At 60.5% G+C, this 53027-nt stretch carries 51 protein-coding genes and 1 other RNA gene; 39 read left to right on the top strand and 13 right to left on the bottom strand.

Annotated elements, in window-relative coordinates; translation table 11 throughout:
- Positions 1-879: 879 nt before the first annotated feature.
- Positions 880-1659 (bottom strand): peroxide stress protein YaaA, encoded by a 780-nt coding sequence (gene yaaA, locus J5M56_RS12860; RefSeq protein ID WP_207937077.1) that lies wholly within the window; start codon positions 1657-1659, stop codon positions 880-882.
- A 137-nt stretch (positions 1660-1796) separates the two neighbouring features.
- On the opposite strand from yaaA, the gene J5M56_RS12865 reads away from it, so the two are divergent.
- From J5M56_RS12865 to moaE, 5 genes are all read left to right on the top strand, one after another.
- Positions 1797-2924, top strand: coding sequence for a polysaccharide deacetylase family protein (locus tag J5M56_RS12865; protein ID WP_207937078.1), 1128 nt, complete (start codon positions 1797-1799; stop codon positions 2922-2924).
- 283 nt (positions 2925-3207) lie between these two features.
- The gene (locus J5M56_RS12870; protein WP_060478987.1) at positions 3208-4602 is read left to right on the top strand and encodes a PhoH family protein; all 1395 of its coding nucleotides are present in this window, start codon (positions 3208-3210) and stop codon (positions 4600-4602) included.
- 96 nt (positions 4603-4698) lie between these two features.
- Positions 4699-5169, top strand: a complete 471-nt coding sequence (gene moaC / locus J5M56_RS12875; protein ID WP_207937079.1) for a cyclic pyranopterin monophosphate synthase MoaC — start codon at positions 4699-4701, stop codon at positions 5167-5169.
- The gene (locus J5M56_RS12880) at positions 5169-5414 is read left to right on the top strand and encodes a MoaD/ThiS family protein (RefSeq protein WP_060478989.1); all 246 of its coding nucleotides are present in this window, start codon (positions 5169-5171) and stop codon (positions 5412-5414) included. Before moaC ends, J5M56_RS12880 begins: the two co-directional genes overlap by 1 nt.
- A gap of 2 nt (positions 5415-5416) precedes the next feature.
- Complete coding sequence (gene moaE / locus J5M56_RS12885; protein ID WP_186477466.1) at positions 5417-5863, top strand: molybdopterin synthase catalytic subunit MoaE; 447 nt, start codon at positions 5417-5419, stop codon at positions 5861-5863.
- 104 nt (positions 5864-5967) lie between these two features.
- Here moaE and rhlB read toward each other — a convergent pair whose 3' ends face one another.
- Both rhlB and J5M56_RS12895 read right to left on the bottom strand, forming a co-directional pair.
- A complete protein-coding gene (rhlB, locus tag J5M56_RS12890) occupies positions 5968-7431 on the bottom strand; it encodes an ATP-dependent RNA helicase RhlB (protein WP_186477467.1) in 1464 nt (487 codons plus the stop codon).
- A 101-nt stretch (positions 7432-7532) separates the two neighbouring features.
- Positions 7533-8189 carry an alpha/beta fold hydrolase gene (locus tag J5M56_RS12895; RefSeq protein ID WP_060478992.1) on the bottom strand — a complete coding sequence of 219 codons (657 nt, stop codon included), beginning with the start codon at positions 8187-8189 and terminating at the stop codon, positions 7533-7535.
- 331 nt (positions 8190-8520) lie between these two features.
- Between J5M56_RS12895 and J5M56_RS12900 the strand changes: the two genes are divergently transcribed.
- From J5M56_RS12900 to J5M56_RS12915, 4 genes are all read left to right on the top strand, one after another.
- Entirely contained in the window at positions 8521-9549 is a 1029-nt protein-coding gene (locus J5M56_RS12900; RefSeq protein WP_060478993.1) for an amino acid ABC transporter substrate-binding protein, read from the top strand.
- A gap of 67 nt (positions 9550-9616) precedes the next feature.
- On the top strand, positions 9617-10795 hold the full coding sequence (locus J5M56_RS12905; protein WP_207937080.1) for an amino acid ABC transporter permease: 1179 nt from the start codon (positions 9617-9619) through the stop codon (positions 10793-10795).
- 10 nt (positions 10796-10805) lie between these two features.
- Positions 10806-11903, top strand: coding sequence for an amino acid ABC transporter permease (locus J5M56_RS12910; RefSeq protein WP_060478995.1), 1098 nt, complete (start codon positions 10806-10808; stop codon positions 11901-11903).
- A gap of 10 nt (positions 11904-11913) precedes the next feature.
- Positions 11914-12678, top strand: a complete 765-nt coding sequence (locus J5M56_RS12915) for an amino acid ABC transporter ATP-binding protein (RefSeq protein ID WP_207937081.1) — start codon at positions 11914-11916, stop codon at positions 12676-12678.
- Between the two features lie 34 nt (positions 12679-12712).
- Here the strand turns inward: J5M56_RS12915 and algW are convergent, their stop codons facing one another.
- The gene (gene algW, locus J5M56_RS12920; protein WP_186477471.1) at positions 12713-13873 is read right to left on the bottom strand and encodes a Do family serine endopeptidase AlgW; all 1161 of its coding nucleotides are present in this window, start codon (positions 13871-13873) and stop codon (positions 12713-12715) included.
- Positions 13874-14042: 169 nt separating this feature from the next.
- On the opposite strand from algW, the gene J5M56_RS12925 reads away from it, so the two are divergent.
- The 3 genes from J5M56_RS12925 (at position 14043) to cysN (ending at position 17881) form a co-directional block, all read left to right on the top strand.
- Positions 14043-14801 carry a Nif3-like dinuclear metal center hexameric protein gene (locus J5M56_RS12925; RefSeq protein ID WP_186477472.1) on the top strand — a complete coding sequence of 253 codons (759 nt, stop codon included), beginning with the start codon at positions 14043-14045 and terminating at the stop codon, positions 14799-14801.
- A 244-nt stretch (positions 14802-15045) separates the two neighbouring features.
- Positions 15046-15963: a sulfate adenylyltransferase subunit CysD gene (gene cysD / locus J5M56_RS12930; RefSeq protein ID WP_054884652.1), complete on the top strand. Its 918-nt coding sequence runs from the start codon at positions 15046-15048 to the stop codon at positions 15961-15963.
- 16 nt (positions 15964-15979) lie between these two features.
- The gene (gene cysN, locus J5M56_RS12935) at positions 15980-17881 is read left to right on the top strand and encodes a sulfate adenylyltransferase subunit CysN (RefSeq protein WP_060478998.1); all 1902 of its coding nucleotides are present in this window, start codon (positions 15980-15982) and stop codon (positions 17879-17881) included.
- Positions 17882-19085: 1204 nt separating this feature from the next.
- Here the strand turns inward: cysN and J5M56_RS12940 are convergent.
- Positions 19086-19565 (bottom strand): Lrp/AsnC family transcriptional regulator, encoded by a 480-nt coding sequence (locus tag J5M56_RS12940; protein WP_060479572.1) that lies wholly within the window; start codon positions 19563-19565, stop codon positions 19086-19088.
- A 127-nt stretch (positions 19566-19692) separates the two neighbouring features.
- Here J5M56_RS12940 and J5M56_RS12945 point away from each other — a divergent pair, with 127 nt between their 5' ends.
- Positions 19693-20889, top strand: coding sequence for a methionine gamma-lyase (locus J5M56_RS12945; RefSeq protein ID WP_207937082.1), 1197 nt, complete (start codon positions 19693-19695; stop codon positions 20887-20889).
- Between the two features lie 275 nt (positions 20890-21164).
- On the opposite strand, the gene J5M56_RS12950 is transcribed toward J5M56_RS12945, so the two are convergent.
- A complete protein-coding gene (locus tag J5M56_RS12950; RefSeq protein ID WP_207937083.1) occupies positions 21165-21602 on the bottom strand; it encodes a DUF1043 family protein in 438 nt (145 codons plus the stop codon).
- 135 nt (positions 21603-21737) lie between these two features.
- On the opposite strand from J5M56_RS12950, the gene J5M56_RS12955 reads away from it, so the two are divergent.
- The 3 genes from J5M56_RS12955 to zapE all read left to right on the top strand — a co-directional run bounded on the left by J5M56_RS12955 (position 21738) and on the right by zapE (position 25071).
- A complete protein-coding gene (locus tag J5M56_RS12955; protein ID WP_207937084.1) occupies positions 21738-22373 on the top strand; it encodes an alpha/beta fold hydrolase in 636 nt (211 codons plus the stop codon).
- 24 nt (positions 22374-22397) lie between these two features.
- The gene (locus tag J5M56_RS12960) at positions 22398-23750 is read left to right on the top strand and encodes a tryptophan--tRNA ligase (RefSeq protein WP_207937085.1); all 1353 of its coding nucleotides are present in this window, start codon (positions 22398-22400) and stop codon (positions 23748-23750) included.
- A gap of 226 nt (positions 23751-23976) precedes the next feature.
- Positions 23977-25071: a cell division protein ZapE gene (zapE, locus tag J5M56_RS12965; RefSeq protein ID WP_060479577.1), complete on the top strand. Its 1095-nt coding sequence runs from the start codon at positions 23977-23979 to the stop codon at positions 25069-25071.
- Between the two features lie 33 nt (positions 25072-25104).
- On the opposite strand, the gene J5M56_RS12970 is transcribed toward zapE, so the two are convergent.
- Positions 25105-26025 carry a GlxA family transcriptional regulator gene (locus tag J5M56_RS12970; protein ID WP_186477629.1) on the bottom strand — a complete coding sequence of 307 codons (921 nt, stop codon included), beginning with the start codon at positions 26023-26025 and terminating at the stop codon, positions 25105-25107.
- 235 nt (positions 26026-26260) lie between these two features.
- On the bottom strand, positions 26261-27301 hold the full coding sequence (locus tag J5M56_RS12975; RefSeq protein WP_186477476.1) for an NADP(H)-dependent aldo-keto reductase: 1041 nt from the start codon (positions 27299-27301) through the stop codon (positions 26261-26263).
- A 257-nt stretch (positions 27302-27558) separates the two neighbouring features.
- On the opposite strand from J5M56_RS12975, the gene rplM reads away from it, so the two are divergent.
- The 7 genes from rplM to J5M56_RS13010 all read left to right on the top strand — a co-directional run bounded on the left by rplM (position 27559) and on the right by J5M56_RS13010 (position 32424).
- Entirely contained in the window at positions 27559-27987 is a 429-nt protein-coding gene (gene rplM / locus J5M56_RS12980) for a 50S ribosomal protein L13 (protein ID WP_003251819.1), read from the top strand.
- A 14-nt stretch (positions 27988-28001) separates the two neighbouring features.
- Positions 28002-28394, top strand: coding sequence for a 30S ribosomal protein S9 (gene rpsI, locus J5M56_RS12985; protein WP_003251821.1), 393 nt, complete (start codon positions 28002-28004; stop codon positions 28392-28394).
- Positions 28395-28657: 263 nt separating this feature from the next.
- Positions 28658-29251, top strand: coding sequence for a ubiquinol-cytochrome c reductase iron-sulfur subunit (gene petA, locus J5M56_RS12990; protein WP_060479579.1), 594 nt, complete (start codon positions 28658-28660; stop codon positions 29249-29251).
- Positions 29251-30462: a cytochrome bc complex cytochrome b subunit gene (locus J5M56_RS12995; protein WP_207937095.1), complete on the top strand. Its 1212-nt coding sequence runs from the start codon at positions 29251-29253 to the stop codon at positions 30460-30462. The genes petA and J5M56_RS12995 overlap by 1 nt, the downstream gene beginning before the upstream one ends.
- On the top strand, positions 30462-31241 hold the full coding sequence (locus J5M56_RS13000; protein ID WP_186477478.1) for a cytochrome c1: 780 nt from the start codon (positions 30462-30464) through the stop codon (positions 31239-31241). Before J5M56_RS12995 ends, J5M56_RS13000 begins: the two co-directional genes overlap by 1 nt.
- A 117-nt stretch (positions 31242-31358) precedes the next feature.
- A complete protein-coding gene (locus J5M56_RS13005) occupies positions 31359-31982 on the top strand; it encodes a glutathione S-transferase N-terminal domain-containing protein (protein ID WP_207937086.1) in 624 nt (207 codons plus the stop codon).
- A 10-nt stretch (positions 31983-31992) separates the two neighbouring features.
- Positions 31993-32424, top strand: a complete 432-nt coding sequence (locus J5M56_RS13010; protein ID WP_060479583.1) for a ClpXP protease specificity-enhancing factor — start codon at positions 31993-31995, stop codon at positions 32422-32424.
- A 48-nt stretch (positions 32425-32472) separates the two neighbouring features.
- Here the strand turns inward: J5M56_RS13010 and J5M56_RS13015 are convergent, their stop codons facing one another.
- From J5M56_RS13015 to J5M56_RS13035, 5 genes are all read right to left on the bottom strand, one after another.
- Positions 32473-32691, bottom strand: a complete 219-nt coding sequence (locus tag J5M56_RS13015; RefSeq protein ID WP_060479584.1) for a YgdI/YgdR family lipoprotein — start codon at positions 32689-32691, stop codon at positions 32473-32475.
- A 139-nt stretch (positions 32692-32830) separates the two neighbouring features.
- Positions 32831-33409 (bottom strand): BON domain-containing protein, encoded by a 579-nt coding sequence (locus tag J5M56_RS13020; RefSeq protein WP_060479585.1) that lies wholly within the window; start codon positions 33407-33409, stop codon positions 32831-32833.
- Positions 33406-33999: a phosphoheptose isomerase gene (locus J5M56_RS13025; protein WP_060479586.1), complete on the bottom strand. Its 594-nt coding sequence runs from the start codon at positions 33997-33999 to the stop codon at positions 33406-33408. Before J5M56_RS13025 ends, J5M56_RS13020 begins: the two co-directional genes overlap by 4 nt.
- A gap of 85 nt (positions 34000-34084) precedes the next feature.
- Positions 34085-34456 (bottom strand): YraN family protein, encoded by a 372-nt coding sequence (locus J5M56_RS13030; RefSeq protein WP_060479587.1) that lies wholly within the window; start codon positions 34454-34456, stop codon positions 34085-34087.
- On the bottom strand, positions 34456-36273 hold the full coding sequence (locus J5M56_RS13035; RefSeq protein ID WP_207937087.1) for a penicillin-binding protein activator: 1818 nt from the start codon (positions 36271-36273) through the stop codon (positions 34456-34458). Before J5M56_RS13035 ends, J5M56_RS13030 begins: the two co-directional genes overlap by 1 nt.
- Before the next feature lie 188 nt (positions 36274-36461).
- Between J5M56_RS13035 and rsmI the strand changes: the two genes are divergently transcribed.
- The 16 genes from rsmI to ftsA all read left to right on the top strand — a co-directional run.
- Positions 36462-37337 carry a 16S rRNA (cytidine(1402)-2'-O)-methyltransferase gene (gene rsmI, locus J5M56_RS13040; RefSeq protein ID WP_060479589.1) on the top strand — a complete coding sequence of 292 codons (876 nt, stop codon included), beginning with the start codon at positions 36462-36464 and terminating at the stop codon, positions 37335-37337.
- 67 nt (positions 37338-37404) lie between these two features.
- Positions 37405-37765, top strand: an RNA gene (rnpB, locus tag J5M56_RS13045) — RNase P RNA component class A.
- Between the two features lie 309 nt (positions 37766-38074).
- Positions 38075-38530, top strand: a complete 456-nt coding sequence (gene mraZ / locus J5M56_RS13050) for a division/cell wall cluster transcriptional repressor MraZ (RefSeq protein WP_011535546.1) — start codon at positions 38075-38077, stop codon at positions 38528-38530.
- A gap of 2 nt (positions 38531-38532) precedes the next feature.
- A complete protein-coding gene (rsmH, locus tag J5M56_RS13055) occupies positions 38533-39474 on the top strand; it encodes a 16S rRNA (cytosine(1402)-N(4))-methyltransferase RsmH (RefSeq protein WP_207937096.1) in 942 nt (313 codons plus the stop codon).
- Positions 39471-39764 (top strand): cell division protein FtsL, encoded by a 294-nt coding sequence (gene ftsL / locus J5M56_RS13060; RefSeq protein WP_060479591.1) that lies wholly within the window; start codon positions 39471-39473, stop codon positions 39762-39764. The genes rsmH and ftsL overlap by 4 nt, the downstream gene beginning before the upstream one ends.
- Complete coding sequence (locus J5M56_RS13065; protein WP_186477632.1) at positions 39764-41497, top strand: penicillin-binding protein 2; 1734 nt, start codon at positions 39764-39766, stop codon at positions 41495-41497. The genes ftsL and J5M56_RS13065 overlap by 1 nt, the downstream gene beginning before the upstream one ends.
- Positions 41494-42984, top strand: a complete 1491-nt coding sequence (locus J5M56_RS13070) for a UDP-N-acetylmuramoyl-L-alanyl-D-glutamate--2,6-diaminopimelate ligase (protein ID WP_186477483.1) — start codon at positions 41494-41496, stop codon at positions 42982-42984. Before J5M56_RS13065 ends, J5M56_RS13070 begins: the two co-directional genes overlap by 4 nt.
- Positions 42977-44344: a UDP-N-acetylmuramoyl-tripeptide--D-alanyl-D-alanine ligase gene (gene murF / locus J5M56_RS13075; RefSeq protein WP_207937088.1), complete on the top strand. Its 1368-nt coding sequence runs from the start codon at positions 42977-42979 to the stop codon at positions 44342-44344. Before J5M56_RS13070 ends, murF begins: the two co-directional genes overlap by 8 nt.
- Entirely contained in the window at positions 44344-45426 is a 1083-nt protein-coding gene (gene mraY / locus J5M56_RS13080) for a phospho-N-acetylmuramoyl-pentapeptide-transferase (protein WP_186477485.1), read from the top strand. The genes murF and mraY overlap by 1 nt, the downstream gene beginning before the upstream one ends.
- A 6-nt stretch (positions 45427-45432) precedes the next feature.
- A complete protein-coding gene (murD, locus tag J5M56_RS13085) occupies positions 45433-46779 on the top strand; it encodes a UDP-N-acetylmuramoyl-L-alanine--D-glutamate ligase (RefSeq protein WP_060479595.1) in 1347 nt (448 codons plus the stop codon).
- A complete protein-coding gene (gene ftsW, locus J5M56_RS13090; protein WP_186477633.1) occupies positions 46779-47990 on the top strand; it encodes a putative lipid II flippase FtsW in 1212 nt (403 codons plus the stop codon). Before murD ends, ftsW begins: the two co-directional genes overlap by 1 nt.
- Positions 47980-49059, top strand: coding sequence for an undecaprenyldiphospho-muramoylpentapeptide beta-N-acetylglucosaminyltransferase (murG, locus tag J5M56_RS13095; protein WP_207937089.1), 1080 nt, complete (start codon positions 47980-47982; stop codon positions 49057-49059). Before ftsW ends, murG begins: the two co-directional genes overlap by 11 nt.
- Positions 49052-50500, top strand: coding sequence for a UDP-N-acetylmuramate--L-alanine ligase (gene murC / locus J5M56_RS13100; protein ID WP_207937090.1), 1449 nt, complete (start codon positions 49052-49054; stop codon positions 50498-50500). Before murG ends, murC begins: the two co-directional genes overlap by 8 nt.
- The gene (locus tag J5M56_RS13105) at positions 50497-51453 is read left to right on the top strand and encodes a D-alanine--D-alanine ligase (RefSeq protein ID WP_060479599.1); all 957 of its coding nucleotides are present in this window, start codon (positions 50497-50499) and stop codon (positions 51451-51453) included. Before murC ends, J5M56_RS13105 begins: the two co-directional genes overlap by 4 nt.
- A 5-nt stretch (positions 51454-51458) precedes the next feature.
- On the top strand, positions 51459-52328 hold the full coding sequence (locus J5M56_RS13110; RefSeq protein WP_060479600.1) for a cell division protein FtsQ/DivIB: 870 nt from the start codon (positions 51459-51461) through the stop codon (positions 52326-52328).
- Positions 52329-52342: 14 nt separating this feature from the next.
- Positions 52343-53027: cell division protein FtsA (ftsA, locus tag J5M56_RS13115; protein ID WP_207937091.1), on the top strand; the 685-nt coding region annotated here is incomplete at its 3' end.

A 53027-nucleotide genomic window follows, 5' to 3' on the forward strand; every position in this document is an offset into this window, starting at 1 on the left:
CCTTTTGAAGTTAACTAGGCAGAAATAAGAGTCCTGCCGGTTGTCATCTGTAAGTCATTTCTCACAACCTGAGGCCATGAAATTCGTTACGGCACTATGAGCGGTCACTTGCGACAGAAGTTCCTGGGTGGCTTCGGAACGCATGAAAGATTTCTAAATAATTTTTCAATGATAAATACTTTCAATTTGATAGCACACAGCAGTTTTACCCCCAGCCATAAAGGGGCAAACTGAGCGAGGATATTGTTCTGCTATCACCAGAAATTTTTTTTCAAAATTCGTCAAAAAAGGTACGAACGGTCTCAAGACAGGTAGCGGCCAGAGGTGCGGAGTCGAATTTTTGGCGTCTTTATTTTGGCATGATGGCACTGTGAACAGTTGTGCCAATGGGGTGGCGAGCATTTCGCAACACTCGTAGCCTCAAAAATACTAAGGCTTTTTTTGGCTTGCCGTTAAGCCTTCCGGACGCTCCGAAGAGCTGTCCATGAACGATGGAACGTCTTGGGCAGCCCACACCAATGGCCACTGGGGGCGTCTCAACCATTGAGCACATGGATAAGGCGTGAAGGCTTGTTTTCCATACCCGCAAGCCAATCCTGCGCCATCGTCGGTGCGTCCGGCTCTGGCAAACGCACACTGCTCCACTTCTTAGGCCTACTCGATCAGCCTTGTGGCGGTGCGCACCTGCTGTACGGGAGCGCGATGGCCTGTGCCGACGCCGATCAGCGGGCTATCGAACGCAACCGCCTGATGCGTCCGATGCACCGCGCAAAGTGCCTGTGGTGCCTGGTTCGATGGGATTGCAGGGCATCGAGGTGAACGGGCTGCAGGGTGGGTATGTAATGCGCGCGCCGAGCCGCCAAGCGGCTCCTGCGTCAATCACTCAGCCGAATGATCGCGCAAGAACACCAGATGATCCGCTTTGGATTGCTCGGCGCTGTAATAGTAACCCTGCACATCGAAGCGCTTGAGTTGCTCAGGGTCGTTGACCTGCTCCTGAATCACGAAGCGGCTCATCATGCCGCGGGCTTTCTTGGCGTAGAAGCTGATGATCTTGTATTGGCCGTTCTTAAGGTCCTTGAAATCGACGTTGATCACCCGAGCCTTCAGCGCGCTGCGCTTGACCGCATTGAAATACTCGTTGCTCGCAAGGTTCAACAGCAGGTCGTCGCCTTGTTCGGCCAGGGCCTGGTTCAGCCACTCGCTGATGCGCGTACCCCAGAAGGCATACAGGTCCTTGCCGCGGGCGTTGGCCAGCTTGGTGCCCATTTCCAGGCGGTAGGGTTGCATGAGGTCGAGCGGGCGCAGAAGGCCGTAAAGGCCCGATAGCATGCGCAGGTGCTGTTGGGCATAGCTGAAGTCGTCCTCACCGAGGGTTTCGGCATCGAGGCCCGTGTAGACGTCACCCTTGAACGCCAGCAACGCCTGCTTGGCATTGGCCGGGGTGAAGTCTGGGGTCCAGCTGCCGAAGCGGGCAGCATTCAGGCCTGCAAGCTTGTCGGACAGGTGCATCAGCTCGCTGATCTGCGCTGGCGATAACTCCCGCAGTTGCTCGATCAGTACCTGGGAATCGTCCAGGTGTTGCGGCAAGGTGAACCGCTGAGTCACTGGGGGGGTGTCATAGTCGAGGGTCTTGGCGGGGGAAATCACCGTCAGCATCGGTTCGGCTCCTGAAGTCGATTCGGTGAATTCTACGGGCCGCGGCCAGTAACGCCAAACTATGGCGACAATAGTCACAGACCATCGCCGAAGCAGGCGCTATAGTGCGCGTTTTGGCCATCACGGAGAGACCGATCGTGCGCATTGCCGGGGCCTTGCTGGCCACCCTGTTGAGCCTGGCGGCCCAGGCCGCACCCATACCCCCGGCCAGCCTGGACCGCAGTCTGTGGCCCGAACAACTGGACAGCCCGGCGTTGTTCGACGTTGCCTCTCGGGCAGAGATCCTGTCGTTTGCCCGTGTGTTGCATGAAAGCGAGCTGCTCGATGACGCTGCGCTGGCGGCGCGCCTTGGCTTACGCCAGATCAATCTGCAGAAAATTCGCGCCGTGCGCGCGCAAATGTGGCAGCGCTTGTGGTTGGGTTATCAACAGGCGCAGCTGAGCTGCGAACAGGATGCTTCTTTCTGCTATCTGCTCGAATCCATGGCCGATTTACGCACCACGGCTGCTACATTTGCCACAGACGTCGGCAAGTTCTACACCGGCTGGATCGAACCCAGTTATCAGTTCCACGCCCGCTATCTGGATGAGCAACTGCGCAAGGCCGCCTTGCTGGGGCAGACCAGCAGCGAGGTCGAACGGCTGTCCAGCCGTGAGCGCAATGGTGATGAGCTCAACGACCGCATGTTCCTATTGACCTTCGTCGGTGGCCCGGCGCCTGCCGGCGGTAGTACCGATGCGCTCACCCGCTACCTGCGCAAGCAGAAACTGCAAGCTACGTTCTTTGTGCTGGGCACTCGCTTGCAGCAGCGCCGCGATGCGGGCCCGGCCAATGCGCTTGGCCAGCTATACGCCGGCCAGTGCGTCGGGATACAGGGTTGGGAATACCGCTCTCATGCCCAGTGGCAGGGCTGGCAGGACTCGATCAGGCGGGCTCAAGCCCAGGTTCAGGTTGACCTACCCGCCCAGTACGTGCCGCTGTTCCGCCCGCCCTACGGCCAGCGCCGTGCTGACGGCGAAGCGTTCATGGCTAGCCAGCAATTGCAGGTATCGTTGTGGGATATCGATGCCCAGGATGATGGGCCGCTGTCTGCCGAGGCGTCGGCCCAGCGTGTGGTGACCTTGATGCTGCTATGGCGTAAAGGTGTGATCCAGCTGCATGACACCCTACCTAAGGCACAGCCAGCGCTGGAGTGGTTGCTGCGCAGCACGGCCCAGAGCGGTATCGGCTGGGAGGGTTGTCACGATTACGCGCAGCGCCAATAGCCGGTATGACTTCTGACTGTAGTCGCGTATCGCCTCGCCGCCAAGCCCTGATCGTCAATCGGAAAAATAAACTTCAAAAACACGTAAAAATGCTTTTTAGAGTCATCGCTTTTGCGGTATGAAGAAACCAGACAGCCGATCCCTGCAGCACAGGTGGCGTCATCCAGGCCCACTTTGCCAGGTACGCTTCCCGCCCGTAGCAACGCGGATACGGGAAGAACGGCGGTCACTCTGCGGCGTGTCACAGCACGCGCCGTGTGGCTTCGACATAAGGTGACCGAGTATGGATGACCAAGGACGCACCACTTCCTCCAGCAAGCCAATCCTGTATGTGCTCGATACCAACGTCCTGATTCACGACCCCAACGCATTACTCAACTTCGAGGAGCACCACGTCGCCATTCCCATGACGGTGCTGGAGGAACTCGACAAGCTCAAGACCGGCAAACAGAGCATCGCGGCAGAGTGTCGCCAAGCCATCCGCCTGATCGACCAGACACTGGGGGATGCCTCGCCCAGCGTCGTCGAGCAGGGCGTACCGATTCAGCGCGGCAAGAGCGGGCCAAAGGGTTACCTGTCGATCTTGATGAGCCCGCGCAACGAGCCCAGCAAGTTACTGTCCGAACACCTCAACGACAACATCATCATCAACACCCTGCTGGAAGTCCGTAGCCGGCGCACCGACCTGGACGTGGTGCTGGTCACTAAAGACATCAACATGCGTCTGAAGGCGCGAGCCTGCGGGATCGCGGCCGAGGACTACAGCACCGACCAGCTGGTCGATGACGTGTCCTTGCTCTCCAAGGGCTACCATTCGGTCACGGGCTCGTTCTGGGACCGGGTAAGCAAGGTCGATACCCGCCAGGAGCGCGGCCGTACCTGGCATCGGGTGCAGATGATCGAACACCTGCCGGCGGTGCACGTCAACGAATTCATCATCGATGAGCAAGGGTTCGTCGGCTGGGTCAAAGGCATACGCAACGACGAACTGCTGTTGCTCGACCTTCATCAGGAGCCATTGCTGCACCAAGAAGCCTGGGGCCTCAAACCGCGAGATATCCACCAGAGCCTGGCGCTGTTCGCCTTGCTCGACCCGGATATCCACTTGGTCAACCTGACCGGTGCGGCGGGCTCGGGCAAGACCATCCTGGCGCTGGCTGCGGCCATCGAGCAGACCATGGTCAGCAAACGTTACCGGCGCATCATCGCCACCCGTAGCGTGCAGGGGCTTGACCAGGAGATCGGCTTCTTGCCGGGCACCGAGGCGGAGAAAATGGAGCCCTGGCTGGGCGCCATCACCGACAACCTCGAAGCGTTGCACATGGACGATGAGAGTACTCACGGCAGCGTCGAATACATCCTCGAACGCGTGCCGCTGCAGTTCAAGTCGCTGAACTACATCCGCGGGCGCAGTTTCCAGCAGAGCCTGATCCTGATCGACGAATGCCAGAACCTCACGCCGCACCAGATGAAAACCATCATCACCCGCGCCGGCTCCGGTTCCAAGGTGGTGTGCCTGGGTAACCTGGCGCAGATCGACACGCCGTACCTGTCTGCGACCAGCTCCGGCCTGACTTACCTGACCGAGCGCTTCAAGGACTTCCCCCATGGCGTGCACATCACCCTGCAAGGTGTGCCACGTTCGGTGCTGGCCGAGTACGCCGAGTCGCATCTGTAACCCACATGGCCGGGCGGCCCCCCGCCCGGCATATTTGCGCTGCGCAATCCTGACCCACGGGTTTACACTCTCTGTTCCCTTCACAGGAGCTGAGCAGTGCTGACTCATCTTGATTCCCAGGGGCGCGCCAATATGGTCGACGTCACTGAAAAGGCGGTAACCGAACGCGAGGCGGTGGCCGAGGCGCGGGTGCGCATGTTGCCGCAGACTTTGCAGATGATCGTCGACGGCGAGCATCCCAAAGGTGATGTGTTCGCCGTGGCGCGCATCGCCGGTATTCAGGCGGCGAAGAAGACCAGTGATTTGATCCCGTTGTGCCACCCGTTGATGCTGACCAGCGTCAAAGTCGAGCTGAACACCGAAGGCCCAGATGCAGTGCGCATTGTGGCCCGCTGCAAGCTGGCGGGCCAAACCGGTGTCGAGATGGAGGCACTGACCGCCGCCAGCGTCGCTGCACTGACCCTTTACGACATGTGCAAGGCCGTGGACAAAGGTATGGTCATCGAGCAGGTGCGCCTGCTGGAGAAGGTCGGTGGCAAGAGCGGGCACTACAAGGTGGAGGCATGATGAGGGTCAAGGTGATGTACTTCGCCCGCTACCGCGAATTGCTGGGCATCGATGCAGAGCGCCTGGAAGGTGAGTTCAGCGTGCTCGATGACGTGCGCCAGGCGCTGGTGGCCAAGGGCGGACAATACGCTGTGCTGGCCGAGCAGAACCTCATGTGTGCGCGCAACGAAGAGCTGTGCCGGCTCGACGAGCCACTGGCCGAGGGTGATGACGTGGCGTTCTTCCCGCCGGTGACCGGAGGCTGAACATGGCAGTGCGAGTACAGCAGGGGGCGTTCGACCCCGGTGCCGAAGTCAATGCCATGCAGGCGGCCAATGTCGGGGTTGGCGCGGTAGTGGGTTTCGTCGGTTATGTGCGTGACTTCAACGATGGCTGCGAAGTGGCGGGAATGTTCCTGGAGCATTACCCAGGCATGACCGAAAAAGCCCTGGCCAAGATCGTGGTCGAGGCCGAACAGCGCTGGCCGTTGCTGAAGGTCGAGGTATTGCACCGTATCGGTGCGCTTGAGCCAGGTGAGCCGATCGTGTTCGTCGGCGTGGCCAGCGCCCACCGGCAGGCGGCGTTCGATGCCTGCAACTTCATCATGGATTACCTCAAGACCCGGGCGCCGTTCTGGAAGAAGGAAAATACCCAGGAAGGGCCGCGCTGGGTGGAAGGCAAACAGAGCGACCAGGATGCGGCGGGGCGTTGGTGAATCAATGATTGATGACCAGGGCTTAGCCCCGGTTCGCAGGTGAACCCACAGGGATTGGGCGGCCCCTGTGGGAGCGGGTTTACCCGCGAAGCATCCAGCACGAATCAGTGGTGTTTGCGCGGCACCGGCTTGAGCAGCTCATCCGGCGGCATCTCGCACTTGATCTTGCGCCCCAGCAGCGTTTCGATCGCTGGCAACTGGTAGGAGTCATCCTCACCGGCAAAGCTGATCGACACGCCGCTGGTACCCGCACGGCCGGTGCGGCCGATGCGGTGCACGTAATCGTCCGGGTCTTCCGGCAGGGTGAAGTTGATCACGTGGCTGATGCCATCGATGTGAATCCCGCGCCCGGCCACATCGGTGGCCACCAGCACGGTGATGCGCCCTTCGCGGAAGTTCTCGAGCGTGCGAATGCGTTTGTGCTGCGGCACGTCGCCCGACAACTGCGCGGCATTGATGCCATCGCGCACGAGTTTTTCCTCGATGCGGCGCACCTCGTCCTTGCGGTTGGCGAACACCATCACCCGCTCCCACTTGTTCTGGGTGACCAGGTTGTACAGCAGCTTGTACTTGTCGCTGCCGGCGACTGCATAGACGTGCTGCTCGACCGTTTCGCTGGCGACGTTCTCAGGCTCGATCTCGACGATCGCCGGGTTGGTCGTCCATTGCTTGGCCAGGTTCATCACATCGTCGGTGAAAGTGGCCGAGAACAGCAGGGTCTGGCGTTCGCTCTTGGGTGGGGTCTGGCGGATGATCTGCCTTACCTGGGGGATGAAGCCCATGTCGAGCATGCGGTCGGCTTCGTCCAGTACCATCACCTCGACCATGTCCAGGTGCACTTCGCCGCGCTGGTTGAAGTCCAGCAAACGGCCCGGTGTGGCCACCAGGATATCGCAGTGGCGGGCCTCCAGAGCCTTGAGCTGTTTGTCGAAGTCCATGCCGCCGACGAAGCTCATCACGTTCAGGCCGGTGTACTTGGTCAAGGCGATGGCGTCCTTGGCGATCTGCACTACCAGCTCGCGGGTCGGCGCAATGATCAGCGCTCGCGGCTCGCCCATGTAGCGCTCTTTGGGCGGCGGCGTCTGCTGCAGCTGGGAAATGATCGAAATCAGGAATGCAGCCGTCTTGCCAGTGCCTGTCTGGGCGCGGCCGATGGCATCCTGGCCACGCAGTGTGTAACCCAGCACCTGCGCCTGAATCGGCGTGCAGTAAGGGAAGCCAAGGTCATGGATAGCGTGCATCAGCTCGTTGGACAGCTTGAAGTCGTGAAAACGCGTCTTGCCCTCCTGCGGTTCGACCACGAAGTCTTCCGGCTTCCACAGGCTTGCCTGGGGCTTGGGTTTGCGTTCGCGACGTGGCTTGTCCTTGGCCGGATTGGCGGCTGGTGCTGCAACATCAGTGAATGTTTCTGCCTTGGCCGGGCGCTTGGCGCGGGGCTCGGCCGCCTTGGGCTCGGGCCGGGACTGAGCTGAGGGGGCGGGGGCCGCTGGCGTCACCTGAGCAGCTGAAGCGGCGGCCTCAGGCGCGGCATCGGCTTTGCCGAATATTTTCTTGAGTGCCTTGAGCACGGTCGTCTCATCAACTGGTTAAGGAATGTACGCCGGGCAGTGTAATGCAAGAACTGAACGCGGCGTAGCAGAAAACTCCCACAGCTACAAATGGAGTTGGCTTATTGCAACTGCTTGCTCAACCAGTCGTGGATATCGCTCAGCTCCTCGACCGCCACCTCGTGTTCCATTGGGTATTCATGCCAGCGCGCCGCAACGCCCCAGGTATTGAGGTATTCGAACGCTGTGCGGCCCATGGACGGAATCACCACGGGGTCGTGCACGCCGTGTAGGCACAAGGCAGGCGTGCGCTGCTGGCAGGCGCTCAGCTGGTGACCCTCGGTGAAGGTAGGTGCATAAGTGGAGAGGGCGATAACCCCGCCAAGCGCCTCTTGCCACTTTATATAAGCGGTGTGCAGCACCACCGCGCCGCCCTGGGAGAAGCCGGCAAGGAAGATGCGCGACAAGTTGATGCCCTTGGCCTGCTCGGCCTTGATCAGGGCAATGATCTGCTCGGCCGACTCTTCGAGCTGCGCTTCGTCGATGGCCCGCGCTGGCGTCATGGCCTTGATGTCGTACCAACTGGGCATTGCGTAGCCACCGTTGATGGTCACCGGGCGAGTCGGTGCCTGCGGCATGATGAAGCGCGTGCTCAGCAGACGCTCCTGCATGAATTCGGCCACTGGTAGGAAGTCGTAACGGTCGGCACCCAAACCGTGCAACCAGATCACACAAGCGTCGGCGGTTTTCTGGGGTTCGAGAATCAACGGGTTGGTCATGACTGCTCCGAAAAAGTGCGTGCCTTGTTGGGTAATGCGTGAAAAGAAGGCAGAGGGTTTGATTGTCGGAAAAAGAATGTCGCAACGATACAACTTTTAGTACTTGACGAATGCTTAAACGCTACAGCCAGCAGATGTGGTATGCGCCTTGCTATCAAAACTGTGATGCGAATGGCAAAACCTGACGGTAACACCTCTCGCACGCGAAGGCTGTCACAGAACAGCCCATTGCGCCAATTGACCCAATAACAAGCCAGCAAGGGTCGGATGCGCCTCATAAGGGTGCGGTGCAATTCCGGCTCGTACAACAAGAGCGATTTGGAGGTTGTGAATGAAGATGTTGAAAACCACCCTGGCAGTCCTGACCGCTGCCGCTGCGCTGGGCGCCGTAAGCACCGCCCACGCCGGCGCCACTCTTGATGGAGTGAAGAGCAAGGGCTTCGTCCAGTGTGGCGTGAGCGATGGTCTTCCAGGCTTCTCGGTACCTGATGCCCAGGGCAAGATCATCGGTATCGACGCCGATGTGTGCCGTGCCGTAGCCGCCGCCGTATTCGGTGACGCGACCAAGGTCAAGTTCAGCCAGCTCAACGCCAAGGAGCGCTTCACTGCGCTGCAATCGGGCGAAGTCGACGTACTGTCGCGCAACACCACTTGGACCAGCTCGCGCGATGCCGGCATGGGCCTGGTCTTCACCGGCGTAACCTATTACGACGGCGTGGGCTTCCTGGCCAACAAAAAGCTCGGTGTCAAAAGCGCCAAAGAGCTCGATGGCGCCACCATCTGCATCCAGGCCGGGACCACTACCGAACTGAACGTATCGGACTACTTCCGCGCCAACGGCCTGAAGTACACCCCAATCACCTTCGACACTTCCGATGAAAGCGCCAAGTCGCTGGAGTCCGGCCGTTGCGATGTACTGACCTCGGACAAGTCGCAGCTCTTCGCCCAGCGTTCCAAGCTGGCCGCGCCGACCGATTACATCGTGCTGCCAGAAACCATCTCCAAAGAGCCACTCGGCCCGGTGGTGCGTAAAGGCGACGAAGACTGGTTCAGCATCGTCAAGTGGACCCTGTTCGCCATGATCAATGCCGAAGAGGCCGGCATCACCTCGAAGAACGTCGAGGCCGAGGCCAAGTCCACCAAGAACCCAGACGTCGCCCGCTTGCTCGGCGCCGACGGTGAATACGGCAAAGACCTCAAGCTGCCCAAAGACTGGGTAGTGCAGATCGTCAAACAAGTCGGCAACTATGGCGAAGTGTTCGAGAAGAACCTTGGCCAGAGCACCGACCTGAAGATCGACCGTGGCATGAACGCCCTGTGGAACAACGGCGGCATCCAGTACGCGCCACCTGTGCGCTGATGGCTGCACCCTGCGGCGGCATCCCGCCGCCGCAGGTCGTTCGAATCCCTTTTTCTCGGGGCACTTCATGCAAAATCAAATTGGCGTATCCAAAGGGTTTTCCCTGAGCGATCCGCGTGTACGCGCCTGGCTGTTTCAGATTCTTACGATCGTCTTCGTGGTCGGCCTGGGCTGGTACCTGTTCCACAATACCCAGACCAACCTACAGCACCGAGGCATCACCTCCGGTTTCGACTTCCTGGAGCGCAGCGCAGGGTTCGGTATCGCCCAGCACCTTATTCCCTATGTGGAATCGGACAGCTATGCGCGGGTGTTCGTCATCGGCTTGCTCAACACCCTGCTGGTGACCTTCATCGGCGTGATCCTGGCGACCATCCTTGGCTTCATCATCGGTGTGGCGCGGCTATCACCGAACTGGATGATCAGCAAGCTGGCAACCGTCTATGTGGAAACCTTCCGCAACATTCCGCCGCTGCTGCAGATTCTGTTCTGGTATTTCGCCGTGTTCCTGACCCTGCCGGGACCAAGGGGCAGCATCAACATCGACGATAGCTTCTTCATCAGCAACCGGGGCCTGAACATGCCCGGTGCCGTCATGGCTGATGGCTTCTGGCCGTTCGTCGTTGCCTTGGTGTTGGCGCTGCTGGCGATTGTGGTGATGGTGCGTTATGCCAACCGTCGATTCGACGAAACCGGCGAGCCGTTCCATAAGTTCTGGGCGGGCCTGGCGCTGTTGATCGTCATCCCAGGTGCCTGCACGTTACTGTTCGGCAGCCCGGTGCACTGGGAAATGCCACAGCTCAAGGGTTTCAACTTCGTCGGCGGCTGGGTGCTTATTCCGGAGCTGTTGGCCTTGACCCTGGCGTTGACCATCTACACCGCGGCATTCATTGCCGAGATCGTGCGTTCGGGCATCCGCTCGGTGAGCCATGGCCAGACCGAAGCTGCCCATTCGCTCGGCCTGCGTGACGGCCCGACTTTGCGCAAGGTGATCATTCCCCAGGCACTGCGGGTGATCATTCCGCCGCTGACCAGCCAGTATCTCAACCTTGCGAAGAACTCGTCCCTGGCGGCCGGTATCGGCTACCCCGAGATGGTCTCGCTGTTCGCCGGTACCGTGCTCAATCAGACCGGCCAGGCCATCGAGGTGATCGCCATCACCATGAGTGTCTATCTCGCCATCAGCATCAGCATCTCGCTGCTGATGAACTGGTACAACAAGCGCATTGCGCTGATCGAGCGGTGAGGATACATCCGTGAATGCCCATGTTTTCAAACCCGACATGCCGCCACCGGTGAAAACCGTCGGCGTGCTCGCATGGATGCGTGCAAACCTGTTTTCCAGCTGGCTCAACACCTTGCTGACCCTGTTCGCCGTGTACCTGATTTGGCTGATCGTGCCACCGCTGGTGCACTGGGCATTGCTCGACGCCAACTGGGTCGGCACCACCCGTGCCGACTGCACCAAACAAGGCGCCTGCTGGGTGTTCGTGCAGCAACGTTTCGGCCAGTTCATGTACGGCTACTATCCGGTGGAACTGCGCTGGCGCGTGGACCTCACCGTGTGGCTGGCCGTGCTCGGGGCCGCGCCGCTGTTCATCAACCGCTTCCCGCGCAAGGCCGTTTACGGGCTGGGTTTCCTGGTGCTGTACCCGATCATCGCCTACACCTTGCTGCATGGTGGTTGGCTGGGGCTGACCACGGTTGCCACCAGTCAATGGGGCGGGCTGATGCTGACCCTGGTGATCGCCACCGTAGGTATCGCCGGTGCGTTGCCGTTGGGGATTCTGCTGGCCCTTGGGCGGCGCTCGAGGATGCCGGCGGTGAAGGTGGTTTGCGTCACTTTCATCGAGTTCTGGCGTGGCGTGCCGCTGATTACCGTGCTGTTCATGTCTTCGGTGATGTTGCCATTGTTCCTGCCCGAGGGCATGAGCTTCGACAAGCTGCTGCGGGCCATGATTGGGGTGATCCTGTTCCAGTCGGCATACGTCGCCGAAGTGGTACGCGGCGGCCTGCAGGCTATTCCCAAAGGCCAGTACGAGGCCGCTGCGGCCATGGGCCTTGGCTACTGGCGCGCCATGGGCCTGGTGATTCTGCCGCAAGCGCTCAAGCTGGTTATCCCCGGCATCGTCAACACCTTCATTGCCCTGTTCAAGGACACCAGCCTGGTGATCATCATCGGTTTGTTCGACCTGCTCAACAGTGTCAAGCAAGCCGCTGCCGACCCGGCCTGGCTGGGGATGGCTACCGAGGGCTACGTGTTCGCGGCCCTGGTGTTCTGGATTTTCTGTTTCGGTATGTCCCGCTACTCCATGCACCTGGAGCGCAAGCTGGACACTGGCCACAAGCGTTAGGAGTTTCGAAATGAGTGAAGCGATCAAGCAGCCTGCCAGCCCCGAAGGCATCATCCAGATGCAGGGCGTGAACAAGTGGTATGGCCAGTTCCATGTGCTCAAGGACATCAACCTGAACGTACGTCAGGGCGAACGTATCGTGCTGTGCGGCCCGTCGGGGTCAGGCAAGTCGACCACCATCCGCTGCCTCAACCGCCTGGAAGAACATCAGCAAGGGCGCATTGTGGTCGATGGGGTGGAGCTGACCAACGATCTCAAGCAGATCGAGGCCATCCGCCGCGAGGTGGGCATGGTGTTCCAGCACTTCAATCTGTTCCCGCACCTCACCATTCTGGAAAACTGCACCCTGGCCCCGATGTGGGTGCGCAAGATGCCGCGCCGCAAGGCCGAGGAAATTGCCATGCACTACTTGGAACGGGTGCGTATTCCAGAACAGGCGCACAAGTTCCCAGGGCAGTTGTCCGGTGGTCAGCAGCAGCGTGTGGCGATCGCTCGGGCGCTGTGCATGAAGCCGAAGATCATGCTGTTCGACGAACCCACCTCGGCGCTGGACCCAGAGATGGTCAAGGAAGTGCTCGACACCATGGTTGGCCTGGCTGAAGACGGCATGACCATGCTCTGCGTCACCCACGAAATGGGCTTTGCCCGCACCGTGGCGAACCGAGTGATCTTCATGGACAAAGGTGAAATCGTCGAGCAGGCGGCGCCGGATGACTTCTTCGACCGGCCGCGCAGTGACCGCACCAAGTTGTTCCTGAGCCAGATTCTGCACTGATGCAAAAGGGGCCGCGAATGCGGCCCCTTTTGATTTACTTCTCTTCTTTGGTTGCCGCCGGCGCAGGTGGCGGGCGGAGCCCGACCTCGGCGATCAGCTTCAATTGTTGGCCATTGCGCATGACTTCAATGCTGATCTTGTCGCCTGGCTTGATCCGCGCAACTTGGTTCATCGACTTGCGTCCGTCACCAGCCGGTTCGCCGTTGATGCTCAGGATCACGTCACCCAATTGCAAACCGGCTTTCTGAGCTGGGCCGTCGCGGAAAATACCCGCCACCACAATGCCTGGCCGGCCTTGCATGCCGAACGATTCGGCAAGCTCCTGGCTCAACGGCTGCACTTCGATGCCCAGCCAGCCACGGATCACCTGGCCGTGCTCGACGATCGACTTCATCACTTCCAGCGCCAACTTCACAGGGATGGCGAAACCGATGCCCTGGGAGCCGCCAGACTTGGAGAAAATGGCGGTGTTGATGCCGACCAGGTTGCCATTGGCATCGACCAGCGCGCCCCCAGAGTTGCCTGGGTTGATCGCAGCGTCGGTCTGGATGAAGTCCTCGTAGTTGTTGAGCCCCAACTGATTACGCCCGGTGGCGCTGATGATGCCCATGGTCACCGTTTGGCCAACGCCGAATGGGTTGCCGATGGCCAGCACCACATCACCGATGTGGATATTGTCGGAGCGGCCGATGGTCATGGCAGGCAGGTTCTTGAGGTCGATCTTCAGTACTGCCAGATCGGTTTCCGGGTCGCTGCCGATCACTCTGGCAAGGGTTTCGCGGCCGTCCTTGAGGGCGACGACGATCTGGTCGGCGCCACTGGTGACGTGGTTGTTGGTCAGCAGATAGCCTTCCGGGCTCATGATCACCGCCGAGCCCAGGCTCGACTCCCAACGCCGCTGCTTGGGCAGGTTGTCGCCGAAGAAGCGGCGAAACTGTGGGTCCTCGAACAGCGGGTGGGCGCTCTTGTTCACAACCTTCGTGGTGTAGAGATTCGCCACGGCGGGTGCGGCGAGGGTTACGGCGTCGGCATAGGACACCGGGCCCTGCATCACCTGTGTGGTTTGCGGTGCTTGCTGGAGGTTGACGTCCTGGCTGGGCAGGCCGACCCATTCCGGGTAGCGCTGAATGATCAGCACGGCGATTAGAATACCGGTGAGCAGGGGCCAGCCGAAATAACGCAAAGCCTTGAACATGAATGAGTCCTGGAAAAGAGCAAGAGCCGTTGCTCGTGCAGTGGTGCATGAGCGCGCGCGATCATACACCGGTTTCCCCGATGCCAGCGACGGCCCATAATGGCCGGCATTATACGGGCGTTCTGCAGGCGTTGCGCCCCGCGAAAGCCCAGATTTCGAGGAGATTTTCATGGCCGTTGCACTCAACACGCTGGTCGAGGAAGCCGAGCGCTACCTGGGCAGCGCGAAGATCCAGGACTACTGCCCAAATGGCCTGCAGGTCGAAGGCAGGCCGCAGGTCAGCCGCATCGTCAGTGGTGTCACCGCCAGCCAGGCATTGCTCGATGCTGCGGTGCAGGCCGAGGCTGACCTGGTGCTGGTACACCATGGTTACTTCTGGAAGGGGGAGAACCCCTGCGTAACCGGGATCCGTCAGCGTCGCTTGAAGACACTGCTGAACAACGACATCAGCCTGCTGGCGTTTCATCTGCCCCTTGATGTGCATGCAGAGGTTGGCAACAACGTGCAGTTGGCGCGGCAACTGGACATTACCGTCGAAGGCCCACTGGACCCAGAGAACCCCAAGGTCGTTGGGCTGGTCGGGTCGCTGGCCGAGCCGCTCACCGCACGCGATTTTGCCCGCCGAGTCCAGGACGTTCTGGGGCGTGAGCCATTGCTGGTGGAAGGTGATCAAATGATCCGTCGGGTGGGCTGGTGTACAGGTGGTGGGCAGGGCTACATCGATACGGCCATTGCCGCTGGGGTAGACCTGTACCTGACCGGCGAGGCGTCGGAGCAGACCTACCACAGCGCCCGTGAGAACGGCGTCAGCTTCATCGCCGCCGGGCACCATGCTACCGAGCGATACGGGGTGCAGGCGCTGGGCGAATACCTGGCGCGGCGCTTTGCCCTGGAGCACCTGTTCATCGATTGCCCGAATCCAATCTGACTTCTGTGTCGTCTGCTTTACGGTGAACGGGCCTCCACCTCTACGGCGTCGCCCTGGGGCTGGTGCGGTCACCGTGGGAGGGGTTTACCCGCGAAAGGCCGACCGTGCCAGCCCAAACCCGCAGTCATATCGTTAGATTTTTTCGATCTAGCCAGCCTCCTAAATAGAAGCATCCGCTGTGATACAGTGGCTCGCTCGAACACGGCCCGCTGGCCGTCCATAAGATCGTTTTACGTGAGTAGCCATGGTCGACAAACTGACGCACTTGAAACAGCTGGAGGCGGAAAGCATCCATATCATCCGCGAGGTGGCCGCCGAGTTCGACAACCCGGTGATGCTGTACTCGATCGGCAAGGATTCCGCCGTGATGCTGCACCTGGCGCGCAAGGCCTTTTTCCCAGGCAAGCTGCCGTTCCCGGTGATGCACGTCGACACCCAGTGGAAATTCCAGGAAATGTACCGCTTCCGCGACAAGATGGTCGAGGAGATGGGCCTGGAGCTGATCACTCACGTCAACCCTGAGGGGGTGGCGCAGGGCATCAACCCATTCACCCATGGCAGCTCCAAGCACACCGATATCATGAAAACCCAAGGCCTGAAGCAGGCACTGGACAAGCATGGTTTCGATGCTGCCTTTGGTGGCGCGCGCCGCGACGAAGAGAAATCGCGGGCCAAGGAGCGCGTCTACTCGTTCCGTGACAGCAAGCACCGCTGGGACCCGAAGAACCAGCGCCCTGAGCTGTGGAACGTGTACAACGGCAAGGTCAACAAGGGCGAGTCGATCCGCGTCTTCCCTCTGTCGAACTGGACCGAGCTGGATATCTGGCAGTACATCTACCTTGAAGGCATCCCGATCGTACCGCTGTACTTCGCCGCTGAGCGTGAAGTCATCGAGAAGAACGGCACCCTGATCATGATCGACGACGATCGTATCCTCGAGCATCTTTCCGAGGAAGAAAAGGCGCGTATCGTCAAGAAGAAGGTCCGTTTCCGTACCCTCGGCTGCTACCCGTTGACGGGCGCTGTCGAGTCCGAAGCCGAAACGCTCACCGACATCATTCAGGAAATGCTCCTGACGCGCACGTCCGAGCGCCAGGGCCGGGTCATCGATCACGATGGCGCAGGCTCCATGGAAGACAAGAAACGTCAGGGCTACTTCTAATTTTCAGGGTTACTCCATGTCGCACCAATCCGATTTGATCAGCGAAGACATCCTCGCTTATCTGGCTCAGCACGAGCGTAAAGAACTGCTGCGTTTCCTCACCTGCGGCAACGTGGATGACGGCAAGAGCACCCTGATCGGGCGCCTGCTGCACGACTCGAAGATGATCTACGAGGACCACCTCGAGGCCATCACCCGCGATTCGAAAAAAGTCGGCACCACCGGCGAAGAAGTCGACCTGGCGCTGCTGGTAGACGGCCTGCAAGCCGAACGTGAGCAGGGCATCACCATCGATGTCGCCTACCGCTACTTCTCCACTGCCAAGCGCAAGTTCATCATCGCCGACACCCCTGGCCACGAGCAGTACACCCGCAACATGGCCACCGGTGCGTCGACGTGCGACCTGGCGATCATCCTGGTCGATGCCCGCTACGGTGTGCAGACTCAGACCCGCCGCCACAGCTACATCGCATCGCTGTTGGGCATCAAACACATCGTGGTTGCGGTCAACAAGATGGACCTCAAGGGCTTCGATGAAGAAGTCTTCGAGTCGATCAAGGCCGATTACCTGAAATTCGCCGACGCCATCAACCTGACGCCGAGCAGCCTGCACTTCGTGCCGATGTCCGCACTCAAAGGCGACAACGTGGTCAACCACAGCGATCGCTCGCCGTGGTACGCCGGCCCGACGCTGATGGAAATCCTCGAAACCGTCGAGGTGTCGGCCGACCGCAACTTCACCGATCTGCGTTTCCCGGTGCAGTACGTCAATCGTCCGAACCTGAACTTCCGTGGCTTCGCCGGCACCCTCGCCAGTGGCGTGGTGCACAAGGGCGATGAAATCGTTGTGCTGCCTTCGGGCAAGAGCAGCCGGGTCAAGTCCATCGTCACCTACGAAGGTGAACTGCAAAGCGCTGGCCCAGGCCAGGCCGTGACTCTGACCATGGAAGATGAGATCGATATCTCCCGTGGCGACCTGCTGGTGCACGCCGATAACGTGCCGCCGGTGACCGACCAGTTCGACGCCATGCTGGTGTGGATGGCCGAAGAGCCGATGTTGCCGGGCAAGAAATACGACATCAAGCGCGCCACCAGCTACGTACCGGGCTCGATCGCCAGCATCACCCACAAGGTCGATGTGAACACCTTGGAACAGGGGGCTGCAAGCGCCCTGCAACTGAACGAGATCGGCCGGGTCAAGGTGGCGCTGGACGCCTCGATCGCACTGGACGGCTATGACAGTAACCGCACTACCGGCGCGTTCATCGTCATCGACCGCCTGACCAACGGCACCGTCGGTGCCGGCATGATCATCGCACCGCCCGTTCTGCCGCACGGCAGCACTGGCCAGCATGGCAAGCAGGCCCACGTCTCTACCGAAGAGCGCGCCTTGCGTTTCGGTCAGCAGCCGGCGACTGTGCTGTTCAGCGGGCTGTCGGGCGCTGGTAAGAGCACCCTGGCCTATGCCGTAGAGCGCAAGCTGTTCGACATGGGCCGTGCAGTGTACGTGCTCGATGGCCAGAACCTGCGCCATGACCTGAACAAGGGCCTGCCTCAGGACCGCGCTGGCCGCACCGAGAACTGGCGCCGCGCCGCTCATGTGGCGCGTCAGTTCAACGAAGCCGGCCTGCTCACCTTGGCTGCGTTCGTTGCCCCGGATGCCGAAGGCCGCGAACAGGCCAAGGCGCTGATTGGCAAGGACCGCCTGGTCACCGTTTACGTTCAGGCCTCGCCGCTGGTGTGCCGCGAGCGTGACCCACAGGGCCTGTATGCTGCCGGTGGCGACAACATCCCGGGCGAGAGCTTCCCGTTCGATGTGCCGCTGGATGCCGACCTGGTGATCGATACCCAGAGCGTCAGTGTTGAAGACGGTGTGAAGCTGGTGCTGGATGTGCTGCGTCAGCGTGGCGCGATCTAAGGATTGTGGCTTGTGAAAAACCCCGCTTTGGCGGGGTTTTTTTATGGGTTCGCCTGGGGATTTTTAGCGTTTGTGAGATCGAGCGCCACTACAACTCTCAAGCCAGGCATCCCTAAAACGTTCCCAAACCACGCTCTACTATCGGCCTTATTGGCCCTGGTTGACTATCTCAGTGTATGGGGCGTTTGATCAGGCGATAGTGCTCTTGGTAGTCCATTTGTCTCTCGCAGCCTTGCTGGTATGGATCCATATCACATTTGAATTGTAGCTCTAGCCTGTCAGGGAGGATCATGGGCAACTCCCCGCTGCATCCAGATAGTATGATTGTGATGCTTACTAATAATTTTCTCATGTATCGGTCGCTCTGGTGTTGAAGGGTATTTTGCATGCCTGTTTGAGATTTTCTCGCGATAGAAGTGTGGTTTATTTCTTGGTGGGAATTGTCTCAAGTGCATGTAGGGAGGGTCCGGTGTGGCTGTAGGTGGGCTTGATGTTATTATTTGGATGTTCTTCCTAGTGTTGCGATGGGCTATGCCTGTGGGGGATGTATGTGCTACTGCTTGAGTGGTCATAAATTCTCTACATGATAGGATTATCGTAATGGGTAAAAGTAAGTACAGAAAAATACCATCCCAGGCTTTCCAGGGCTCTGGCGGAGAGTTACTTCCTCCTAATCAGAGTATGCGTGCAGGGCAGTTCATTAAGTCAGCCAACGGGCGGTTTGTACTGCGCCTTAGGGACGATGGGAATCTGGTATTGGAAGACGGTGGTTCGGTGGTCTGGGTTGCAGACCACAGGCAACCCTACAGTTCCACTTTCAATAATCGAACGCGAGAGCCGCTTCACTTTGTCGTGAGTAACTCGGGATTTTTATATGATCCGTCTCGGGGGAGAATATGGTCAGCACAGAGCACTGAAACGCTTGATAGGTCGTATTGGGAGAATAACTTCTTGAAGGTGAGCGATACAGGTAACATTTTAATTTTCGATGGCCGCAACGGGGAGGTCCGGTGGGCACGGCAAGGTTTCGCTCCGGGTAGACTACCTCGTAATCCGAAAATATACCCGCACGTTTATCCACCGCTACCAAAGCCTTTAATTAAAATCCCCCATGATTACCCATAATTTCTAGTGTTACACCTCCAAGCACCACTGGTTTGCGCAGTAGCTTGGAGGTGTTGATTTGTAAGGGGTATTTAAAATTTCAAATATGTTTTTCGCATACAGGTATCACCCGGTCGAACTTGACGGATTTATAGGAAAAGCTCGAATAAATCTCCTTCACCCCCGGCAGCCGCTGCAGCACCTCCCGGGCAAACTCTCCAAAAGACTCAAGGTCTCGCGCCAATATCTCCAAGAGGAAGTCATAACGCCCCGAGACATTATGGCAGGCCACGATCTCCGGAATCTCCATCAACCGCTGCTCGAACGCCAACGCCGTCTCTTTGGAATGCGAATCCATCATGATGCTGACAAACGCCGTTACCCCAAACCCCAGCGATTTGGGCGAAAGAATGGCCTGGTAAGCGGTTATGTACCCGTTGTCTTCCAGCAGCTTGACCCTCCGCCAGCAAGGCGAGGTGGTCAGCGAGACCTGGTCGGCGAGTTCGGAAACGGTGAGGCGGGCATTGTTCTGCAGGGCCGCGAGTAGGGCGCGGTCAGTGCGGTCGAGGCTCGAAGGCATGATCTGCCCTCCTGGTATTGTATTTGTTGTTTTCTTTCCAAAGAGTAGCGCAGCGCGTAGGCGATTTTGGAAAATTTATGGCGGCTCTGTGGCATAAGCTTATAGCAACCCACCAGAGGCTGTTGCCATGCGCGACTCCCATAACAACACCGGTTTTTCCACCCGCGCCATCCACCATGGGTACGATCCGCTTTCCCATGGCGGCGCGCTGGTGCCACCGGTTTACCAGACTGCAACGTATGCATTCCCCAGCGTCGAATACGGTGCAGCATGCTTTGCCGGGGAGCAGGGCGGGCACTTCTATAGCCGCATCTCCAACCCGACCCTGGCCTTGCTGGAGCAGCGCATGGCGTCGCTTGAAGGGGGCGAGGCGGGCCTGGCGCTGGCGTCTGGGATGGGCGCCATCACCTCGACGTTGTGGACATTGCTGCGCCCCGGTGACGAACTGATCGTCGGGCGCACGGTGTATGGCTGCACCTTTGCCTTTATGCACGACGGCATTGGTGAGTTCGGGGTGAAGATCCGCCATGTCGACCTCAACGACACCCAGGCGCTAAAAGCAGCGATCACCCACAAGACCCGGATGATCTACTTCGAAACCCCGGCTAATCCGAACATGCGCCTGGTGGATATCGCGGCCGTGGTTGAAGCGGCGAGGGGCCATGACTTGCATGTAGTGGTCGACAACACCTACTGCACGCCCTACCTGCAACGGCCGCTGGAACTGGGTGCCGATCTAGTGGTGCACTCGGCAACCAAATACCTCAGTGGCCATGGTGACATCACCGCCGGCTTGGTGATCGGGCGCAAGGCGTTGGTTGACCGTATCCGCTACGAGGGGCTCAAGGACATGACCGGTGCTGTGCTATCACCACATGATGCCTCCTTGTTGATGCGTGGTATCAAGACCCTTGCGTTGCGTATGGACCGCCACTGCGCCAATGCCCAGCAGATTGCCCAGTACCTTGAACGCCACTCACTGGTCGAGCTGATTCAGTATCCAGGGCTGCCGTCGTTCCCTCAGCACGAACTGGCACAACGGCAGATGCGTTTGCCTGGCGGTATGATTGCATTCGAGCTCAAAGGCGGCATCGAGGCGGGGCGGCGGTTCATGAATGCTCTGCAGCTTTTCGCCCGGGCCGTCAGCCTTGGCGACGCCGAGTCACTGGCGCAACATCCTGCCAGCATGACCCATTCGAGCTACACCCCTGAACAACGCGCGCACCACGGCATCTCTGAGGGCCTGGTGCGCTTGTCGGTGGGGCTTGAGGACGTGGAGGACTTGCTGGCAGATATAGAGCAGGCACTGCATGTTTGCGCATGAGGCACGGTCAGGAATTACTGCCAAGTGCCTTGCTCGGGTATGGCGCAGGCACTCTGGCAGTGCTGGCGAACTGGTCAGCGCATCCTCAAGGAGTATCACCATGAAAGCATCTGTAATCGAACGCGACTTGGTCATCCGCCGTGGTGGCGGTGACGACGATGAAGGCGGTCAGTCGTGGCGCAAGCCGTGAGCTGAAAGTGGCCCCGCTATGGCGGGGTCATTTGGCAGGTTTGAGCAGTGCAACAAAAAGGCCTCTTGCGAGGCCTTTGTGATATTCAGCGTTTGAGCCCGTAGCTCTCGTCGAGCATGCCCGGCGAGTTCGGCGACTTGGGTGCATAGTCACGTGGCACTTCGGCAGTGTCCTTTGGCGGGGTCAAGCGGTCACGCGGCCCCTGGGTGCTTTCGGAATGCAGAGCGGCGAGCAGGCGCTGACGGGTCAGCTCATCCAGGGCCAGGTGGTTGGCACCGTCGGCCAGGTGATCCTGTACGTCCTGATAGCTCTGGGTCAGCTTCTTGACCAGTACCGCAGTGCTGTTGAAGTGAGTAACCACTTGGTTCTGGTAATTGTCGAAGCGCTGTTGAATATCGTCCAGCTGACGCTGGGTGCTGCTGGGCGCTGCGTTGGGCAGCAGGCGGGCCACGATGAAACCGACCGCCACACCGATGACCAAGGCCAAAGTTGGCAACAACCAAACAAGGAGCGAGAGTTCCACGAGTCCTTCCTCTATAAACGGCTTTGCTTTACGTTAACGGCTCAGACCTGCGCTGTATACCGCGAGCGATCGCAAATCAGAACAGAATTCCTCACCTAGACGAAACGACCCCCTTCGAGGTCACGGAGTAGTGCCTTGCTTGTTCGCGAAACCCCCTTGCTCATCGATGGCCCGATCGGCCAGCTCGAAGCCTTGTATCTGGATGTGGCCGACGCTCGCGGTGCGGTGCTGATCTGCCACCCCAACCCGGTCCAGGGCGGCACCATGCTCAACAAGGTGGTTTCGACCCTGCAGCGCACCGCCCGCGACGCGGGCTTTGTGACCTTGCGCTTCAACTACCGCGGTGTCGGCCAAAGTGCCGGCAGCCATGACATGGGCGCTGGCGAGGTGGCCGATGCTGAGGCTGCGGCGGCGTGGCTGCGCGCCAAGCACCCGGAACTGCCGCTGGTGCTGATGGGCTTTTCGTTCGGCGGGTTTGTCGCCACCAGCTTGGCCGGGCGCCTTGAAGCGCAGGGTGTGGAGCTGCAGCAGCTGTTCATGATCGCCCCGGCGGTGATGCGCCTGGCTGCTGACTTCCCGCCGCCACAGCGCTGTGCGATCACCGTCGTGCAGCCAGACGCCGATGAAGTCGTCGATCCGCAACTGGTTTACCAATGGTCCGACGCACTGGGGCGCCCCCATGAGCTGCTGAAAGTGGCAGAATGCGGACACTTCTTCCATGGCAAGCTGACCGATCTGAAGGATCTGCTGCTGCCGCGCCTTTCGAACTGAGCCAAGCCTGAATAAGCGAACACCATGACCACGCGCATCCTCACCGGTATCACCACCACCGGCACCCCGCACCTGGGTAACTACGCCGGCGCCATCCGCCCGGCGATCGTCGCCAGCCAACAGCCTGGCGTCGACTCGTTCTACTTCCTGGCCGACTACCACGCTCTGATCAAATGCGACGACCCGCTGCGGATTCAGCGCTCGCGCCTTGAAATCGCCGCCACCTGGCTGGCCGGCGGGCTGGACCCGGCCAAGGTGACGTTCTACCGTCAGTCCGACATCCCCGAAATCCCTGAGCTGACCTGGCTGCTGACATGCGTTGCCGCCAAAGGCCTGCTCAACCGTGCCCATGCCTACAAGGCCTCGGTGGACAAGAACCTGGAAAACGGTGAGGACCCGGATGCTGGGGTGACCATGGGGCTGTACAGCTATCCGGTGTTGATGGCTGCAGACATTCTGATGTTCAACGCCAACAAGGTGCCGGTCGGCCGTGACCAGATCCAGCACGTGGAAATGGCCCGCGATATCGGTCAGCGCTTCAACCACCTGTTCGGCCAGGGCAAGGATTTCTTCGCCCTGCCGGAAGCTGTGATCGAGGAAAGCGTGGCGACCTTACCTGGTCTGGACGGTCGCAAGATGTCCAAGAGCTACGACAACACCATCCCGCTATTCACCAGCGCCAAGGACATGAAAGATGCCATTTCGCGCATCGTCACTGATTCGCGCGCCCCTGGCCAAGCCAAGGACCCGGACAACTCGCACCTGTTCACCTTGTTCCAGGCCTTCGCGACGCCAGCGCAGTGCGCCGAGTTCCGCGATGAGCTGCTGCAGGGCCTGGGCTGGGGCGAAGCCAAACAGCGCCTGTTCCAGCTGCTCGACGGCCAGCTGGCCGAGAAACGCGAGCATTATCACCAGCTGATCGCTCGCCCGGCGGACCTTGAGGATATCCTCCTGGCCGGCGCCGCCAAGGCCCGCAAGATCGCCACTCCATTCCTCGAGCAGCTGCGTGAGGCTGTTGGCCTGCGCTCGTTCCGCAGCAGCGTGCAGGCCAACACTGAAGTGAAGAAGAAAGCCGCCAAGACTGCGCGCTTCGTCAGCTTCCGTGACGAAGACGGTAGCTTCCGCTTCCGTTTGCTGGCCGCCGATGGCGAACAATTGCTGCTGTCGCGCGGCTTCGCCGACGGCAAGAGTGCTGGTGCCGTGAGCAAGCAACTGCAACAAGGTGGCGAAGCTGATGTGCGTATCGAGGGCCTGAGCTTCGGCCTGTGGCTCAACGGCGAGCAGGTTGCCGATGGGCCACAATTCGACAGCACCCAGGCCCGTGATGTGGCCATTACTAACGTGCGCGAGGCCCTGACCCCGGCCCAGGACGTATAAACGCATCGAGCCGATTCGGGCTGCGTTGCGGCCCATTTCCGGCTAAAGCCGCTTTCCCAGTACCCGCACGACTGTAGGGGCGACTTTAGCCGCGAACACCGATAAAGCCGCTGCCATCGAGCGCCTTATCGCTTTGGATGAGGCATATTGACGCAAGTCTGATTGCCATCGAGCGGGCCTGTCGCTACAGTGACGGCCCGTTTTTTGTTGCCTCGCTAACGAAATCATGACGCCCCTAGAACGATATCAAGCAGATCTGAAACGTCCCGACTTCTTCCATGACGCGGCGCAGGAAACTGCGGTGCGTCACCTGCAGCGCCTGTACGACGACCTGGTGCACGCGCAGAACAACAAGCCGGGCATGTTCGGCAAGCTGTTCGGCAAGAAAGAGCAGACGCCGGTCAAAGGCCTGTATTTCTGGGGTGGGGTAGGGCGCGGCAAGACTTACCTGGTCGACACTTTCTACGAAGCGCTGCCGTTCAAGCAGAAGATGCGCACGCACTTCCACCGCTTTATGAAGCGTGTCCACGAGGAAATGAAAACCCTCAAGGGCGAAAAGAACCCGCTGACCATCATTGCCAAGCGTTTCAGCGAAGAAGCCAAGGTCATCTGTTTCGATGAGTTCTTCGTCTCGGACATCACCGATGCCATGATCCTTGGCACCTTGATGGAAGAGCTGTTCAAGAACGGCGTCTCGTTGGTGGCGACCTCGAACATCGTCCCTGACGGCCTTTACAAGGATGGCCTGCAGCGCGCCCGCTTCCTGCCGGCCATCGCCATGATCAAGCAGTACACCGACGTAGTGAACGTCGACAGCGGCGTCGACTATCGCCTGCGTCACCTGGAGCAAGCCGAGCTGTTCCACTACCCGCTCAATGATGCGGCGCACCAGAGCATGCGTGCCAGCTTCAAGGCATTGACGCCTGAATGTGCTCAGGCTGTCGAAAACGACGTGCTGATGATCGAGAACCGCCCGATCCAGGCCCTGCGCACCTGCGACGACGTCGCCTGGTTCGACTTTCGCGCCCTGTGCGATGGGCCGCGTAGCCAGAACGACTACATCGAGTTGGGCAAGATCTTCCATGCCGTATTGCTGAGCAACGTGGAGCAGATGGGCGTCACCACCGACGACATCGCTCGGCGCTTCATCAATATGGTGGATGAGTTCTACGACCGTAACGTCAAGCTGATCATTTCAGCCGAGGTAGAACTCAAAGACCTTTACACCGGTGGGCGGCTGAGCTTCGAGTTCCAGCGGACCCTGAGCCGTTTGTTGGAGATGCAGTCGCACGAGTTTCTATCGCGCGCGCACAAGCCTTGATGTTGAGGGGCCGCCTTGCGGCCCCCATTGCCCTCAGGCCTCCTGCATGAATTGCTGGCGATACTGGTTCGGCGACAATTCGGTATGTTGGCGAAACAGCCGGGCAAAGAAACTGGCATCGTCGTAGCCGACCTCGTAACTGATGGTCTTGATGCTCTTGCGCGTGCTCGACAGCAAGCCTTTGGCCGTCTCGATGCGCAGCCGTTGCAGGTAGTGCAACGGCTTGTCGCCGGTCGCGCCCTGGAAGCGCCGCATGAAGTTGCGGATGCTCATGCCGTGGTTGCGGGCAACGTCCTCGAAGCGGAACTTGTCGGCGAAATGCTCCTCCAGCCAGTGCTGGATCTGCAGAATGATCAGGTCCTGGTGCAGTTTCTGGCCACCGAACCCCATGCGCCCTGGGGTGTAGTTGCGCTGCACCTCGTACAGGATGTCGCGCGCCACGGCACGCGCCACATTGGCGCCGCAGAACCGCTCAATCAGGTAGATGTACAGGTCGCAGGCTGATGTGGTGCCGCCGGCGCAGTACAGGTTGTCGGCGTCGGTCAGGTGCTTGTCCTGGTTCAGCCGGACCTTCGGGAAGCGCTCGGCGAAGCTGTCGAAGAAGCGCCAGTAGGTCGTGGCCTCCTTGCCATCGAGCAAGCCGGACTCGGCCAGCCAGAACACCCCGCTGGCTTCTGCGCACAGCACCGCACCGCGTGCGTGCTGCGCCCGCAGCCAGGGCAGTACCTGGGGGTAGCGCTGCATCAGGTTGTCGAAGTCGTCCCAGAACGCTGGCAGGATGATCACGTCGGCATCATCGAGCCCTCCGTCGACCGGCAACTGCACGTTGCTGAAGCTGTCTACCGGCTGGCCGTCAGGGCTCACCAGGCAGATGTCGAACATCGGTTGCAAGCCCAGGCCCAGCTGCTTGCTGTAGCGCAAACTGGCGAGATGGAAGAAATCCTTGGCCTGCATCAGGGTCGAAGCGAACACCTTGTCGATGGCCAGGATGCTGACGCGCCGCAACGACGCGCAGGGTTGGGTAAGCATCATTGTCGTTGTTCTTATAGGGTAGAGTGGTCAATCACCGGCTGGATCGTCTTATTTTTTGGCGATTGTGTCTACCCCGCACATTCGTACGGTTCGGTTCGCGGTTGAACCTGCTTTAGAGCCAAGGTCCGACCGCGAAGCAAGCAGCAGGGGCTGCTGTTCAAGGCGCCGGGTTCGGTTGCTCCTGGTGAATCGCCTCAATTGCCGCCAGCAGCTCGTCGCTCAGGGTCAGCTTGAGGCTGTCCAGGTTGCTCTGCAATTGCACCAGATCAGTAGCGCCGATGATGTTACTGGTCACGAACGGCTGACCAGTCACGAATGCCAAGGCCATCTGGGCAGGGTCCAGGCCATGTGCCTGGGCCAGCTGTACATACCGGCTGCAAGCCGCCACGGTTTGCGGGTTGGAATAGCGGGCAAAACGGCTGAACAGGGACAGGCGAGCTTTTTCTGGCCGGGCGCCGTGCTCGTATTTGCCCGAGAGCATGCCAAAGGCCAGCGGCGAGTAGGCCAACAGCCCACATTGCTCACGGATGGCTACCTCGGCCAGGCCCACCTCGAAGCTGCGGTTGAGCAGGTTGTAAGGGTTCTGGATCGACACTGCGCGCGGCCAGCCGCGGGTATCGGCCAGGTGCAGGAACTTCATGGTGCCCCAGGGTGTTTCGTTGGACAGGCCGATGTGGCGGATCTTGCCCGCACGCACCTGCTCGTCGAGTACTTCGAGGGTTTCCTCCAGCGGCGTGAACAGGTCGCTGGCCAGGTGCTGGTAGCCAAGCTTGCCGAAGAAGTTGGTGCTGCGCTCAGGCCAGTGCAGTTGATAGAGATCGATGCGGTCGGTTTGTAGGCGCTTGAGGCTCTCGTCCAGCGCGGCGACGATGTGCTGACGGTTGTGCTTGAGCTGGCCGTCGCGAATGTGGCTGATGCCATTGCCAGGGCCGGCGACCTTGCTGGCCAACACCCAGTCGTCGCGGTCGCCGTTGGCACGGAACCAGTTGCCGATGATGCGCTCGGTGGCGGCGTAGGTTTCCGGCCGCGGTGGCACTGGGTACATTTCGGCGGTGTCGATGAAGTTGATGCCACTGGCCTTGGCCAGGGCGATCTGCTCGAAAGCCTCGTCCTGGGTGTTCTGCTCGCCCCAAGTCATGGTGCCCAGGCACAGGGCGCTGACGTCGAGGTCGGTACGGCCAAGCTTACGGTATTGCATCGCAAAGGCACTCCTTGACAAAAGAAGCCATCAAAGCAGGTTGAAATTTTTCGCGCAATCTGGATAATTCGGTCCCTCTCCGTGTGGCGGAAGTGATGCACCACCATGCAGGAAGAACCCCGTCGAACATTGGCGTGCCCGACCCGAGCCCCCAAAAGCGTCAGCGTTCGGCTGCGCGTTTGCCCTTGGCAAGCTGTGCACTATCCAGTAAGATTCGCCGTCTATTTTTCGCTGGGCGGCCTCTGAGGCTTTAGAGAATGAAAACTTTTACTGCTAAACCGGAAACAGTAAAGCGCGAGTGGTTCGTAGTTGACGCCGCTGGCCAGACCCTGGGTCGTCTGGCTACCGAAATCGCTACCCGTCTGCGTGGCAAGCACAAACCAGAATACACCCCTCACGTTGACACCGGCGACTACATCGTCGTCATCAACGCTGAACAGGTTCGTGTGACTGGTGCCAAGTCTTCCGACAAAATGTACTACTCCCACTCCGGTTTCCCAGGCGGTATCAAGGAAATCAACTTCGAGAAGTTGATCGCCAAGGCCCCTGAGCGTGTTATCGAAACCGCGGTCAAAGGCATGCTGCCTAAGAACCCGCTGGGTCGCGACATGTACCGTAAGCTGAAAGTGTACGCGGGTGCTGCTCACCCACACACTGCTCAGCAGCCTCAAGAACTGAAGATCTAACGGGAAAGTTCATTATGTCGGCGACTCAAAATTACGGCACTGGCCGTCGCAAGACCGCAACCGCTCGCGTTTTCCTGCGTCCGGGTACTGGTAACATTTCCATCAACAACCGTTCTCTGGACGTGTTCTTCGGTCGCGAAACCGCTCGCATGGTTGTTCGTCAGCCGCTCGAGCTGACCGAAAGCGTTGAGAAATTCGACATCTACGTCACCGTTTCCGGTGGTGGTGTCAGCGGTCAGGCCGGTGCGATCCGTCACGGTATCACCCGCGCTCTGATGGAATACGACGAAACCCTGCGTGGCGCTCTGCGTCGTGCTGGCTACGTCACCCGCGACGCTCGTGAAGTCGAGCGTAAGAAAGTGGGTCTGCGTAAAGCGCGTAAGCGTCCTCAGTACTCCAAGCGTTAATCTCGCTTCGGCAGTCGAAAAAAGCCCGGTTCCTTGGAACCGGGCTTTTTTTTGTCCTTGAACTAACCTGTCAGCATGTCGGTGACCGCTTGTCGCATAGACGCAGATCAAGCAAAGCGCGGGTTATAGGCCCCAGCAGGGCTAATCACCTTGTCATTGTGTGGTTTTGTTTCTTACCATGGCGGCCAATTTTTAGCGCCACAGACACAATCTAAGTACAGGTCAGATTCAACTGGCCAAGCAAGCTGATGGGAGAGGACTGAATGAGCAATGACGGCGTCAACGCAGGCCGGCGCCGCTTCCTCGTAGCCGCGACATCCGTGGTCGGGGCAGCGGGGGCAGTGGGGGCTGCGGTACCGTTCGTGGGGTCATGGTTTCCCAGTGCCAAGGCAAAGGCTGCCGGCGCACCGGTGAAGGTCAATATCGCCAAGGTTGAGCCAGGGCAGCAGATGGTTGCCGAGTGGCGTGGCCAGCCGGTGTTCATTGTACGGCGAACGCAAGAGATCCTTGGCAACCTGAAAAAGATCGAAGGTGACCTGTCCGACCCTGAATCCAAGAACTCGGTGCAGCCGACCTATGTCGACCCCGAGGTACGCTCTATCAAGCCGGAAATTCTCATTCTCGTCGGCCTTTGCACTCACCTGGGTTGCTCCCCGACCTTCCGCCCAGAAGTGGCGCCCGCAGACCTCGGCCCCAAGTGGGTCGGCGGCTATTTCTGCCCCTGCCATGGCTCCCACTACGACCTGGCGGGCCGTGTCTACAAATCGCAGCCTGCACCTTTGAACCTGCCAGTGCCGCCGCATTCCTATGAGTCCGACGACATAGTCGTCATCGGCGTCGACCAGGAGAAAGCATGATGAGCAAATTCATGGACTGGATTGACGCTCGCTTCCCCGCCACCAAGATGTGGGAAGACCACCTGAGCAAGTATTACGCGCCCAAGAACTTCAACTTCTTGTACTTCTTCGGCTCCCTGGCCCTACTGGTGCTGGTCAACCAGATCGTTACGGGCGTTTGGCTGACCATGAGTTTCACGCCCTCGGCCGAAGAGGCCTTCGCCTCGGTCGAGTACATCATGCGTGATGTCGAATACGGCTGGATTTTACGCTACATGCACTCCTCCGGTGCTTCGGCGTTCTTCATCGTGGTGTACCTGCACATGTTCCGCGGCCTGCTCTACGGCTCTTATCAGAAGCCCCGCGAGCTGGTTTGGCTGTTCGGTATGCTGATCTACCTGGCGCTGATGGCCGAAGCCTTCATGGGCTACCTACTGCCTTGGGGCCAGATGTCGTACTGGGGCGCGCAAGTGATCATTTCATTGTTCGGTGCCATCCCGGTGATCGGTGGTGACCTGACGCAATGGATCCGCGGCGATTATCTGATCTCTGGGATCACTCTGAACCGCTTCTTCGCGCTGCATGTGGTGGCGTTGCCAATCGTCATCCTCGGCCTGGTCGTACTGCACATCCTGGCGCTCCACGAGGTGGGCTCGAACAACCCTGATGGGGTGGATATCAAAAAGAAAAAGGATGAGAACGGCATCCCGCTCGATGGCATTCCTTTCCACCCTTACTACACCGTCAAGGATATCGTCGGGGTGGTGGTGTTCTTGTTCGTGTTCTGCGCCGTGGTGTTCTTCTTCCCGGAAATGGGTGGGTACTTCCTGGAAAAACCGAACTTCGAGCAAGCAAACGCGTTCAAGACCCCGGAGCATATTGCGCCCGTGTGGTACTTCACTCCGTTCTACGCAATCCTGCGAGCGGTGCCTGACAAGCTGATGGGTGTAATCGCAATGGGTGCCGCGATCGCCGTGCTGTTCGTGCTGCCCTGGCTCGACCGCAGCCCGGTGCGTTCAATGCGCTACAAAGGTTGGATCAGCAAGGTCTTCCTGCTGGTGTTCTGCGTTTCCTTCGTCATCCTCGGCATTCTCGGCGTCCAGGCGCCTACCCCTGGACGCACCTTACTGTCGCAGGTGTGTACGGTGCTGTACTTCGCCTACTTCCTGTTGATGCCGTTCTACACAAGGCTTGAGAAGACCAAACCGGTTCCGGAAAGGGTGACTGGCTGATGAAAAAGTTGATTGCAGTACTGTTGCTGGCAGTGATGCCTGCCTTTTCCTTCGCTGCAGAGACCGGCCTTGAGCTGGACAAGGTCGACATCGACCTGGCCGACAAGGCAGCCATGCAAGACGGTGCTCGGACCTTCGCCAACTATTGCATGGGCTGCCACAGCGCCAAGTTCCAGCGTTACGAGCGAGTGGCCGATGACTTGGGCATTCCCCATGAACTGATGCTCGAAAAGCTGGTGTTCACGGGGGCCAAAATCGGTGACCACATGCAGATCGGGATGCAGCCCAACGATGCCAAGACCTGGTTCGGTGCTGCCCCGCCTGATTTGACATTGGTCGCGCGGGTACGCGGTACTGACTGGCTGTACACCTACCTTCGCAGCTTCTATGAAGATCCATCGCGTCCATATGGCGTAAACAACAAGGTATTCCCGAACGTGGGCATGCCTAATGTATTGGTTGGCCTGCAGGGTAATCAGGTAGTTGGCTGCAAGCAGGTGCAGATGGTGGCCGATGGCAAGAAGCAATATGATCCATTGACCGGCAGCCCATTGACCCACGAAGCCTGTGACCAGCTGACCATTACGCCGAATTCCGGTACCCTGAGCACCGAGCAGTTCGACGAGAAGGTCAAGAACCTGGTGACCTTCCTGGCCTATTCGGCCAACCCGGTCAAACTGGAAAGCCAGCGCATCGGTACCTATGTGTTGCTGTACCTGGCTTTCTTCTTCGTATTCGCCTATTTGCTCAAGCGCGAATATTGGAAGGACGTGCACTGATCACGCAGTAATTTCTGGTAGTTGAACGCGCCCCTCGAGCCCTGGCAATTCTGCCAGGGTTCCAGGGGCGCGTTTTCATTTAGAGTGTTACAAGCATCCCCTGCGAGGAGGCGCTACATGGGCGCAACCAACCGGTTAGCCTGCTATTCCGATCCTGCTGACCATTATTCTCATCGCGTGCGTCTGGTGCTCGCCGAGAAGGGTGTCACCGTGCAGGTCATCGATGTCGACCCTGCGCGGCTGCCGCCCAAGCTGGCAGAAGTGAATCCTTACGGCAGTTTGCCGACCTTGGTCGATCGTGACCTTGCTCTGTATGAGCCAACCGTGGTGATGGAATACCTCGAGGAGCGTTATCCACATCCGCCATTGATGCCCGTCTACCCGGTAGCGCGGGGTAATAGCCGGCTGTTGATGCATCGCATACAGCGGGATTGGTGTGCCTTGGCTGATACCATTCTCGACCCGCGTAGCGCTGCGCCAGCCCGCGCTGACGCGCGCAAGGCGTTGCGCGAAAGCCTGACCGGTGTCTCGCCGTTGTTCGCCGAGTTCGCCTGTTTCATGAGCGAGGAGCAAAGCCTGGTTGACTGTTGTCTACTGCCCATACTATGGCGTTTGCCGGTGATGGGCATCGAGTTGCCGCGGCAAGCAAAGCCGCTGCTGGATTACATGGAGCGACAATTCGCCCGCGAGCCTTTCGTGGCGAGCCTGTCTTCCGTTGAACGTGAAATGCGCAAGCTTTAAGGAGCCGTTGATGAACTCCAGTCGCCCCTATCTGGTTAGAGCCCTGTACGAGTGGATCGTCGACAACGATTGCACCCCTCATATGCTGGTCAATGCCGAGTTTCCGGCTGTCCAAGTGCCGCAGGGCTTCGCCAGTGATGGCCAGATCGTGTTGAACATCTCGCCCAGTGCAGTGCGTAACCTGCACATGGATAACGACGCCGTGAGCTTCGAAGGGCGTTTCAGTGGCGTATCCCATTCCTTGTTCGTACCGGCCGGTGCCATTCTGGGTATCTACGCCCGGGAGAACGGCCAAGGCATGGTATTCGAACTGGAGCCGCCATTGATGGATGACGATGAGCAGGCAGATGATAGCGTCGAGCCTGACGACGATGGCCCGCCGGAGGGTGGTGGCCAGCCACCGCGTCCAAGCGGGCGCCCCAGCCTGAAGGTGGTCAAGTAACAAAAAAGGCGACCCGTGTGGGTCGCCTTTTTTATCGCTGCGTCGGGTTCAAAGGTCGCTGATGGTGCGCACCTGATCGCGGTTGATGCGGGTACGCTTACCGTCAAGCTGCTTGAATTCGTAGAAGCCAGTGTCTTTCTCGAATTGTGGCGTGTCAACGGCTTGGATCTCACGGCCGTCGTTCAAAGTGATCACGCTTGGGGTCGAGCAGCCGGCGAGAGTGGCGAGGCTGCCGAGCAGAAGAGCGGGCAGCAGAAGCTTGTTCATTGCGTATTTCCTTTGGACCTAGGTGTATTCAGGTTGCTGCTGCGGGCCCGTTGCCGTTGAGCCCGCCCCCTGCGTTTGTGCATGCCAAACGCAGGGCGGGGTTTTCTGAGAAAGATTCCGGTTCAAGACGAGCCGATGGTCAGTCGATGTACTCGAAGAGTTTGACGATCTTCTGCACGCCCGAAACGCCCTGCACCACGGCCGTGGCGGAGTTGGCCTCCTGCTGGGTCACCAAGCCAAGCAAGTAGACGATGCCATTCTCGGTGATCACTTTGATCCGCGAGCTGGGTACGGCATTGTCAGTGAGCATCTGGGCCTTGATCTTGGTGGTCAGCCAGGCGTCGTTGTTGCGCGCCAGGATGGAGGAGGGCTGCATGACTTGCAGCTCGTTGTGTACCCGTTTGACTCGCTGAACCTGGCTGGCGGTTTGTTCGGCCAGGCTCTTGAGGTCGGCGCGCGGAGTCTGCCCGGCAAGCAGAACAACCCCGTTGTAGCTGCTGACAACGATGTGCGAGCCCTTGTCCAGGTCAGGGCTGGCCTTGGCAATGTTCACCGAAGCCTTGGTTTCGATCAGCGAGTCGTCGATCTTGCTGCCGATGGTGCGCGTGCCACGATCGTCCTCAATGGGCGAATTGCGAGTCGAGGTCAACACCGAGCTGCAGCCGGTGACGCTTAGGCACAGGGTCAGGGCCATCAGGCCGAGGCGTATGGGGGTCATTCTTCACTCCCGAACAGTTGGCTGTCGATCAGGTCGCACAGGCAATGGATCGCCAGCAGGTGGACTTCCTGGATACGTGCGGTGACGCTGGACGGAACGCGGATTTCCACGTCCTCTGGCAGCAGCAGTGATGCCATGCCGCCGCCATCACGCCCGGTCAATGCTACGACAATCATTTCGCGATCATGTGCGGCCTGGATCGCTTGAATCACGTTGGCAGAATTGCCGCTGGTCGAAATCGCCAGCAGCACATCCCCGGGCTGGCCAAGGGCGCGTATCTGCTTGGAGAAGATTTCGTTGTAGCTGTAGTCGTTGGCGATCGAGGTGAGCGTCGAGCTGTCGGTGGTCAGAGCGATGGCCGGCAGGCTCGGGCGCTCGCGCTCGAAGCGGTTGAGCAGTTCCGAAGAAAAATGCTGGGCGTCGCCGGCCGAGCCGCCGTTGCCGCAGGCGAGCATCTTGCCCTCGTTGAGCAGCGCATTGACCATGACCAGGCTTGCCTGCTCGATGTGCGGTGCCAGGATGTCCATTGCCTGTTGCTTGGTATCGATGCTGGCCTGAAACAGCCGGCGAATTCGGGATTGCATGTCCATCTGGTGACCTTAAGTGGGGCGGTGGCCTTTGCGACGCGCAACAAGGGCCAGCCCGCGAAACGTAGAGCAAGAAAACAAAGTGGGTTCAGCATTCGAAGGCGTTTTTCAGCCATTGAAGCGGCCTGCCGGCATGCTGGCTGCCCTGCAGGGCGACAACGTCGAAGCGGCAGGGGTGATCGGCCCAGCGGGGCTCCTTCTGCAGGAACGAAGTGGCGGCGAGCACCAGCCGTTTCTGCTTGCGCCCGTCAATGCTGCCGAGGGCGCCACCGAAGCCCGCATGTAGCCGATAGCGGACTTCGACGAATACTACTGTATCGGCATCGAGCATGACCAGATCAAGCTCGCCGCCTTTGCACCGCCAATTGCGCGCCAGCAGTTTCAAGCCTTGCCCTTGGAGGTGTTCAAGGGCCTGGGCTTCTGCTGCCTGGCCAGCGCTGCCGGGCGATGCAGGGTGCATCAGCGCGAGGTGTCCGGCAGGCGTTTGACCTGGCCGCCGGAGAACTCGGCCCACGGCAGTTGACGCTCGACGCGCTGGTTTGCATTGATGCTGAGGCTGCCAGATAGACCTTGTACACGGTTGTCCGGCAGTGCCTTGAGCTGGCCCAGGCGAGGCGCCAGGCTGTAGGCATCAACGCCCATGGCGTACAGGCGGCCCAGGCTTCCTGCGGCTTGGGGCCACTGCTGCACTACCTGCTGGCGCAGGCTGTTGCTGGTGTCGAGCAGCCACGGCGTTTCGCAGAAGCGAATGCCGTTCATGTCGTTGTACTGGTTCACGTCACCGCTGGCGCTGTACAGGTTCGAGGTGGCGTAGACCGGCACGTCGCCAGCGTACTGGAAGTTCAGGGTGGGTTTGATTTGCTGCGCCTGCTGCGGAGTAGAGGCGAGGAAGATGAAATCGATGTCCTGGCGGCGCGACGGCTGCGCGGCGATGTTGCCACCAACCGTACTTTGCAGGCTCTGGGCGCGGCCTTCACTCTGGCGCAGTTGGAACAGGTTTGCGATCTGCTGGGCCAGGGCTACTGGTTGCGCGATACGTTCAGCAGCGACGATGGTACCGCCATTGCCTTCCCAGTCCTGACGGAAAGCGGCCAGCACTCGGTCGCCCCACTCACCGCTCGGCACTAGGGCTGCGGCTCGGACCAAGCCATCGGCACGGGCGCGGCGTGACACTTCGCGCGCTTCGTCTTCGGCAGCCAGACCGAATTGGAATAGTTGCGGCGGCGCCTTTTGGCCTGCGTCGGCGTAGTTCAGGGCCAGGGTGGTGATTGGCAGCTGAGGGTTGCCGGCAAGTTGCTTGACCAACGGCTTTTCCAGCGGGCCGACAACCAACTGTACGCCGTCCGCCTGGGCCTGGCGATAGAAGGCGTCCAGCGAGCCAATACGCGAGCTGTCGTAGACCTGAACCGCCGGCGCTTGCCCGCCGGCCTGCTGAGCCTGGAAGTGGGCGGCCATGAAGCCGTCACGCAAGGCACGGGCAACGCCCGCCAACGGGCCTTCCTGAGGCAGGAGCAGGGCGATTTTGGTCAGTGGCTGGCTAGCCAGCTCTTTGAGTTTGGTCAGCGCCGTGGGTAGCTGCTTGGCGGCTGGGTGATCAGGGTGCTGCTGGCGCCAGGCATCGATGGCAGCCTGTTGCTGCTCTAGGGTGCCCGCGCTTTTGACGGCCAGCGCGAGACTGGTCCAGCCGGCCAGTACGGCGTTGTTGGCAGGTTGCTGCAGCTGTTCGGCTGGTAACGAGGCGACCAGGGCCCAGATCGCATCGTTGTTGGCGCTGGCGGCTTCGCCGCTTAGCAGTGCGCCGAGCAATACCCGTTGCTGAGCGGCTGCCAGGGCCTGGCCGTCTGCCTCGAGGGCGGCGGCGTGGACGCTGTAGGTGCGCACCTGCTGCTGCTCAGGCAGCTCTGCGATGTGCTGCAAGCTTGGGTGGGACAAGGCGGCCAGGGCAGCCTTGGGCTGATTGCGGCTCATGGCCAGTTCCGCGCCCAGGGTGGCGGCGAAAATCTGCTGTGCCGGCTTGAGCGTGTCCATCGGCACCTGCTCGAGGATGCGTGCGGCGCGTGGGAAGTCCTTCTGCTTGTAGGCCAGGTCGGCAGCGCTCAGGCGCAGCAGAGCCGCATCCTCGGCGGATTTGCTGTTGTCGGCCTTTTCGAGCAGTTGCTCGATGCTGGCATCGGGGGTGCGTGGCAGTTCGCCCAGGCTGGATGAGGGCGAACTGGCACAAGCTGCCAGCAGAGCAGCGAAGCAGAGGGCTGTTAACAGCCGCAGGCAAGCGATCATGTAATGGTCCTGTTACTCGATCAAGTTGGCCGGCAATTGTACCCAAGCAGTGGCCAGGGCGCGATCCGCCGTTAGCGAAACCTTCACTATAGGCGCCAGGGTGATGGCTGCCGATGAAGTTCTTTGCGCCCTGTTGCTGGTGCTCGGGCTACAATGGCGCCTTTGATCCGAAAGGCAGGGTGTGTGCAGTGACTGATGTGGCCGGGACTTCGAAATCCACCGTGGGGACGCTTTACGTGGTCGCGACCCCTATCGGCAATCTGGACGATATGAGCGCAAGGGCGCTCAAGGTGCTGGCCGATGTCGCCCTGATCGCCGCCGAGGACACCCGCCACTCGGTTCGTCTGCTGCAACATTTCGGTATCGATACGCCCCTGGCGGCTTGTCATGAGCACAACGAGCGCGATGAAGGCGGTCGCTTCATCACCAAGTTGCTGGCCGGCGAAGATGTGGCGCTGGTGTCCGATGCTGGAACACCGTTGATTTCCGACCCCGGCTACCATTTGGTGCGTCAGGCGCGGGCGGCGGGTGTCAGCGTAGTGCCGGTGCCTGGGGCGTGCGCGCTGATTGCCGCGCTGTCCGCTGCGGGCCTGCCGTCGGATCGTTTCATCTTCGAGGGTTTTCTGCCGGCCAAAGCTGCTGGGCGCCGGGCGCGCCTGGAGCAAGTACGGGAGGAGCCGCGCACCCTGATCTTCTACGAGGCGCCGCACCGCATCCTGGAGTGCCTGGAAGACATGGAGTTGGTGTTCGGTGGTGATCGTCCGGCGCTGCTGGCCCGCGAGCTGACCAAAACCTTCGAAACCCTCAAAGGCCTGCCGCTGGCCGACCTGCGTGCTTTCGTCGCCGCTGATAGCAACCAGCAGCGGGGCGAGTGCGTTGTGCTGGTAGGTGGCTGGACGGCGCCTGAAGGCGAGCAGGCGATCAGTGCTGAGGCGCAGCGTGTACTGGATTTGCTGCTGGCCGAACTGCCGCTGAAAAGAGCCGCAGCATTGGCGGCAGAAATTACCGGCGTACGTAAGAATCTGCTTTATCAGGCCGCCCTCGATAAACAGAAAGCCCAGTAGTGGCTTTATGACATAGTTAACGGTATTGCTTGTTCTTGCGCGCGCGTGCCGTTACCCTTGTCGGCGGAGAGTCGATTGGACAGTCGCTGCCGTCTTTTGTTCCGCAAAAGATCGGGGGAGGAAAGTCCGGGCTCCATAGGGCAGAGTGCCAGGTAACGCCTGGGAGGCGCGAGCCTACGGAAAGTGCCACAGAAAACAACCGCCTAAGCACTTCGGTGCCGGTAAGGGTGAAAAGGTGCGGTAAGAGCGCACCGCGCGGCTGGCAACAGTCCGTGGCTAGGTAAACCCCACTCGGAGCAAGACCAAATAGGGTTCCATCAGGCGTGGCCCGCGTCGGAACCGGGTAGGTTGCTAGAGGCGTCCAGTGATGGCCGTCGTAGAGGAATGACTGTCCTCGACAAAACCCGGCTTACAGATCGACTCTCCACCTCTTCACTTCCTGCTTGAATCGATAGCAGATCCCTCTGGGTAATACCAAAAAGATCTTACTCTTAATAAATTACTTTAACTTCGAACGGCATCCGTTTGAGTGGGTTTGATTTTGCTCGTGTTTTTTTCTTCCTAGCAGTCCTTCCTGGTTGCTTTGTTGCGCTAAATCTCGGTCCTGTAAGGGTTTTCCTTATGAACGTGCCTTGACGGTGCAGCGGGCGGATTCCTATAGTGTGCGCAAGTGGCAGAAAGTGGGATGAAGTGGGTTTTCCCACCCAAAAAAGATAACATTGTGGGGGATCGCTACCGTGTTTCGCGGAGCCAACGCCGTCAGTCTCGATGCCAAGGGCCGTCTCGCCATGCCGAGCCGGTATCGTGACGAGCTCGATTCGCGGTGCAATGGTCAGCTGATCGTAACCATCGACGCAGTCGACCCCTGCTTATGTGTTTATCCCCTCGATGAGTGGGAGCAGATAGAAGCCAAGTTGCGCGCCTTACCATCGTTACGTGAGGAAAACCGCCGCCTGCAGCGCTTGCTGATCGGCAATGCGGTTGATCTGGAGCTCGATGGCAGTGGCCGCTTTCTGGTGCCGCCCCGCCTGCGTGAGTACGCCAAGCTGGACAAGAAGGCGATGCTGGTAGGGCAACTGAACAAATTCCAGCTGTGGGATGAGGATGCCTGGAACGCGGTTTCGGCAGCCGATCTTGCAGCTATCCAACAACCGGGCGCCATGCCCGACGATTTGCGTGACCTGATCCTGTGACCATAGATAGCGGCTTCAACCACATCACCGTCCTGCTCGATGAAGCTGTCGAGGCATTGGCCCTGCGCGCCGACGGTTGCTATCTCGACGGCACCTTCGGGCGCGGCGGTCATAGCCGCCTGATCCTCAGTAAGCTTGGGCCGCAAGGGCGGCTGCTGGGCTTCGACAAAGATCCTCAAGCGATTGCCACTGGGCAAGCGCTGGCGGCCGAAGACGGCCGCTTTGTCATTGTGCAGCGCAGTTTTGCAGAGCTGGGCGCGGAAGTGGCCGAGCGCGGCCTCGCGGGCAAAGTCAGTGGCATCCTGCTGGACCTGGGCGTTTCATCGCCTCAGTTGGATGACCCCGAGCGCGGCTTCAGCTTCCTCAATGATGGCCCGTTGGACATGCGCATGAACCCTGGCCAAGGCATCAGTGCTGCTGAGTTCATTGCCACTGCGCCTGCCGAAGAAATCGCCCGTGTGTTCAAAGAATACGGCGAAGAGCGCTTTGCCGGGCGCATGGCGCGCGCTGTGGTCGAGCGTCGCGAGAAGCAGCCTTTCACTCGCACCGCTGACTTGGCTGAAGTGCTAAAGGTCGCCAATCCTGCCTGGGAAAAGGGCAAGAACCCGGCAACCCGTGCCTTCCAAGGGCTGCGCATCCACGTCAACAACGAATTGGGTGATCTGGAAGCTGGCCTGGACGCTGCGCTCGATGCGTTGGAAGTGGGCGGCCGCCTGGCGGTCATCAGCTTCCACTCTCTGGAAGACCGCATCGTCAAACTGTTCATGCGCAAGCTGGTCAAGGGCGAAGCTGATAATTTGCCGCGCAACCTGCCCGTACAGCACAAGGTATTCGAGCCGAAGATCAAGCTGATCGGCAAGGCTCAATTTGCCAGCGAAGCCGAACTCAAGGCCAACCCGCGGTCGCGTAGCGCCGTGATGCGAGTGGCGGAGAAACTTCGGTGAGCCGGCTCCATGACAAGCCTTTGCCAGGCGGAAGCTTCCTGATGCTTCTGTTGTTTGTCGGCGTTTTGGTTTCGGCGATTGCCGTGTCCTACAGCGCCCACTGGAATCGTCAGTTGCTCAACACTTTGTACGGCGAGTTGAACGAGCGGGACAAAGCCCAGGCTGAGTGGGGCCGGTTGATCCTCGAGCAAAGCACCTGGACCGCTTCCAGCCGTATCGAGAACCTGGCGTCCGACCAGTTGAAGATGCGCGTGCCTGCCGCTGACGAAGTGCGGATGGTATCGCCATGATGAAGCTCGAAGGCGCTCTCTACCCTTGGCGCTTCCGGGTAGTGGTGGGTTTGCTGGCACTGATGGTTGGCGCGATCTGCTGGCGCATCATCGACTTGCAGGTAGTGGACCGTGACTTCCTCAAGGGGCAGGGCGATGCGCGCAGCCTGCGACACATCCCTATCCCTGCGCATCGTGGCCTGATCACCGACCGCAACGGCGAGCCGCTGGCTGTCAGTACCCCGGTGACAACCCTATGGGCCAACCCCAAGGAGATGCAGGCATCCAAGGACCGCTGGCCGCAGCTGGCTGCAGCGCTGGGGCAGAGCGCCAAGCAACTGGACGAGCGCCTGACCCAGCAGGCCAACAAGGAATTCATCTACCTGGTCCGGGGCCTGACCCCTGAGCAGGGCCAGCACGTGCTCGACCTTAAAGTGCCGGGTGTCTACGGGCTGGAAGAGTTCCGCCGCTTCTATCCTGCCGGTGACGTGACCGCGCACATGGTCGGCTTCACCGACCTCGACGACCACGGCCGCGAAGGCGTGGAACTGGCCTATGACGAATGGCTGGCCGGCGTACCTGGCAAGCGGCAGGTGATCAAGGACCGTCGCGGCCGTTTGATCAAGGATATCCAGGTCACCAAGAACGCCAAGGCCGGTAAGACCCTGGCATTGTCGATCGACCTGCGCCTGCAGTATCTGGCCACCCGCGAACTGCGCAATGCCATCGCCGAACAGGACGCCAAGGCCGGCAGCCTGGTGATCATGGACGTCAAGACCGGCGAAGTGCTGGCCATGGTCAACCAGCCCACCTACAACCCCAACAACCGTCGTAGCATGTTCCCGGCAGCCATGCGCAATCGCGCGATCATCGACGTGTTCGAGCCGGGCTCTACGGTCAAACCGATCTCGATGAGTGCTGCGCTTGAAAGCGGCCGCTGGAAGCCGACCGACAAGGTCGAGGTCTATCCGGGCAGCTTGCAGATTGGCCGTTACACCATCAAGGACGTTTCCAGAAGCGAGGGCCCGATCCTCGACCTGACTGGCATTCTGATCAACTCCTCCAACGTCGGCATGAGCAAGATCGCATTCGATATCGGCGGTGAAGCCATTTATCGAGTGATGTCCCAGGTCGGTCTGGGCCAATACACCGGCCTCGGCTTCCCAGGCGAGCGTGTGGGTAACCTGCCTAACCACCGTGAGTGGCGCAAGGCCGAGACCGCGACTCTGTCCTATGGCTATGGTGTCTCGGTCACTGCCTTGCAGCTGGTGCACGCTTACGCGGCGCTGGCCAACGACGGCAAGATGGTGCCGCTGTCGATTCTCAAGGTGGACAAAACGCCAGAGGCGGTGCAAGCCATACCCAAGGACACCGCCAAAACCATTCAGGGCATGCTGCAGCAGGTGATCGAAGCGCCGCGCGGCGTGTTCCGCGCTCAAGTGCCGTTCTATCACGTGGCTGGCAAGTCTGGTACGGCCCGTAAAGCGACCGTTGGCTCCAAGGGTTATACCGAGAACGCCTACCGCTCGCTGTTCGCAGGCTTCGGCCCGATGAGCGACCCGCGTTATGCCATCGTCGTGGTCATCGACGAGCCTGGCAAGGGCGGCTACTTCGGCGGTCTGGTATCGGCTCCGGTCTTCAGCAAGGTCATGTCGGGCACCCTGCGCCTGATGAACGTGCCGCCAGATAACCTGCCGCCGCCAAGCGACCCGCAGCAGGCCAGTGCAGTACCCGCCAAGGGAGGGCGTGGATGATGACGATGCCATTGAGCAAACTGTTCGCCCACGCCAGCCGTGACCCGCTCATCCGTGAGCTGACCCTGGACAGCCGTCAGGTGCGCCAGGGTGATCTGTTCCTGGCTGTGCCAGGGGCCAAGGTCGATGGCCGTGAGCACATTGCCGACGCGCTGTCGCGTGGGGCCGCGGCTGTCGCTTATGAGGAGCAGGGCGCCAACGTGCTGCCGCTCACCGATGTACCGTTGATTCCGGTCAAGGGCCTGATCGGCCAGCTATCGCAGATTGCCGGGCGCTTTTACGGCGAACCGAGCCGCCAGCTGAACCTGGTAGGCGTGACCGGCACCAACGGCAAGACCAGTGTCACGCAACTGGTGGCTCAGGCGCTCGATGCCCTGGGCCAGCGCTGCGGCCTGATCGGTACGCTGGGAACCGGTTTTTATGGCGAGCTGCAAAGCGGCAGGCTGACCACGCCTGACCCGATCGCCGTACAGTCGACGCTGTACGACCTCAAGAAGGGCGGGGCCAAGGCCGTGGCCATGGAGGTTTCTTCCCATGCCCTGGAGCAAGGCCGGGTCGCTGCGTTGGAGTTCGACATCGCGGTCATGACCAACCTGTCCCGCGACCACCTGGACTACCACGGCAGCATGCAGGCTTACGAGGCCGCCAAAGCCAAGCTGTTCGCCTGGCCAAGCCTGCGTTGCCAGGTCGTGAATCTGGATGACGATTTTGGCCGCCGCCTGGCTGAAGACTTTGCCCGCCGCCCGAGTGTGGAACATATCGAAACCCGGCTGCTCAGCTACAGCCTTGAGAATCCAGACGCTTCGCTGTTCTGCCGCCAGGCGCAGTTCGATGATGATGGCGTGCGCGCGGTCCTCGTCACTGCACAGGGGGAACGGGTGCTGCGTAGCCAGTTACTGGGTCGCTTCAACCTCAGCAACATGCTTGCGGCGGTGGCCACGCTGATGGCGTTGGATTTCTCGCTGGACGAGATTCTCAAGGTCACGCCACAACTGCAGGGCCCTGTTGGTCGAATGCAGCGACTGGGAGGCGGCGACAAGCCGCTGGTGGTGGTCGATTACGCGCACACCCCGGACGCCCTGGAAAAGGTCCTCGAAGCCTTGCGCCCACATGCTCACGGCAAACTGCTGTGCCTGTTTGGCTGCGGTGGTGACCGTGACCGCGGCAAGCGCCCATTGATGGCCGAGGTGGCCGAGCGCCTGGCTGACCGCGTCGTGGTCACCGACGACAACCCGCGTACCGAAGACCCGCTGCGCATCTTCGACGATATTCGCCCCGGTTTCACCACCCCAACTAGCGTCGAGTTCGTTGCGGGTCGGGGCGATGCCATCGCTCACTTGATTGCCACTGCGGCGGCCGATGACGTGATCGTCCTGGCCGGCAAAGGGCATGAGGATTACCAGGAGATCCATGGCCAGCGCCACGAGTTCTCCGACCTGATCGAAGCCGACAAGGCACTGGCAGCCTGGGAGGCTCCGCATGCTTAAGCCTATGACCCTCAGCCAGTTGACCGGTGCGTTGAATGCACGCTTGATAGGCGCCGACGCGACCTTTACAGGTGTCAGCATCGACAGCCGCAGCGTTGCTCCTGGCGAGCTCTTCGTCGCCCTGACCGGGCCACGTTTCGATGGCCATGACTACCTGGCGGACGTAACGGCCAAAGGCGCCGTGGCGGCTTTGGTCGAGCGCGAAATCGTCGATGTCGCGCTGCCTCAGCTGCTGGTCGCCGACTGCCGCGTTGCACTTGGCCAGCTTGCAGCCCTGAACCGCGCGGCATTCGACAAGCCGGTCGTTGCTATCACGGGCTCCAGCGGCAAGACCACGGTCAAGGAAATGCTCGCCAGCATTCTGCGCACTCGCGGGTTGGTGCACGCCACCCGGGGCAACCTTAACAACGACCTAGGCGCCCCTTTGACGCTGTTGGAAATCGCGCCTGAACACAGCGCTGCGGTGATCGAACTGGGCGCTTCGCGCATCGGCGAAATCCGCTACACCGTGGGCCTGACCCAGCCGCATGTGGTGATCATCAATAATGCTGGCACTGCCCACGTGGGCGAATTCGGTGGCCCTGAAAAGATCGTCGAAGCCAAAGGCGAGATTCTAGAAGGCCTGGGCGAGGGCGGCACCGCCATCCTCAATCTGGCCGACAAGGCGTTCGAAATCTGGCGCAAGCGTGCAGGCGATCACCGTATTTTCACCTTCGCACTGGATAACCCACAGGCCGACTTCCACGCCAGCGACATCGGCTGCGACGCCCGTGGTTGCCCGTCTTTCACCCTGCATGGCCCAGAAGGCAGCGTGCCGGTGCAACTCAACCTGCTGGGCACTCACAACGTCAGCAATGCGCTGGCCGCCGCCGCCGCTGCCCACGCCGTTGGTCTGAGCCTGAGCGGTATCGCTGCAGGGCTCAATGCCGTGCAACCGGTCAAGGGCCGCACCGTGGTGCAGGTCGCGCCCAATGGGGTGCGGGTCATCGATGACAGCTACAACGCAAATCCCACCTCGATGTGCGCGGCCATTGATATACTCGCCAGCTTTTCCGGGCGCACCGTTCTGGTGCTCGGGGATATCGGCGAATTGGGTCAGTGGGCGGAGGAAGGCCACCGGCAGGTGGGCGACTATGCACGCGGTAAGGTGGATGCCGTTTATGCAACGGGCTCCAACATGGCTCATGCGGTCAAGGCGTTCGGCGCCGATGGCCGTCATTTCGCTACTCAAGCTGAACTGATCGATGCCGTTCGCGCAGAGACTGCCAGCGACACCACAATCTTGATCAAGGGCTCGCGCAGCGCTGCGATGGAAAACGTCGTGGCGGCATTGTGCGGTGCCAGCGGGGAGAAACATTAATGCTGCTGCTGTTGGCCGAGTATCTGCAACAGTTCTATAAGGGCTTCGCAGTCTTTCAGTACCTGTCCCTGCGCGGGATTCTTGGCGTGCTGACTGCGTTGTCGCTGGCGCTGTGGCTAGGGCCGTGGATGATTCGTACCCTGCAGATTCGTCAGATCGGGCAGGCCGTTCGTAACGACGGCCCGCAATCGCACCTGTCCAAATCCGGCACCCCGACCATGGGTGGCGCTTTGATTCTGTCTGCCATCGGCGTCAGCACCCTGTTGTGGGCCGACCTGTCCAATCGCTACGTGTGGACCGTGCTGATCGTCACCCTGCTGTTCGGTGCCATTGGCTGGGTGGACGACTACCGTAAGGTGATCGAAAAGAACTCCCGTGGCTTGCCGAGCCGCTGGAAGTATTTCTGGCAATCGGTGTTCGGTCTTGGCGCGGCGCTGTTCCTGTACATGACTGCGCCTACCAGCGTAGAAACCACGCTGATCGTACCGTTTCTCAAAGACGTCACCATCCCATTGGGTGTCGGCTTCGTGGTACTCACCTATTTCGTCATCGTTGGCTCCAGCAACGCGGTCAACCTGACCGATGGCCTGGACGGCCTGGCGATCATGCCGACCGTGATGGTCGGTGGTGCCTTGGGCATCTTCTGCTACCTCTCGGGTAACGTGAAGTTCGCCGAATACCTGCTGATCCCTTACGTACCAGGTTCGGGCGAGCTGATCGTGTTCTGCGGTGCGCTGATCGGTGCTGGCCTTGGCTTTTTGTGGTTCAACACCTACCCGGCCCAGGTGTTCATGGGCGACGTCGGCGCACTGGCCCTGGGCGCAGCGTTGGGCACCATCGCGGTGATCGTGCGTCAGGAAATCGTGTTGTTCATCATGGGCGGCATCTTCGTGATGGAAACCTTGTCGGTGGTGATCCAGGTTGCCTCGTTCAAGCTCACCGGCAAGCGTGTGTTCCGCATGGCGCCGATTCACCATCACTTTGAACTCAAGGGCTGGCCTGAGCCACGCGTGATCGTCCGTTTCTGGATCATCACCGTGATTCTGGTTCTGATCGGCCTCGCCACCCTGAAACTGAGGTAGAAAAGCGTGTCATTGATCGCTTCCGACCAATTCCGCATCGTTGTCGGCCTCGGCAAGAGCGGCATGTCCCTGGTTCGCTTCCTGGCGAGCCGGGGCATCGCCTTTGCGGTCGCCGACACCCGCGAACAACCGCCGGAACTGGAAACCCTGCGCCGTGATTACCCGCAGGTGGAAGTACGTTGTGGTGAACTGGACGTGGACTTCCTGTGCCGCGCCAATGAGCTGTACGTGAGCCCTGGCCTGGCCTTGGCCACCCCAGCCCTGCAGCAGGCTGCCGCACGTGGCGTGCAGCTGTCGGGTGACATCGAGCTATTCGCACGCCACGCCAAGGCGCCGATCGTGGCGATCAGCGGTTCCAATGCCAAAAGCACCGTGACCACCCTGGTTGGCGACATGGCCGCCAAAGCCGGAAAGCGGGTGGCCGTAGGCGGCAACCTGGGTACCCCGGCATTGGATCTGCTCAGCGATGACGTGGAGCTTTACGTGCTGGAACTGTCGAGCTTCCAACTGGAAACCACCGACCAGCTCAACGCCGAAGTTGCCACCGTGCTGAACATCAGCGAAGACCACATGGACCGCTACAGTGGGCTGCCTGCCTATCACCTGGCCAAGCACAGGATCTTCCGCGGCGCCCGGCAGGTCGTGGTAAACCGCCAGGATGCTCTGAGCCGGCCGCTGCCGGTTGAGGGCCGTCCCTGCTTCACCTTCGGCCTTAATCAACCCGACTTCAAAGCGTTCGGCCTGCGTGAAGTCGACGGCGAGAAGTACCTGGCCTATGAATTCCAAGCGCTGCTGCCTGTACGCGAATTGAAGATCCGCGGCGCTCACAACCAGAGCAACGCTCTGGCGGCTTTGGCGCTGGGGCATGCTGCTGGCCTGCCGTTCGCACCGATGCTTGAGGCGCTGCGTGAGTTCAAGGGGCTGGCCCATCGCTGCCAGTGGGTCCGTGAGCGCAATGGCGTGAACTGGTACGACGACTCCAAAGCTACCAACGTCGGTGCTGCATTGGCGGCGATCGAGGGCCTGGGCGCGGATATCGATGGCAAGCTGGTGCTGATTGCAGGTGGCGACGGCAAGGGGGCAGACTTTGCCGCCCTGCGCGAGCCTGTCGAGCGTTACTGCCGTGCCGTGGTGCTGCTGGGCCGCGATGCCGAGCGCCTGGCCCAGGCACTGGGTGAAGGCATACCGCTGGTGCGTGTTCAGACCCTGGGCGAGGCCGTTGAGCAATGCGCCCAACTGGCACAGGCGGGTGATGCCGTGCTGCTGTCGCCTGCGTGCGCCAGCCTCGACATGTTCAAGAATTTCGAAGAGCGTGGGCGCCTGTTCGCCCAGGCGGCGGGGGAGCTGGCATGATTTTCGGCATCCTCAAACCTTACCCGTCGCCGCTGATCAGCGGCCGTGGCATCGACCTGGACTTCCCGCTGCTGGCCGGTTGCCTGGCGCTGCTTGGCCTGGGCTTGGTAATGATCACCTCGGCGTCGTCCGAGGTGGCCGCCGTGCAGTCGGGGAACCCGCTCTACCATATGTTCCGTCACTTGGTGTACGTGTTCCTCGGGCTTGTAGCCTGCGGCGCGACCATGATGGTGCCGATCGCCACCTGGCAGCGCATGGGCTTCACGATGCTGCTGGGTGCCTTCGGCTTGCTGGTGCTGGTGCTGGTGCCTGGGATTGGCCGTGAGGTCAACGGCTCGATGCGCTGGATCGGTTTCAGCTTCTTCAACGTACAGCCATCGGAAATCGCCAAGGTCTTCGTGGTCATCTACCTGGCCGGGTACCTGGTGCGCCGGCAGACCGAAGTGCGCGAAACCTGGATGGGCTTCTTCAAACCTTTCATCGTGCTGTTGCCAATGGCCGCGCTGCTGCTGATGGAGCCAGACTTCGGTGCCACCGTAGTCATGATGGGCGCCGCTGCTGCCATGTTGTTCCTAGGGGGGGTGGGGCTATTCCGCTTCAGCCTGATGGTGGTACTGGCGGTGCTCGCGGTGTTCGTGCTGGTCCAGGCGCAGCCCTACCGGATGGCACGCTTGATTACCTTCACCGACCCTTGGTCCGACCAGTTCGGGTCCGGCTACCAGCTGACCCAGGCGCTGATCGCCTTCGGCCGCGGCGAGTGGTTGGGCGTTGGCCTGGGTAATAGCGTGCAGAAGCAGTTCTACCTGCCTGAAGCGCACACCGACTTCGTGTTCTCGGTGCTGGCTGAAGAGCTGGGAGTGGTCGGCTCGCTGGTCACCATCGCGCTGTTCGTCTTCGTGACGGTGCGTGCGCTGTACATTGGCCTCTGGGCCGAGAAGGCCAAGCAGTTCTTCGCCGCGTACATGGCGTTCGGCCTGGCGTTTCTGTGGATCGGTCAGTTCCTGATCAACATTGGCGTAAACGTCGGCCTGCTGCCGACCAAGGGCCTGACCTTACCATTCCTCAGTTATGGGGGCTCCTCGCTGGTGATTTGCTGTGCCTGCGTGGGCTTGCTGTTGCGTATCGAATGGGAGAGCCGCACGCACCTGGGCAGCGAGGAACACGAGTTTAAAGAAAGCGATTTTGCCGAGGAGACCAGTCATGGCCGCTGACGGCAAGCATGTGCTGATCATGGCTGGCGGTACTGGGGGCCATGTGTTCCCAGCCTTGGCCTGCGCCCGCGAGTTCCAAACGCGTGGCTACACCGTGCATTGGCTGGGCACCCCACGGGGTATCGAGAACGAACTGGTCCCGCAAGCAGGCCTGCCTTTACATCTGATCCAGGTCAGTGGCCTGCGTGGCAAAGGCAAGCTGTCGCTGCTCAAGGCGCCGTTCACCTTGGTCAAGGCCGTGCTGCAGGCAATGCGCATCGTGCGCCAGCTCAAGCCTGTCTGCGTGGTCGGCTTCGGCGGCTATGTGACCGGGCCGGGCGGTGTGGCCGCGCGGCTGTGCGGGGTGCCACTGGTGATCCACGAGCAGAACGCCCGTGCCGGCACCACCAACCGCCTGCTGCTGCCGCTGGCTGCGCGGGTGTGCGAAGCCTTCCCAGCGACCTTCGGCGCCAGCGAGAAACTGCGCACCACCGGCAATCCGGTGCGCCCAGAGCTCTTCATGGATGCCCAGCGCGCGCCGCTGGCCGAGCGCCGTGCACGCCTGCTGGTCATGGGTGGCAGCCTGGGGGCCGAACCTTTGAACAAACTGTTGCCCAAGGCCCTGTCCGAAGTTCCCGCTAGCCTGCGCCCGGAAGTATTCCACCAGGCCGGCAAGCACCATGCGCCCGCCACAGCCGAGCGCTACCGCGAAGCGGGTGTTCAGGCTCAGGTCGAACCGTTCATCAAAGACATGGCCCATGCCTACGGCTGGGCCGATATCGTGGTCTGCCGGGCCGGTGCCCTGACCGTGAGCGAACTGGCAGCCGCGGGCCTGCCTTCGATGCTGGTGCCATTGCCCCACGCCATCGACGATCACCAGACCCACAATGCTCAATATCTGGCTCGGGAGGGCGCTGCCTTCCTCATGCCACAAGCGACAACTGGCGCAGCGCAACTCGCTGAACGCCTGAACGAGGTGCTGATGCAACCCGAGAAACTCAACACCATGGCTGGCACCGCACGGCGCCTGGCCAAACCTGCTGCAACCAGCACCGTAGTCGATGTCTGCCTGGAGGTGGCCCATGGTTGAAAGCCAGAAGGCCATGCCCCAGCCGAAAATGGGCCGTATCAATCGCATCCACTTCGTCGGTATCGGTGGGGTGGGCATGTGCGGCATCGCTGAAGTGCTGCTGAACCTGGGCTATCAGGTGTCCGGCTCTGACCTCAAGGCATCTCCGGTGACCGAGCGTCTGGAGTCGTTCGGCGCCCAGATATTTGTAGGCCACCGTGCCGAAAACGCCGCCACCGCCGATGTGCTGGTGGTGTCGAGTGCGATCAACCCGGCCAACCCGGAAGTCGCCACAGCCCTTGAACGACGCATCCCGGTGGTGCCGCGTGCCGAGATGCTGGCCGAACTGATGCGCTACCGCCACGGCGTGGCCGTGGCCGGTACCCATGGCAAGACCACCACTACCAGCCTGCTGGCCTCGGTGTTTGCCGCTGGCGGGCTGGACCCAACGTTCGTCATCGGTGGCCGCTTGACCGCTGCCGGCACCAACGCCCAGCTTGGCACCAGCCGTTATCTGATCGCCGAAGCTGACGAAAGCGATGCCAGTTTCCTGCATCTGCAGCCGATGGTTGCGGTGGTCACCAACATCGATGCCGACCACATGGCGACCTATGAAGGCGACTTCAACAAGTTGAAGAAGACCTTCGTCGAGTTCCTGCACAACCTGCCGTTCTATGGCTTGGCCGTGATGTGCCTGGATGACCCGGTGGTTCGCGAGATCCTGCCGCAGGTCAAGCGCCCGACCGTGACCTATGGCTTCAGCGAAGAGGCTGACATCCGCGCCATCAACGTGCGCCAGCAGGGCATGCAAACTCACTTCACCGTGCTGCGTCGCGACCGCGAGCCGCTGGAGGTGTCGGTGAACATGCCCGGTAATCACAACGTGCTCAATGCCTTGGCCACCATCGCCATCGCCACTGACGAAGGGATCAACGATGAAGCCATCGTTCAGGGCCTGTCTGGCTTCCAGGGCGTAGGGCGACGCTTCCAGGTATACGGCGAGCTGCCTGTAGAAGGCGGCAGCGTGATGCTGGTCGACGACTATGGCCACCACCCGACCGAAGTCGCTGCAGTGATCAAAGCCGTGCGCGGAGGCTGGCCAAGCCGTCGCTTGGTGATCGTCTACCAGCCGCACCGTTACAGCCGTACGCGCGACCTGTACGACGATTTCGTCCAGGTGCTGGGTGACGCCAATGTGCTTTTGCTGATGGAGGTCTACCCGGCCGGCGAGGAGCCGATCCCCGGTGCCGACAGCCGCCAGCTGTGCCACAGCATCCGCCAGCGCGGCAAGCTGGACCCAATCTACATCGAACGTGGCGCGGAACTGGCGCCGCTGGTCAAACCGCTGCTGCGCGCCGGTGACATCCTGCTTTGCCAGGGTGCCGGTGATGTCGGTGGCCTGGCCCCGCAACTGATGAAAAGCCCGCTGTTTGCTGGCGCCAAGCAGGAGAAGTCGAAATGACCAGCGCTTACCAACAACTGCACAGCACCCTGGACGTGAAAGCGTTCGGGCGCGTGGCCGTGCTGTACGGTGGCAAAAGCGCCGAGCGTGAAGTGTCGCTGAAGTCCGGCGCCGCTGTTATAGACGCCCTGAGCACTGCTGGTGTCGACGTGGTCGGCATCGATGTGGGCGACGATCTGCTGGCGCGCCTGCAGAACGAGAAGATCGACCGCGCCTTCATCATCCTTCACGGCCGTGGCGGTGAAGACGGCAGCATGCAGGGGCTGCTCGAGTGTCTGGGCATCCCCTATACCGGCAGCGGCATCCTCGCTTCGGCACTGGCAATGGACAAACTTCGTACCAAGCAGGTATGGCAGAGCCTGGGTATTCCTACCCCTCGCCATGCAGTACTTGGCAGCGAAAATGATTGTATTGCTGCTGGCACGGAACTGGGCTTCCCGTTGATCGTCAAACCCGCCCATGAAGGTTCGAGCATCGGCATGGCCAAGGTGAACAGCGAGCAAGAGCTGGTCGCCGCCTGGAAGGACGCTGCCCGCTACGATTCACAGGTCCTGGTCGAGCAATGGATTCACGGCCCGGAGTTCACCATCGCTGTTCTGCGTGGCCAGGTGCTGCCGCCGATCGCACTGGGTACGCCGCACGTGTTCTACGACTACGACGCCAAGTACATCGCCAATGACACCCAGTACCGCATCCCGTGCGGCCTGGACAGTGCCAAAGAGCAGGAACTGATCGACCTGACCGCGCGCGCCTGCGATGCCATCGGCATCGAAGGCTGGGGCCGGCTGGACGTGATGCAGGACGAGCAAGGCCGCTTCTGGCTGCTCGAAGTCAACACCGCACCAGGCATGACTGATCATAGCCTGGTGCCCATGGCGGCCCGCGCGGCCGGCCTGGATTTCCAGCAACTGGTGCTGGCAATCCTGGCTGAAAGCGTGGCGACGCGAGGTTAAGCATCATGCAAGGCGCAATGATACGTCAGCAGCAACCCGTTACCGGCCGCAGCAAGCCGGTGCCACGTGGTGCCAGCCGACTGGTGGCCGACGAGCCCGTATCGGCGCGCCTGCCACGGCCGAGCCTGGGTGGTCTGAAGCGTTTGTTATGGCCGATCGTGCTGGTGGCGGCTGGGTTCGGCGCCTACGAGGGTGCCATTCGCCTGATGCCCTATGCCGATCGGCCGATCACCAAGATCGATGTGCAGGGTGACCTGACCTACATCAGCCAGCAGTCGGTGCAGCAACGCATTGCACCTTACGTGGCGGCGAGCTTCTTCAGTGTCGACCTCCCGGCGATGCGCGCCGAGCTCGAGCAGATGCCCTGGATCGCCCATGCCGAAGTGCGTCGGGTGTGGCCGGACGAAGTGGTGATCCGCCTTGAAGAACAACTGCCAGTGGCGCGCTGGGGTGACGAAGCGCTGCTGAACAACCAGGGCCAAGCCTTCACTCCGCGTGAACTGGCCAATTACGAGCACTTGCCGCAGCTGGCCGGGCCGCAGCGCGCTCAACAACAAGTCATGCAGCAGTATCAGGTATTGAGCCAGATGCTGCGTCCCTTGGGCTTTTCCATCGCACGTCTGGAATTGCGCGAGCGTGGCAGCTGGTTCCTGACCACCGGTGCAAGCAGCGCCGGGCCAGGCATCGAACTGCTGCTGGGGCGCGATCATCTGGTGGAGAAGATGCGCCGTTTCATTGCCATTTACGACAAGACACTCAAAGAGCAGATCACCAATATCGCCCGCATTGATCTGCGTTACGCCAACGGGCTTGCCGTTGGCTGGCGGGAACCGAACGCACCGACGACGGCCCAACCCGCCGTTGCGAAGAATTAGAGAGAGGCAGGACCATGGCAAACGCGCATAGCGGCAAAATGATCGTCGGGCTGGACATCGGCACATCCAAAGTGGTGGCGCTGGTGGGTGAAGTGGGCGAAGACGGGACCTTGGAAATCGTGGGCATCGGCACCCACCCGTCCCGCGGCCTGAAGAAAGGCGTGGTGGTGAACATCGAGTCGACCGTGCAGTCGATCCAGCGCGCAGTGGAAGAGGCCCAGCTGATGGCTGGCTGCCGTATCCACTCGGCCTTCGTTGGCGTGGCGGGCAACCATATCCGTAGCCTGAACTCCCACGGCATCGTCGCCATCCGCGACCGCGAGGTCAGCGTGGCCGACCTCGAGCGCGTGCTCGACGCCGCCCAGGCCGTGGCGATTCCTGCCGACCAGCGCGTGCTGCACACCCTGCCGCAGGACTACGTGATCGACAACCAGGAAGGGGTCCGCGAACCACTGGGTATGTCTGGCGTTCGTCTGGAGGCCAAGGTTCATGTGGTCACCTGCGCAGTCAACGCCGCTCAGAACATCGAAAAGTGCGTGCGCCGTTGCGGCCTTGAAATCGACGACATCATTCTCGAGCAGCTGGCTTCGGCCTACTCGGTGCTGACCGATGACGAGAAAGAGTTGGGCGTGTGCTTGGTGGACATCGGCGGCGGCACCACCGATATCGCGATCTTCACCGAGGGTGCTATCCGCCATA

Source organism: Pseudomonas sp. 51_B (genome assembly GCF_017491595.1).
GTDB classification, from domain to species: Bacteria; Pseudomonadota; Gammaproteobacteria; order Pseudomonadales; family Pseudomonadaceae; genus Aquipseudomonas; species Aquipseudomonas promysalinigenes.

Coding starts and splice junctions, on each gene's coding strand:
- J5M56_RS13110 (WP_060479600.1), top strand. CDS start 51,459: ATGCAAGGCGCAATGATACGTCAGCAGCAACCCGTTACCGGCCGCAGC.
- murG (WP_207937089.1), top strand. CDS start 47,980: ATGGCCGCTGACGGCAAGCATGTGCTGATCATGGCTGGCGGTACTGGG.
- mraY (WP_186477485.1), top strand. CDS start 44,344: ATGCTGCTGCTGTTGGCCGAGTATCTGCAACAGTTCTATAAGGGCTTC.
- J5M56_RS13065 (WP_186477632.1), top strand. CDS start 39,764: ATGAAGCTCGAAGGCGCTCTCTACCCTTGGCGCTTCCGGGTAGTGGTG.
- J5M56_RS12900 (WP_060478993.1), top strand. CDS start 8,521: ATGAAGATGTTGAAAACCACCCTGGCAGTCCTGACCGCTGCCGCTGCG.
- J5M56_RS13105 (WP_060479599.1), top strand. CDS start 50,497: ATGACCAGCGCTTACCAACAACTGCACAGCACCCTGGACGTGAAAGCG.
- murC (WP_207937090.1), top strand. CDS start 49,052: ATGGTTGAAAGCCAGAAGGCCATGCCCCAGCCGAAAATGGGCCGTATC.
- J5M56_RS12945 (WP_207937082.1), top strand. CDS start 19,693: ATGCGCGACTCCCATAACAACACCGGTTTTTCCACCCGCGCCATCCAC.
- moaE (WP_186477466.1), top strand. CDS start 5,417: ATGGCAGTGCGAGTACAGCAGGGGGCGTTCGACCCCGGTGCCGAAGTC.
- cysD (WP_054884652.1), top strand. CDS start 15,046: ATGGTCGACAAACTGACGCACTTGAAACAGCTGGAGGCGGAAAGCATC.
- J5M56_RS12895 (WP_060478992.1), bottom strand. CDS start 8,189: ATGACCAACCCGTTGATTCTCGAACCCCAGAAAACCGCCGACGCTTGT.
- petA (WP_060479579.1), top strand. CDS start 28,658: ATGAGCAATGACGGCGTCAACGCAGGCCGGCGCCGCTTCCTCGTAGCC.
- J5M56_RS13015 (WP_060479584.1), bottom strand. CDS start 32,691: ATGAACAAGCTTCTGCTGCCCGCTCTTCTGCTCGGCAGCCTCGCCACT.
- J5M56_RS13010 (WP_060479583.1), top strand. CDS start 31,993: ATGAACTCCAGTCGCCCCTATCTGGTTAGAGCCCTGTACGAGTGGATC.
- J5M56_RS12870 (WP_060478987.1), top strand. CDS start 3,208: ATGGATGACCAAGGACGCACCACTTCCTCCAGCAAGCCAATCCTGTAT.
- J5M56_RS12925 (WP_186477472.1), top strand. CDS start 14,043: ATGGCCGTTGCACTCAACACGCTGGTCGAGGAAGCCGAGCGCTACCTG.
- J5M56_RS12995 (WP_207937095.1), top strand. CDS start 29,251: ATGAGCAAATTCATGGACTGGATTGACGCTCGCTTCCCCGCCACCAAG.
- J5M56_RS12970 (WP_186477629.1), bottom strand. CDS start 26,025: ATGCAGGCCAAGGATTTCTTCCATCTCGCCAGTTTGCGCTACAGCAAG.
- J5M56_RS12960 (WP_207937085.1), top strand. CDS start 22,398: ATGACCACGCGCATCCTCACCGGTATCACCACCACCGGCACCCCGCAC.
- J5M56_RS13000 (WP_186477478.1), top strand. CDS start 30,462: ATGAAAAAGTTGATTGCAGTACTGTTGCTGGCAGTGATGCCTGCCTTT.
- J5M56_RS13035 (WP_207937087.1), bottom strand. CDS start 36,273: ATGATCGCTTGCCTGCGGCTGTTAACAGCCCTCTGCTTCGCTGCTCTG.
- algW (WP_186477471.1), bottom strand. CDS start 13,873: ATGTTCAAGGCTTTGCGTTATTTCGGCTGGCCCCTGCTCACCGGTATT.
- J5M56_RS13025 (WP_060479586.1), bottom strand. CDS start 33,999: ATGGACATGCAATCCCGAATTCGCCGGCTGTTTCAGGCCAGCATCGAT.
- zapE (WP_060479577.1), top strand. CDS start 23,977: ATGACGCCCCTAGAACGATATCAAGCAGATCTGAAACGTCCCGACTTC.
- J5M56_RS12975 (WP_186477476.1), bottom strand. CDS start 27,301: ATGCAATACCGTAAGCTTGGCCGTACCGACCTCGACGTCAGCGCCCTG.
- murF (WP_207937088.1), top strand. CDS start 42,977: ATGCTTAAGCCTATGACCCTCAGCCAGTTGACCGGTGCGTTGAATGCA.
- J5M56_RS13030 (WP_060479587.1), bottom strand. CDS start 34,456: ATGCACCCTGCATCGCCCGGCAGCGCTGGCCAGGCAGCAGAAGCCCAG.
- J5M56_RS12915 (WP_207937081.1), top strand. CDS start 11,914: ATGAGTGAAGCGATCAAGCAGCCTGCCAGCCCCGAAGGCATCATCCAG.
- J5M56_RS13005 (WP_207937086.1), top strand. CDS start 31,359: ATGGGCGCAACCAACCGGTTAGCCTGCTATTCCGATCCTGCTGACCAT.
- J5M56_RS13070 (WP_186477483.1), top strand. CDS start 41,494: ATGATGACGATGCCATTGAGCAAACTGTTCGCCCACGCCAGCCGTGAC.
- J5M56_RS12905 (WP_207937080.1), top strand. CDS start 9,617: ATGCAAAATCAAATTGGCGTATCCAAAGGGTTTTCCCTGAGCGATCCG.
- yaaA (WP_207937077.1), bottom strand. CDS start 1,659: ATGCTGACGGTGATTTCCCCCGCCAAGACCCTCGACTATGACACCCCC.
- cysN (WP_060478998.1), top strand. CDS start 15,980: ATGTCGCACCAATCCGATTTGATCAGCGAAGACATCCTCGCTTATCTG.
- J5M56_RS12940 (WP_060479572.1), bottom strand. CDS start 19,565: ATGCCTTCGAGCCTCGACCGCACTGACCGCGCCCTACTCGCGGCCCTG.
- J5M56_RS13020 (WP_060479585.1), bottom strand. CDS start 33,409: ATGACCCCCATACGCCTCGGCCTGATGGCCCTGACCCTGTGCCTAAGC.
- rpsI (WP_003251821.1), top strand. CDS start 28,002: ATGTCGGCGACTCAAAATTACGGCACTGGCCGTCGCAAGACCGCAACC.
- J5M56_RS12880 (WP_060478989.1), top strand. CDS start 5,169: ATGAGGGTCAAGGTGATGTACTTCGCCCGCTACCGCGAATTGCTGGGC.
- rplM (WP_003251819.1), top strand. CDS start 27,559: ATGAAAACTTTTACTGCTAAACCGGAAACAGTAAAGCGCGAGTGGTTC.